The sequence below is a fragment of the Vreelandella sp. GE22 genome (genome assembly GCF_968212445.1).
The window spans coordinates 3,763,201-3,819,004 of the sequence record NZ_OZ309110.1 but is presented as its reverse complement, the minus strand read 5'-3'; the positions used below and the strand labels follow the sequence as shown (position 1 = coordinate 3,819,004).

Annotated in this window: 54 protein-coding genes (2 of these 54 running past the window's edge); 31 read left to right on the top strand and 23 right to left on the bottom strand. The window is 61.7% G+C overall.

Annotated features, from left to right (window positions below; genetic code table 11):
- Both ACWHRL_RS17890 and ACWHRL_RS17885 read right to left on the bottom strand, forming a co-directional pair.
- Positions 1-366: the start of a PDDEXK nuclease domain-containing protein gene (locus tag ACWHRL_RS17890; RefSeq protein WP_447894718.1), read on the bottom strand. Its footprint begins 687 nt before the window's first position; 366 of the gene's 1,053 nt are visible here — the first part of the coding sequence; it begins with the start codon at positions 364-366; its stop codon lies beyond the left edge, outside the window.
- Positions 363-2,777 (bottom strand): type I restriction-modification system subunit M, encoded by a 2,415-nt coding sequence (locus ACWHRL_RS17885; RefSeq protein ID WP_447894717.1) that lies wholly within the window; start codon positions 2,775-2,777, stop codon positions 363-365. Before ACWHRL_RS17885 ends, ACWHRL_RS17890 begins: the two co-directional genes overlap by 4 nt.
- Before the next feature lie 647 nt (positions 2,778-3,424).
- Here ACWHRL_RS17885 and ACWHRL_RS17880 point away from each other — a divergent pair.
- Positions 3,425-3,547 carry a hypothetical protein gene (locus tag ACWHRL_RS17880; protein WP_447894716.1) on the top strand — a complete coding sequence of 41 codons (123 nt, stop codon included), beginning with the start codon at positions 3,425-3,427 and terminating at the stop codon, positions 3,545-3,547.
- Between the two features lie 147 nt (positions 3,548-3,694).
- Positions 3,695-4,564 (top strand): pirin family protein, encoded by an 870-nt coding sequence (locus ACWHRL_RS17875; protein WP_447894715.1) that lies wholly within the window; start codon positions 3,695-3,697, stop codon positions 4,562-4,564.
- On the opposite strand, the gene ACWHRL_RS17870 is transcribed toward ACWHRL_RS17875, so the two are convergent.
- Positions 4,561-5,187, bottom strand: a complete 627-nt coding sequence (locus ACWHRL_RS17870; RefSeq protein WP_447894714.1) for a DNA-3-methyladenine glycosylase family protein — start codon at positions 5,185-5,187, stop codon at positions 4,561-4,563. The two genes, ACWHRL_RS17875 and ACWHRL_RS17870, sit on opposite strands and share 4 nt — an antisense overlap.
- Positions 5,188-5,322: 135 nt before the next feature.
- Here ACWHRL_RS17870 and ACWHRL_RS17865 point away from each other — a divergent pair, with 135 nt between their 5' ends.
- The 4 genes from ACWHRL_RS17865 (at position 5,323) to ACWHRL_RS17850 (ending at position 8,694) form a co-directional block, all read left to right on the top strand.
- Entirely contained in the window at positions 5,323-6,666 is a 1,344-nt protein-coding gene (locus tag ACWHRL_RS17865) for a type II toxin-antitoxin system HipA family toxin (protein WP_447894713.1), read from the top strand.
- Positions 6,663-6,989 carry a helix-turn-helix domain-containing protein gene (locus ACWHRL_RS17860; protein ID WP_447894712.1) on the top strand — a complete coding sequence of 109 codons (327 nt, stop codon included), beginning with the start codon at positions 6,663-6,665 and terminating at the stop codon, positions 6,987-6,989. Before ACWHRL_RS17865 ends, ACWHRL_RS17860 begins: the two co-directional genes overlap by 4 nt.
- A 175-nt stretch (positions 6,990-7,164) precedes the next feature.
- Positions 7,165-8,361 carry an MFS transporter gene (locus ACWHRL_RS17855; protein WP_447894711.1) on the top strand — a complete coding sequence of 399 codons (1,197 nt, stop codon included), beginning with the start codon at positions 7,165-7,167 and terminating at the stop codon, positions 8,359-8,361.
- An 81-nt stretch (positions 8,362-8,442) separates the two neighbouring features.
- Complete coding sequence (locus tag ACWHRL_RS17850; RefSeq protein ID WP_447894710.1) at positions 8,443-8,694, top strand: hypothetical protein; 252 nt, start codon at positions 8,443-8,445, stop codon at positions 8,692-8,694.
- Positions 8,695-8,707: 13 nt separating this feature from the next.
- Here ACWHRL_RS17850 and ACWHRL_RS17845 read toward each other — a convergent pair whose 3' ends face one another.
- Positions 8,708-9,403 (bottom strand): extensin-like domain-containing protein, encoded by a 696-nt coding sequence (locus ACWHRL_RS17845; RefSeq protein ID WP_447894709.1) that lies wholly within the window; start codon positions 9,401-9,403, stop codon positions 8,708-8,710.
- A 179-nt stretch (positions 9,404-9,582) separates the two neighbouring features.
- Between ACWHRL_RS17845 and gmk the strand changes: the two genes are divergently transcribed.
- The 4 genes from gmk (at position 9,583) to ACWHRL_RS17825 (ending at position 13,244) form a co-directional block, all read left to right on the top strand.
- Complete coding sequence (gene gmk, locus ACWHRL_RS17840; protein ID WP_447530410.1) at positions 9,583-10,215, top strand: guanylate kinase; 633 nt, start codon at positions 9,583-9,585, stop codon at positions 10,213-10,215.
- 85 nt (positions 10,216-10,300) lie between these two features.
- A complete protein-coding gene (rpoZ, locus tag ACWHRL_RS17835) occupies positions 10,301-10,558 on the top strand; it encodes a DNA-directed RNA polymerase subunit omega (RefSeq protein ID WP_447530409.1) in 258 nt (85 codons plus the stop codon).
- Between the two features lie 27 nt (positions 10,559-10,585).
- A complete protein-coding gene (locus ACWHRL_RS17830) occupies positions 10,586-12,718 on the top strand; it encodes a RelA/SpoT family protein (protein ID WP_447894708.1) in 2,133 nt (710 codons plus the stop codon).
- 136 nt (positions 12,719-12,854) lie between these two features.
- Positions 12,855-13,244 carry a RidA family protein gene (locus ACWHRL_RS17825; RefSeq protein ID WP_447530407.1) on the top strand — a complete coding sequence of 130 codons (390 nt, stop codon included), beginning with the start codon at positions 12,855-12,857 and terminating at the stop codon, positions 13,242-13,244.
- A 63-nt stretch (positions 13,245-13,307) separates the two neighbouring features.
- On the opposite strand, the gene ACWHRL_RS17820 is transcribed toward ACWHRL_RS17825, so the two are convergent.
- Positions 13,308-14,186, bottom strand: coding sequence for an SDR family oxidoreductase (locus tag ACWHRL_RS17820; RefSeq protein WP_447894707.1), 879 nt, complete (start codon positions 14,184-14,186; stop codon positions 13,308-13,310).
- A gap of 152 nt (positions 14,187-14,338) precedes the next feature.
- On the opposite strand from ACWHRL_RS17820, the gene ACWHRL_RS17815 reads away from it, so the two are divergent.
- Entirely contained in the window at positions 14,339-15,250 is a 912-nt protein-coding gene (locus tag ACWHRL_RS17815; protein ID WP_447894706.1) for a hydrogen peroxide-inducible genes activator, read from the top strand.
- A complete protein-coding gene (recG, locus tag ACWHRL_RS17810) occupies positions 15,247-17,325 on the top strand; it encodes an ATP-dependent DNA helicase RecG (protein ID WP_447896199.1) in 2,079 nt (692 codons plus the stop codon). Before ACWHRL_RS17815 ends, recG begins: the two co-directional genes overlap by 4 nt.
- A gap of 4 nt (positions 17,326-17,329) precedes the next feature.
- Here the strand turns inward: recG and yccS are convergent, their stop codons facing one another.
- The 4 genes from yccS to ACWHRL_RS17790 form a co-directional block, all read right to left on the bottom strand.
- Entirely contained in the window at positions 17,330-19,513 is a 2,184-nt protein-coding gene (gene yccS / locus ACWHRL_RS17805; RefSeq protein WP_447894705.1) for a YccS family putative transporter, read from the bottom strand.
- Positions 19,514-19,886: 373 nt separating this feature from the next.
- Positions 19,887-20,243, bottom strand: coding sequence for a hypothetical protein (locus tag ACWHRL_RS17800; protein ID WP_447894704.1), 357 nt, complete (start codon positions 20,241-20,243; stop codon positions 19,887-19,889).
- Positions 20,243-20,515, bottom strand: coding sequence for an HU family DNA-binding protein (locus tag ACWHRL_RS17795; RefSeq protein ID WP_447530402.1), 273 nt, complete (start codon positions 20,513-20,515; stop codon positions 20,243-20,245). Before ACWHRL_RS17795 ends, ACWHRL_RS17800 begins: the two co-directional genes overlap by 1 nt.
- Positions 20,516-20,619: 104 nt before the next feature.
- On the bottom strand, positions 20,620-21,807 hold the full coding sequence (locus ACWHRL_RS17790) for an FAD-dependent oxidoreductase (protein WP_447894703.1): 1,188 nt from the start codon (positions 21,805-21,807) through the stop codon (positions 20,620-20,622).
- Between the two features lie 168 nt (positions 21,808-21,975).
- On the opposite strand from ACWHRL_RS17790, the gene ACWHRL_RS17785 reads away from it, so the two are divergent.
- The 5 genes from ACWHRL_RS17785 to ACWHRL_RS17765 all read left to right on the top strand — a co-directional run bounded on the left by ACWHRL_RS17785 (position 21,976) and on the right by ACWHRL_RS17765 (position 26,192).
- Positions 21,976-22,539, top strand: coding sequence for a chorismate--pyruvate lyase family protein (locus ACWHRL_RS17785; protein WP_447894702.1), 564 nt, complete (start codon positions 21,976-21,978; stop codon positions 22,537-22,539).
- A gap of 33 nt (positions 22,540-22,572) precedes the next feature.
- Positions 22,573-23,463 carry a 4-hydroxybenzoate octaprenyltransferase gene (ubiA, locus tag ACWHRL_RS17780; protein WP_447894701.1) on the top strand — a complete coding sequence of 297 codons (891 nt, stop codon included), beginning with the start codon at positions 22,573-22,575 and terminating at the stop codon, positions 23,461-23,463.
- A 95-nt stretch (positions 23,464-23,558) separates the two neighbouring features.
- Entirely contained in the window at positions 23,559-24,248 is a 690-nt protein-coding gene (gene phoB / locus ACWHRL_RS17775) for a phosphate regulon transcriptional regulator PhoB (protein ID WP_447530398.1), read from the top strand.
- 3 nt (positions 24,249-24,251) lie between these two features.
- Positions 24,252-25,556, top strand: a complete 1,305-nt coding sequence (phoR, locus tag ACWHRL_RS17770; protein WP_447894700.1) for a phosphate regulon sensor histidine kinase PhoR — start codon at positions 24,252-24,254, stop codon at positions 25,554-25,556.
- 294 nt (positions 25,557-25,850) lie between these two features.
- Entirely contained in the window at positions 25,851-26,192 is a 342-nt protein-coding gene (locus ACWHRL_RS17765) for a hypothetical protein (RefSeq protein WP_447894699.1), read from the top strand.
- Between the two features lie 352 nt (positions 26,193-26,544).
- Here ACWHRL_RS17765 and cysZ read toward each other — a convergent pair whose 3' ends face one another.
- The 6 genes from cysZ to ACWHRL_RS17735 all read right to left on the bottom strand — a co-directional run bounded on the left by cysZ (position 26,545) and on the right by ACWHRL_RS17735 (position 32,439).
- A complete protein-coding gene (gene cysZ / locus ACWHRL_RS17760) occupies positions 26,545-27,276 on the bottom strand; it encodes a sulfate transporter CysZ (protein WP_447530395.1) in 732 nt (243 codons plus the stop codon).
- Positions 27,277-27,343: 67 nt separating this feature from the next.
- Entirely contained in the window at positions 27,344-28,069 is a 726-nt protein-coding gene (gene phoU, locus ACWHRL_RS17755; protein WP_447530394.1) for a phosphate signaling complex protein PhoU, read from the bottom strand.
- A gap of 29 nt (positions 28,070-28,098) precedes the next feature.
- Positions 28,099-28,905: a phosphate ABC transporter ATP-binding protein PstB gene (gene pstB / locus ACWHRL_RS17750; RefSeq protein ID WP_447530393.1), complete on the bottom strand. Its 807-nt coding sequence runs from the start codon at positions 28,903-28,905 to the stop codon at positions 28,099-28,101.
- The gene (pstA, locus tag ACWHRL_RS17745; RefSeq protein WP_447894698.1) at positions 28,890-30,305 is read right to left on the bottom strand and encodes a phosphate ABC transporter permease PstA; all 1,416 of its coding nucleotides are present in this window, start codon (positions 30,303-30,305) and stop codon (positions 28,890-28,892) included. Before pstA ends, pstB begins: the two co-directional genes overlap by 16 nt.
- Positions 30,305-31,417, bottom strand: a complete 1,113-nt coding sequence (locus tag ACWHRL_RS17740; RefSeq protein ID WP_447530391.1) for an ABC transporter permease subunit — start codon at positions 31,415-31,417, stop codon at positions 30,305-30,307. Before ACWHRL_RS17740 ends, pstA begins: the two co-directional genes overlap by 1 nt.
- A gap of 74 nt (positions 31,418-31,491) precedes the next feature.
- Positions 31,492-32,439 carry a PstS family phosphate ABC transporter substrate-binding protein gene (locus tag ACWHRL_RS17735; protein ID WP_447894697.1) on the bottom strand — a complete coding sequence of 316 codons (948 nt, stop codon included), beginning with the start codon at positions 32,437-32,439 and terminating at the stop codon, positions 31,492-31,494.
- A gap of 121 nt (positions 32,440-32,560) precedes the next feature.
- Between ACWHRL_RS17735 and ACWHRL_RS17730 the strand changes: the two genes are divergently transcribed.
- Positions 32,561-32,977 (top strand): acyl-CoA thioesterase, encoded by a 417-nt coding sequence (locus ACWHRL_RS17730; protein ID WP_447530389.1) that lies wholly within the window; start codon positions 32,561-32,563, stop codon positions 32,975-32,977.
- A gap of 57 nt (positions 32,978-33,034) precedes the next feature.
- Here the strand turns inward: ACWHRL_RS17730 and ACWHRL_RS17725 are convergent, their stop codons facing one another.
- From ACWHRL_RS17725 to hexR, 3 genes are all read right to left on the bottom strand, one after another.
- Complete coding sequence (locus ACWHRL_RS17725; RefSeq protein WP_447530388.1) at positions 33,035-34,123, bottom strand: TRAP transporter substrate-binding protein; 1,089 nt, start codon at positions 34,121-34,123, stop codon at positions 33,035-33,037.
- A gap of 101 nt (positions 34,124-34,224) precedes the next feature.
- Entirely contained in the window at positions 34,225-36,426 is a 2,202-nt protein-coding gene (gene uvrD, locus ACWHRL_RS17720) for a DNA helicase II (protein WP_447894696.1), read from the bottom strand.
- Between the two features lie 74 nt (positions 36,427-36,500).
- Positions 36,501-37,355: a transcriptional regulator HexR gene (gene hexR, locus ACWHRL_RS17715; protein ID WP_447530386.1), complete on the bottom strand. Its 855-nt coding sequence runs from the start codon at positions 37,353-37,355 to the stop codon at positions 36,501-36,503.
- A 265-nt stretch (positions 37,356-37,620) separates the two neighbouring features.
- Here hexR and ACWHRL_RS17710 point away from each other — a divergent pair, with 265 nt between their 5' ends.
- Entirely contained in the window at positions 37,621-37,839 is a 219-nt protein-coding gene (locus tag ACWHRL_RS17710) for a PA3496 family putative envelope integrity protein (protein WP_447894695.1), read from the top strand.
- 103 nt (positions 37,840-37,942) lie between these two features.
- Here ACWHRL_RS17710 and ACWHRL_RS17705 read toward each other — a convergent pair whose 3' ends face one another.
- The 3 genes from ACWHRL_RS17705 to ACWHRL_RS17695 form a co-directional block, all read right to left on the bottom strand.
- On the bottom strand, positions 37,943-39,286 hold the full coding sequence (locus tag ACWHRL_RS17705; protein ID WP_447894694.1) for a sodium-dependent transporter: 1,344 nt from the start codon (positions 39,284-39,286) through the stop codon (positions 37,943-37,945).
- Between the two features lie 163 nt (positions 39,287-39,449).
- Complete coding sequence (locus tag ACWHRL_RS17700; RefSeq protein WP_447896198.1) at positions 39,450-40,304, bottom strand: DUF72 domain-containing protein; 855 nt, start codon at positions 40,302-40,304, stop codon at positions 39,450-39,452.
- Between the two features lie 59 nt (positions 40,305-40,363).
- Positions 40,364-41,158, bottom strand: coding sequence for an IclR family transcriptional regulator domain-containing protein (locus ACWHRL_RS17695; protein ID WP_447894693.1), 795 nt, complete (start codon positions 41,156-41,158; stop codon positions 40,364-40,366).
- 125 nt (positions 41,159-41,283) lie between these two features.
- Here ACWHRL_RS17695 and aroQ point away from each other — a divergent pair, with 125 nt between their 5' ends.
- From aroQ to ACWHRL_RS17660, 7 genes are all read left to right on the top strand, one after another.
- Positions 41,284-41,733, top strand: coding sequence for a type II 3-dehydroquinate dehydratase (aroQ, locus tag ACWHRL_RS17690; protein WP_447894692.1), 450 nt, complete (start codon positions 41,284-41,286; stop codon positions 41,731-41,733).
- A 193-nt stretch (positions 41,734-41,926) separates the two neighbouring features.
- Complete coding sequence (locus ACWHRL_RS17685) at positions 41,927-43,225, top strand: class-II fumarase/aspartase family protein (protein WP_447894691.1); 1,299 nt, start codon at positions 41,927-41,929, stop codon at positions 43,223-43,225.
- 184 nt (positions 43,226-43,409) lie between these two features.
- Positions 43,410-44,231 carry a CoA transferase subunit A gene (locus ACWHRL_RS17680; protein WP_447530380.1) on the top strand — a complete coding sequence of 274 codons (822 nt, stop codon included), beginning with the start codon at positions 43,410-43,412 and terminating at the stop codon, positions 44,229-44,231.
- Positions 44,228-45,001, top strand: coding sequence for a CoA-transferase subunit beta (locus tag ACWHRL_RS17675; protein ID WP_447894690.1), 774 nt, complete (start codon positions 44,228-44,230; stop codon positions 44,999-45,001). The genes ACWHRL_RS17680 and ACWHRL_RS17675 overlap by 4 nt, the downstream gene beginning before the upstream one ends.
- Positions 45,002-45,025: 24 nt before the next feature.
- Positions 45,026-46,228: a 3-oxoadipyl-CoA thiolase gene (gene pcaF / locus ACWHRL_RS17670; RefSeq protein WP_447530378.1), complete on the top strand. Its 1,203-nt coding sequence runs from the start codon at positions 45,026-45,028 to the stop codon at positions 46,226-46,228.
- An 11-nt stretch (positions 46,229-46,239) separates the two neighbouring features.
- On the top strand, positions 46,240-47,412 hold the full coding sequence (locus ACWHRL_RS17665) for an alpha/beta fold hydrolase (protein ID WP_447894689.1): 1,173 nt from the start codon (positions 46,240-46,242) through the stop codon (positions 47,410-47,412).
- 57 nt (positions 47,413-47,469) lie between these two features.
- A complete protein-coding gene (locus ACWHRL_RS17660) occupies positions 47,470-48,921 on the top strand; it encodes an aldehyde dehydrogenase (protein WP_447894688.1) in 1,452 nt (483 codons plus the stop codon).
- Positions 48,922-49,005: 84 nt separating this feature from the next.
- On the opposite strand, the gene ACWHRL_RS17655 is transcribed toward ACWHRL_RS17660, so the two are convergent.
- On the bottom strand, positions 49,006-49,908 hold the full coding sequence (locus tag ACWHRL_RS17655) for a LysR family transcriptional regulator (RefSeq protein WP_447894687.1): 903 nt from the start codon (positions 49,906-49,908) through the stop codon (positions 49,006-49,008).
- Between the two features lie 101 nt (positions 49,909-50,009).
- Here ACWHRL_RS17655 and mdlC point away from each other — a divergent pair, with 101 nt between their 5' ends.
- The 5 genes from mdlC (at position 50,010) to pcaG (ending at position 55,171) form a co-directional block, all read left to right on the top strand.
- On the top strand, positions 50,010-51,590 hold the full coding sequence (mdlC, locus tag ACWHRL_RS17650; RefSeq protein ID WP_447894686.1) for a benzoylformate decarboxylase: 1,581 nt from the start codon (positions 50,010-50,012) through the stop codon (positions 51,588-51,590).
- Positions 51,591-51,649: 59 nt separating this feature from the next.
- Positions 51,650-52,666: a TRAP transporter substrate-binding protein gene (locus ACWHRL_RS17645; RefSeq protein ID WP_447894685.1), complete on the top strand. Its 1,017-nt coding sequence runs from the start codon at positions 51,650-51,652 to the stop codon at positions 52,664-52,666.
- Positions 52,667-52,733: 67 nt separating this feature from the next.
- The gene (pcaQ, locus tag ACWHRL_RS17640; RefSeq protein WP_447894684.1) at positions 52,734-53,672 is read left to right on the top strand and encodes a pca operon transcription factor PcaQ; all 939 of its coding nucleotides are present in this window, start codon (positions 52,734-52,736) and stop codon (positions 53,670-53,672) included.
- A gap of 127 nt (positions 53,673-53,799) precedes the next feature.
- Complete coding sequence (gene pcaH / locus ACWHRL_RS17635; protein WP_447894683.1) at positions 53,800-54,522, top strand: protocatechuate 3,4-dioxygenase subunit beta; 723 nt, start codon at positions 53,800-53,802, stop codon at positions 54,520-54,522.
- Between the two features lie 16 nt (positions 54,523-54,538).
- A complete protein-coding gene (gene pcaG, locus ACWHRL_RS17630; protein WP_447894682.1) occupies positions 54,539-55,171 on the top strand; it encodes a protocatechuate 3,4-dioxygenase subunit alpha in 633 nt (210 codons plus the stop codon).
- A gap of 95 nt (positions 55,172-55,266) precedes the next feature.
- Here the strand turns inward: pcaG and ACWHRL_RS17625 are convergent, their stop codons facing one another.
- Positions 55,267-55,804, bottom strand: the 3' portion of a protein-coding gene (locus tag ACWHRL_RS17625; RefSeq protein WP_447894681.1) for a TRAP transporter substrate-binding protein. Its footprint extends 488 nt past the window's final position; 538 of the gene's 1,026 nt are visible here — the last part of the coding sequence; its start codon lies beyond the right edge, outside the window — the gene reads right to left on this strand; its stop codon occupies positions 55,267-55,269.

Genomic DNA, 55,804 nt, shown 5'->3' with positions numbered 1-55,804 from the left:
GTCCCGGGCTTGGGCGTTTTCCACCCGTAGCAACGTGCGGTAGTGCGTCCAGCCCAATTCGGTACGCACTGCGTTCCGTTTTGGAAAGCTTTGATAAAACTGGCGCATATTGCGTAGGTTGCGAACATCAAAGCCTTTACCCAGCCGTTCGGTGAGCTGATGCGAAAGCTGCTGGAGCTGTTGTTTACCGTACTCGGCACGGGTGCTGCCTTGCTGTTCATGCTCGACAATCAGGCGGCCTATTTCCCAGTAGCTTTGTACCATGGCGGTATTCACGGCTTGGCGCACCTGCCCGCGTGCTTGCTCTATCTGCTGGGCAATCGCGCTAACCAGGCTGTTCCAGGCTGCAGGGTTCTGTTCCGTCATAGGCTTAGCCCCATGGCGCGTAAATGCTGCGCTACCTTGTCACTTAACTGCTCGACCGACTGGGTGATGGTGGGGAGCGGCTCGGCATAGCGCTCTTCCAGTTGCTTAACGCGGTTGGCGAGCTGCTGAGTCACGCGCTCGATCTCTGCTTCAATCTGGCTTTGCAGGGTGGCGAGCCATTTATCTTCGACGATCAGCGTTTGGATTTCGGCTTCGCTGAGTGTGGGATAGTGCTTGAACACGGCGATATCCAGCGCTTCCTGGGCCTCTTTGAGTGCTTTTTTAGCATTGGCCTCGGCATCAAAGCACTGTTTAGCCTGCTTGAGCGCTGCCTTTTCATCGGCATCAATGGCAAGCTTTAGGCGCGCTGTAACTGTGGCTTTAGTGACCTTGTCTTTCTCGTTCAGCGCATCATTGAGCAAGCCATCTTCCCCGCTGTTCTCCTCGATATAGCTTTCCAGCGCTTGTGTGGCGGTGTCTACGGCGGTTTGCAGCGAATCAATGTGGGCCTGTTCGTCCGCAAAATAACGCGCAACCATCAGCGCGGGGGGAATAAGCTCGGCCTTGTATTTGGTTTTATTGATGATGAGATCCGGCGTTTCTTTTAGCTTCTCGCCCTTCTTGGCCACCAGTTCGCGCATAACGCGACCGGCTGCCCAGCCATCTTGTACCAGCACATAGACATCGTCCTGCATTTCTTCTGCCCAGTAGTCCATCAGGATCTGGTAGATGTCGTATTTACTTAGCAGGGGTTGTCCGGTGTAGCTTTCCAGCAGGTCTTCGCTGATGGTGTGAATCAGCTCCTTGGGTCTGTCGCCCATGCTTAATTGCTTCAGGGCTGCCCGCTCACGCCAGCGTGAAAACGGCTGCAGGCTTTGGCGGGCAAACGCGGTAAATTCTGGGTGGTTGAGTATGCTGCTTTTTACTTCGGTGGCGGCCACAAGCGAGCGGCAGTAGCCGGGGCGGGCATCGGCAAACAGCGTGGCGCGCATGGCGGGAAACACCTGCCAGTAGTCGTTTAGTGCATTCACATCACGCGTGGGGATACCGCCTTGTAAGTGAGCGCTGAGGTCGTGCAGGTCTTCGGGCTCGCTTGAATCGATGTAGCGCGGAATGTTGAGGTTGTAGTCGTGAGCGGCGATTTCAGCTAACGGCACCATGCGGCTGTAGCGTGGCAGGGCGAGCTGTTTGTTGAAGACATCCACCACTTTGTGAATGTCCTGGCTGCGCAGGCGGTTTTTATTGCCTTCCTTCATAAAGCCTTTGCTGGCATCGATCATAAAGATACCGCTGCGCGCGTGGCTGTTCTCTTTATCAATCAAAATAATACAGGCCGGTATACCGGTGCCGTAAAACAGGTTGGCGGGCAGGCCGATAATGCCTTTGATATAGCCCTGCTTGATGAGGTTTTCACGAATACGGGCTTCGGCATTGCCCCGAAACAGCACGCCGTGGGGCAGAATGACCGCGCCTTTGCCGGTGCTTTTCAGGCTTTTCAGTATGTGCAGTAGAAAGGTGTAGTCGCCGTTCTTTTCTGGCGGTATGCCCCAGGTAAAGCGGCCAAATTCGTCTTCATTGGGATTGAGGCCACTTGTCCAGTTTTTGTTGGAAAACGGCGGGTTGGCCACGGCAAAATCGAAGGTTTTCAACTGGCCGTTGGTGTCCTTCCACTGAGGCGCGCTCAGGGTGTTGTCTTGCCAGATTTTGGCAGTGGCAGTGTTGTGCAAAATCATGTTCATACGCGCAAGGGCGCTTGTCGCGTTGTCCATTTCCTGGCCGAAAATCGACAGCCCACGCGGCGCCTCATCACTGACTTTAAGCAGTAGGGAACCCGAACCGCAGGTTGGATCGTACACCGTGGCGTCCTGCGGGGTAGTGGCGCTTATGCCGATCACTTTTGCCAGAATGCGCGAGACTTCCGACGGCGTATAGAACTGGCCTTTGGACTTGCCGGACTCGGTGGCGAAGTGGCGCATTAAATACTCGTAGGCATCACCCAACAGGTCATCGCCGTCGGCGCGGTTGGCGGACAGGTTTAGCCCTTCAAAGATGCCGATCAGCTTGGTGAGACGATCCACCATCTCTTTGCCTTTGCCCAACCGGTCTTCATCATTGAAGTCGGCCACATCAATCACGCCTTTTAGTTCGTTCTGCTCGGCCAAGGCGCTGATGATTATGTTGATGCGGTCGCCAATTTCTTTATCGCCTTTTAATGCGACCATATCGTCAAAGCTGGCTCCTTGTGGCACCACAATCATGCCGTAGGGGTCGCCTTTGTACTTATCTGAAACGTACTTCATAAACAGCAGGGTCAGCACATAATCCTTGTACTGGCTGGCATCCATACCGCCGCGCAGTTCATCGCAGCTTGCCCAAAGGGATGAGTAAAGCTCGTTCTTCTTGATAGCCATTTGGGATCCTTACATTACGGGCATGACTGCGCTGAACTAACAGCCACACGCTGGAAAATATCCTGTACTTTGCAATCAAACAGCACACAAAACTAACTGGGTGCGTCAGCATCTACTGGCGCTTTGAAAATTGGAGCTGATTATAACTTTTGGACGAGCGATACGCTTGAGTGTGAAGCCGATTTTCTCGTTAGCTCTTAATTTTATAAGGTCAATGAGGCTTCCTCATGCTCACCCTAACGGTGCCCTTCGTGGGCGGCTGTAGTACCGGCCTGAAGCGTAACGCGGATCACCATCAGGTGTGTGCGATAGCCAGTTCCAGCTCGGCTTTGCCCATTGGTGGCCTTTGCCGAGTACGTGGGCGCTCACTACGCTGATGTAAACCTGGTGGCCTTGCCGGAGACGCTTGATTTCGCTAGCGCAGCTGGCCTGGGATGCCGGCTCGTGATGCCGTTTCACGCGTTGGTCTCAGAGCAGAACCGCGCTGGGCCTGTGGGTGGCCGTTCACGGCTGCGGCGGCGCGGGGTTTTCGGCGGTGATGACCGCCAATGCTGTCGGCGCCAACGTGGTGGCTGTGGATATCTCTGAAGACGCGATAGAACTGGCCTGCCCAGCTGGGCGCGGTGGCTACCGTCAACGCGGCAAAGATGGCGGATGTGGCCGAGGCGGTAACGAACATCACTCGTGGCGGCGCCCACGGCTCGCTCAATGCGCTGGTCAACATGGATAAATTCGAAAGCGCGGGGGTGACGGTAGTCACCGAGTTCTGAGGCGAGGCGGCGCAAAAACGTTCACAAAGCGGTTCTCAGGCAATGTTTCAGCTATTTTTTCAATCATGGTGAAGCAAAAGATTCGCTCCTCTTTGGCCCGCGCAGGTTTTACGCTAGGGCCATATAAAAGGATAAATGGAGATTGTCATGCCAGCTACTAACGCTACCCGCCGCGTCATCGCCCAGCACGCCGCCCGCCGGGACGATATCGGCGACCTGACCACGCGGCGGCCGCTACCGGGGCCCGGGCTCGATCAGCTCGACCCGTTTCTGTTTTTGAACCACCACGGCCCGCAGACCTACCCGGCCAATAACCAGGGGCTGCCCTTTGGCCCGCACCCGCACCGCGGGTTCGAGACGGTCACTTTTATTCTCGAGGGCTCGCTTGCCCACGCCGATAGTACCGATCACCAGAGCGTGATTCATGAAGGCGGTGTCCAGTGGATGACCGCGGGCAGCGGCATCGTTCACGCGGAAGTCTCGCCGCCCGAGTTCAAGCGCGAGGGCGGCCCGCTGGAGATTCTCCAGCTTTGGATCAATTTGCCGTCAAAACTGAAGATGAGCGACCCGCACTACGTGGGCCTGCAGCAGCAGGATATCCCGGCGCTGGCGCTTCCCGGCGGCGGCGAGCTGAACCTGATCGCCGGGCAGTGGGACGACAAGACCGGGCCTATCGAGGCATTGACCGGCATTTTCATGTCGACCCTCACGCTGCCCGCGAGTACGAGTGAGGCGTTGCCCGTGGCCGCTGGCCGCCAGGTGTTTCTCTACGTGGTGAACGGCGAGGTGAGTGTGGGCGGCGAGCCGGTCAAGGCCCACCATCTGATCGAGGTCGACCGCGACGGCGAGACCCTTGAAATCGAAGCCTCATCGGGTGCGCGGCTGCTCTTTGGCCACGGTGACGTCATCGACGAGGCGGTCTTCTCCCACGGCCCCTTTGTGATGACCACCCGCGAGGAGATCGTCCAGGCGGTCGAGGATTATCAGGCGGGCAAGTTTGGCGGGCTGAACGCCTAAAGCGGCTCGCCCCGGTAGTAGTGCCATAGAAACAGCGAGCCCACGCTTCGCCAGGGCGCCCAGTGTTCTACCAGCTGGCGCGCCTGCTTGGGCGTGGGCTTGTCGTCCATGCGCTTGAGGCGGCCCAGGGCGACGCGCAGCGCCAGGTCGTCCGCGGGGAAAATATCCGCACGCTTGAGCGAGAACATCAGGTAGATTTCGGCGCTCCAGCGGCCAAAGCCTCTGAGTTGGGTGATCGCAGTAATCGCCGCGTCGTCGTCCAGCGCCTCCAGGCCGTCGGCGCTGAAGGTGCCGGCAAGCTCCGCCTCGGCCAGACCCTTGGCGTACTCGACCTTGCGCCAGGAGAGCCCGGCGTCGCGCAGCGCCTGGCCTTCGACCTCCATCACCGCCTGGGCGTGAAGTTCCGGTAGCAGCGTATTCACGCGGCCCATGATCGCCCGCGCGGCGCCGGTAGAGATCTGCTGGCTGACGATGGTCGAGAAGAAGGTGGCGAAGCCCTTGTCGCGTTGGCGAGGGGCGGGCGGACCCACGTGCGCCAGGGCCCGGGCGATATCGCGGTCGGCCTCGGCAAGCGCGGCCATGGCGTGGTCGAGGGTGGGCTGGGTAGAGATATCGAACGACATGAATCACCAATGGTTAATGAGCAAAATAATGTTCATTAGAGCCTATTCTGAGCGCTGGTGCGCAATAAAGTGCACAAAATAAGCCCCTGAGCTATAATTTTGAGTAATAAATTACTCAATCAAGGTAGCCCGATAGTGCTGATGATCCAACTATTTCATCGCGGCCAATGGCAGGACGCCGCCGAGCTGGTCATCGAGCACCCCTTGCAGGGGCGCCGAGGGGCGACTCGGCTGGGCTATGTGACCGATTACGCGCTCGAGTATCTCGAGCGCGACGATGACGCGGCCTGCAGCTTACGTTTACCCGTCGCGTTAATGGAAACCCACCATTCGTCCACCTGGTTTACGTTTCTTGATGACATCATGCCGTCGGGCGCTAGCCGGCGCTATTGGGTCACTCAACTGGGGATCGCATCGCTGAGCGAGGCGGAGCAGGATTACACCCTATTGGCCAACGGCACCATCGCGCCGGTAGGCAATCTGCGCATCAAGGAGTCGCTGCCCGCACGCCCGGCGGGTAGCACGCTGGAGCAGCAGCGCTTTCCTTTACGTGATGTCGTAGACCGGGATAGTGACTTCCTGGCCTATGCCCAGCAAATGGGCGCCGCGGGTGGGGGCGCGACCGGTGCCGGTGGCGAAGCGCCAAAGCTATTGCTGCGCTGTACGCCTGATGATCAGGTCTGGATCGATACCTATCAGGACGACCAGGCCAGCACCGACCAGCACTATTTGGTCAAATTTCCGCGCGGTCAACGCAGCGAGCTCGACAGCAACATTCTGCGCGCCGAGTACCACTTCTACCAGGAACTCACCGCCCTTGGCGTGGCCACCATCGACACCCAGGGTATGCGGCTGCTGGAAGGCGAGCGCTATCCTTCGCTTTGGCTACCGCGGTTCGACGTGGCACATATAGCGGGTCAGCGTACTTTTTTCGGTCTGGAATCCGTTTACGCCGTGATGGGCCGCGAACCCGGAAGTTTTCTGAATCACTTTGCGGTGATCGAGGCATTGACCGGCAAGCTTGGCAAGCAGTATCGCGTATTGGAAGAGGGACAGTCCTTCGATCAAGCGCAGTTTGTGTGTGAGTGGGTCAAACGTGATCTGCTCAACATTGCGTTTGCCAACAGCGATAATCACGGCCGCAATACGGCGTTACTGAAAACACCGCAAGGAATTTGGCTGGCGCCGATTTACGACTTTGCACCGATGAAGGCCGACCCGGAAGGTATTATTCGCACCACGACCTGGGGCGCGCCTTTCGAGCAGGGGCGAGAGGTCGACTGGTTCGCCATTGCCGAGGCGCTAAAAACCCACCTGCCCCCGGAGCAGTTGATGGGCGAGCTGCAAGCCCAGGCCAGGCAGTTGCTCGGCTTGAAAGAGCGTCTTGCCCTGCGGGGCGTGGCGCCTACGCTGCTGGACTCGCCGGCGCTGGGGCTCGATTACCTGGACGATAAGCTTAAGCGTTGGGGGCTACTATGAAGCGCAAAGCGTTAAGTAGTATCGAGCGCGAGGCGCTGCTGGTGGAGCTGCTCGACCGGCTGCTGCGCGAGGAAATGAGCACCGGCCAGGTACTGCGCCAATTGCGTCGTGAGGTGCTGGGAATGTCGCAAACGCAATATGCCGAGAAGGTCGGTATCAGCCGCCGCTCGCTCTCCGATATCGAAGGGGATAAAGCGAGCCCGACGCGGGCGCTGCTGGACCAGGTATTCCGCCCGCTGGGGTTGCAAGTAGGGTTGATACCCAAGAGCCGCCAGCTGCGCGAGCGTTTGTTATCCGTCAAGGCGGATGGCCGCTCGTCCTGAGGGCATCTGGTCGAGGTGCTACGTTTTAAATTTCTGGTTTTGGCTTCTCGGTTTTGGCTACCCGTGTTTCGCTGGCAGGTTTTTGGGGCAAAGAGTTTCTACTTTAGTCTAATCCTGCGATCATTTACCTCATTCCAAACGTTGTAAAAGCGGGCTAACCCCCGAGGAGCAGAGTGTGCAAGAGTCTTCCGCGGGCCGGGCGAGTAATCCTCGTCTGGCCGAATTTGCGTTAGCGCTGGGTGGTTTTGGTATCGGGACCAGCGAGTTCGTCATCATGGGGTTAATGAACCGGGTGGCGGGGGATTTGGCCGTGACCGTGCCCCAGGTGGGGTATGCGATCAGCAGCTACGCCCTGGGCGTGGTGGTCGGCGCGCCAATCATTTCCGCGATGGCGGCCCGGGTGCCCAAGCGCTCGCTTTTGATCGTGCTGATGCTGGTGTTCGCCGTGGGTAACATTGCCAGCGCCATGGCGCCGGGGTTTTGGTCCTTCGTGGGGCTGCGCTTTTTGGCCGGGCTGCCTCACGGGGCCTACTTCGGCGTGGCGGCGCTGGTGGCCGCCGGGGCGGTACCCGTGGACCAGCGGGCGCGGGCGGTTTCCCGGGTCATGCTGGGGCTGACGGTGGCGATTTTGCTCGGCGCGCCGCTGGGCACCTGGGCGGGCAACCAGTTTGGCTGGCAAATCGCTTTTGCCGGGGTGGGGGGCATCGCGCTTTTAACGGCGCTGCTGATTCGCCTTTACGTGCCCGTTCAACCCTTCGATGCGCTGGCGAGCCCGCTCAAGGAGCTTTCCGCGCTGATCAAGCAGCGCGTGCTGGTCACGGTGGCCATTGCCTGCGTGGGCTGTGGCGGCATGTTCTCGATCTTTAGCTACGTGATGCCGACGCTGACCCAGCAGGCCGGTATGAGCGAGGCGCTAGGGCCGCTGGTATTGGTCATCTTCGGTGTCGGCTCGATCATCGGTAACCTGGTGGGCGGGCGCATGGCCGACAAGAACCTGATGCGGGCGATTCCGCGTATTTTGATCTGGTGTGCAGTCATTCAGGGGCTTTACTACTTCGCGGCCAATAACGTCTGGACCGGGCTTTTGTTCGTGGGCCTGGTGGGCACCAGCATGGCGCTGGCGCCGTCGCTGCAAACGCGCTTAATGGATGTCGCCGGCGATGCCCAGACCATGGCGGCCTCACTCAATCACGCCGCCTTCAACGGTGCCAACGCGCTGGGCGCCTGGCTTGCCGGGCTTGCGATCAGCGCCGGGCTTACGCCGTCGAGCACTGGCTTCGTGGGCACCGGGCTTGCCCTGTGTGGTTTGGCCATTTTCGTGTACGGGCGCTGGCTTGAAAAGCGCACCTACCGAGTAGCCCAGGCGCGGTAGCGAAGCGTTGGGGTAATAAAATTGGCGCAGGTGGGTAATTCTTTCTAAGGTATAAGAGTGCACACCATAAGGAGATGACTCATGCATACTCAATTTGTAAAAGCCTCGCGTATTTTGACCCTGGGCGCCATTGCGGCCCTGACCATCGGCCTGGCGGGCTGCGGCTCGACCTCTGGCGAGCGCGCCACCAGCGGCGCGGGCCTTGGCGCGGCGGCGGGTGCCGGTACCGCAGCGGCGACCGGTGGTAGCGTTGGCGGCGGCGCGGTACTCGGCGCAGGCGCCGGTGCGGCGGCGGGCGCGCTGACCGACGAAGACGACGTCAACCTCGAGTGATCGCTCGCCGCGTCTAGCGGCAAAGGCTGAACCCGCGCATGCCCATGTGAAAGTGATCGGCATGCGCGGCGTTGTATTCAGGCCCTAGTACGTTGCCAAAGGTGTTGCAGGCACCGTCCCGCGCTTCTCGGAAGAACTCGCCCACCGCCCCCTCGTCATTCCAGTTATTGATCAGCGTAATACGCTGGCCGTTCTCGAACCGAAACCCGGTTACATCCAGTGCTTCTGCCGTGGCGTGTTCGCTGCGCCTGCCCGATTCACGCCCGTATACGTTACGACACGCAAAGCTTCCCACGTGGTCGACCTGGCTTACGCGGCTGCCCATGATTCGTTCGGCGGCGGGCTGTAGTTCGTGGCGTTCGAACATTACCCAGGCAAGCGCCATGGGGCAGGTGGCCACGAAGCTTCGATTAAAGCGTACGCTGCTCGCGTTCATGCGCACGATGTTGGTGAGCGGGCAACTGGCCGTGGGCGAGTAGTCGTTCATGGGGGTGACGTCGAGCTCAGCCGTTGGCGCGGTCTCGAGCGCCGCCAGGCAACCGGCGCGGTCGCCCTCCAGCCGCTTGAGTTTTAACTGTGTGACCGGGGTGATCGGGTCGTCGATGTGCAAGGGCGCCCAGGGCGCCCACTCGCGGGGGACCTCGATCAGGCCTTTTTGCAGCGCCACGCCCAGCGCGATCAGCGCTAATATAAAGATCGTTCCCCGCATACCGCACTCCTTTCGATGACGTTCGTTGCGTGGCTGCTACCATGTCGTCTACTCATGTCTTCTACTACAGACCGCGCGGCAGTTATGCGATACTGCCCGCCTTTAGTGCGCACCGCGGCCAGCAAGCGTGGCGGCGTCACAGGGCTAACGACTGTTTTTATCAATTAGGGAAGCGTTTCATGTCCCAGGGTACGCTGTTTATCGTTTCGGCGCCGTCCGGCGCTGGCAAAACCAGCCTGGTTCGCGAGCTGATCGAGAGTATGGATGGCCTTCAGGTGTCGGTCTCGCATACCACACGGGGCCGCCGCGAGGGGGAAGTGGACGGGGTGAACTATCACTTCTGCCAGACCCAAACGTTCGAGACGATGATCGAGCGTGGCGACTTTTTCGAGTACGCCAGGGTCTTTGATAACTACTACGGTACCTCGCGTCAAGCCGTTCAGTCGCTGCTGGCCGCCGGCCAGGACGTGATTCTGGAAATCGACTGGCAGGGCGCGCAGCAGGTCAGAGCGCAGATGAAAGACGCCGTATCGATCTTCATTTTGCCGCCTTCCCGGGCCGAGCTCGAACGCCGCCTGGCCAGCCGGGGCACCGACGAGCACGCGGTGATCGAGCGGCGCATGCGCGATGCGGTCAACGAGATGACCCATTTCGACGAATACGACTACCTGGTCGTGAACGACGACTTCACCACCGCCCTTGGCGAGCTCACGTCGCTGGTCATCAGCCAGCGGCTAACGTGTGTTGCCATGCAGCATCGCCACGCACCGCTGCTCGAAGCGCTCTTGTCACAGGCGCCAACCGTCGAGTAATCTATCGGGTCAAGTTGCCCATTTTGCCGGGCTGGCAGGCGTTTTAAGCACTGCTGGCCCGGCGCCGTTATTAAAGGAAAGCCCCATGGCACGCGTAACCGTTGAAGATTGTTTGGAAAATGTTGAAAACCGCTTCAAGCTGGTGATGATTTCCACCCAGCGTGCCCGTCAGCTCGCCCGCGGCTCGCGGGATTCACAGCTGGCCTGGGAAAACGATAAACCGACGGTCCTGGCGCTGCGTGAAATTGCCGCGGGTCTGGTCGATCATACCGTGCTGGACGAGCCCGTCGAGGCACCGGTGCGTCAGCGCCCGGCCGCGCCTAGCGTCCAAATCGACGACTAAGCCTAAAACCGATCAGGGGCGCGGTAAATGTTCACCATCGATGACCTGGCCGACCGACTCGGCGGCTATTTACCCTTGGATGAAATCCAACAGGTCAAACGCGCCTTCTACTACGCCGAACAGGCCCACGACGGCCAGCGCCGCCGCTCCGGCGAGCCCTACGTTACCCACCCGCTCGCCGTGGCCAACATTTTGGCCAACATGCACATGGACCATCAGAGCCTGATGGCCGCCATGCTGCACGATGTCATCGAAGATACCGGGGTCTCGAAACACGCGTTGGGCGAGCAGTTCGGCCACCCGGTGGCGGAGCTGGTCGACGGTGTCTCGAAGCTGACGCAGATCACCTTCGAAGACAAGGCCGTCGCCCAGGCCGAGAACTTCCAGAAGATGGTGCTGGCGATGTCGCGGGATATTCGCGTCATCATCGTCAAACTCGCCGACCGCCTGCACAACATGCGCACCCTGGGGGCGCTTCGTCCGGACAAAAAGCGGCGCATCGCTCGTGAGACGCTGGAAATCTATGCCCGGGTGGCCGGGCGGTTGGGTATCAACACCATTCGTATCGAGCTCGAGGATCTCTCCTTTCAGGCGATCCATCCGATGCGCGCCGAGCGGATCAAGCGCGCGGTGGCCAAGGCCCGGGGTAACCGGCGCGGCGCGATGCGCGAAATACAGTCCTCGCTTCAACAAAGCCTCGACGACGAAGCGCTCAAGGGCACGGTGGTCGGCCGGCAAAAGCACCTGCTGTCGATCTATAAAAAGATGCGCGATCAGCGCAAGCCCTTTGCCGAAATCATGGACGTGTTCGGCTTTCGCATCATCACCGACGATGTGGCGAGCTGCTACCGCATCCTGGGCGTGGTCCACAACCTGTTCAAGCCGGTACCCGGGCGCTTCAAGGATTACATCGCCATTCCCAAAGCGAACGGCTACCAGAGCCTGCACACCACGCTCTTTGGCCAGCGCGGTATGCCCATCGAGGTGCAGATACGCACCCGTGAAATGGAAGCCATGGCGAACAACGGCATCGCCGCGCACTGGCTCTACAAGGCCGGCCAAACCTCCCATCCCATCGCCGAAGGCAGCCATGCTCGGGCGCGGGCCTGGGTGAAAGGGCTTTTGGAGATGCAGCGCCACGCCGGCGACTCGCTGGAGTTCATCGAGCACGTCAAAAACGACTTGTTCCCCGACGATATCTACGTCTTCACGCCCAAGGGCGACATCATGGAGCTCCCCCAGGGGGCGACGGTGGTCGATTTTGCCTACAGCGTGCACACCGATATCGGCAACAACTGCATCGCGTGTCGTATCGACCGCCACTTGGCGCCGCTTTCCACGCGCCTTGAAAGCGGGCAGACCCTTGAAATCATTACCGCCCCCGGCGCGCGGCCCAATCTCTCTTGGCTCAACTTCGTTTCCACCGCCAAGGCGCGTTCGGCCATTCGCCATGCGCTGAAACACCAGCAGCAGTCGGAAGCGATCATGCTGGGGCGGCGGCTTTTGAACAAGGCGCTCGCTTCCTTCGAGACGAGCCTCGAGGAGCTCGACGAACGGATCTTCCCCCGGGCTTTCAAGGAGCTGGATGTGTCGTCGTTGGACACCTTGCTCGAATCATTGGGCCTTGGCAATCGCATGGCCTACGTCGCCGCCCGGCGGCTGGTGGACGTTGCCCACGGCGCGGGCGGCGGCCCCAAACGGTTGGAAAACAGCGATGACGCCGTGGTGATCAGCGGCAGCGAAGGCATGGTGCTAAGCTTTGCCCGCTGCTGCCACCCGCTGCCCGGTGACCCGGTCGTCGGGCATTTATCCGTGGGCAAGGGCATCGTCGTGCATCGCAGCGAGTGCAAGAATTTGTCGGATTTGAAAAGCGATCCGGAAAAGCTCTTTAGCCTGGAGTGGTCGGAGAACATCGACGAAGACTTCCCGGTGGCGCTGCGTATCGAGATCGAAAGCCGCCGAGGCCTGGTGGCGGAGCTTGCAGGCCTTGTGACCGACGCCGACGCCAATATCGAGCGTATCGGCATCGAAGAGCGCGACGCTCGTCTATCCACGGTGAACCTGACGCTCTCGGTCAAGGGGCGGGTTCACCTGGCCCGCATCATGAAACGTATCCGCAACCTGCCAAGCGTCAGCAAAATAACCCGAATAGCCAACTAAGCCCTCCCTGGTCGCGCGCTTTCAATGCCTTTGATGCGCGGGCGGGAGCGGCTTTTTATGTACGGTTGGAAGGTTTTATTCGTTTAACACATTTATTAAAAATGCCATTGAATGGCCGCAACAGGAGCAAGGCACCATGAGCAATAAAGCCGTTATCAATACCGAGAAAGCCCCGGCCGCCATCGGCCCCTACTCCCAGGCCATCAAGGCGGGCAATACGGTTTATATGTCCGGTCAGATCCCGCTCGACCCGGAGTCCATGGAACTCGTAGCCGGTGATATCGAAGCTCAAACGCGTCAGGTGTTCACCAACTTGCAAGCGGTGTGCGAAGAAGCCGCCGGTACGCTTGCCGATATCGTCAAGCTCAACCTGTACCTGGTGGACCTGGATAACTTCGCCATCGTGAATCGTGTCATGGAAGAGTTCTTCAAGGCGCCGTTCCCCGCGCGCGCCGCGGTAGGCGTTCGCGCGCTGCCCAAGGGGAGCCAAGTGGAAGCCGAAGCCGTGATGATCATTGGCGACTAAGCGCTGCCGGTGAGCCAAAAAAAGAGCGAGCCCAAGGGCTCGCTCTTTTGTGTTGAAAAGCCGTTACGCTTTTTGTGGCTTGAAGCCGCCTTCCTTGAGGATCTGGGCGTAGCCCTCGCGAAAGCTCGGGTAGCGAAACACGTAGCCCGTCTCGCGGATACGGCTGTTATCGCAGCGTTTGCTGGTACGCCGGCGAAGCGGTGACTGCATGGTCTCGGTGGTTTCCACCTTGAGCTCTTTGGCAAGCCAGCTCATGACGTCGTACATGGTGGCAGGCTCAGAGTCGCTGCCCAGGTAAAGCTCGGCCAAGGGCTTGCCGCTCTCCTGACACTGGATCAGGTGGGCGAGTATGCCGGCGCAATCGTCGCGGTGAATACGGTTGGAGTAGATCGCCGGCGTTATGGCGGCCATACGCCCACCCAGCACCTGGTGAATCAGCCGGTCGCGGCCCGGGCCGTAGATGCCCGAAAAGCGCACTACCGTACCGGGCAGCGGGTGGTTCAAAAGCGCCTGCTCGGCTTCGCGCATCAGGCTACCGGAAAAGCTGGTGGAGTCCGTGGGGCTGACTTCGCTGACCGCTTCGCCCTCTTGCTGGCCATAAACGCTGGTCGAAGAGACGAAGAAAATACGCCGTGGCGGCACGTCGTGTTGCTCCAGTACGCTGAGCACGCGCTTCAAGCCATCCGGGTAGGCGCTTTGGTAGGCGCTCTCCTCGAAGCGGTCGGCGCTGACGGTGTAGATCACGTAGTCCGCTTGGGGTAGCGCCGTGGCGCTCGCCCCTTCAAGATGGTTAAGATCGAGGGCCAGGGGTTCGATACCAGTACCCTGTAACGACTCGGTTTGGCGGCGCACGCCCACCACGCGATGTCCTTCACTCAAGAGCTCGCGCCCCAGGGTGATGCCGATATCGCCACAGCCGATAATCAGTACAGTGAGTTTCACCTGCGCACTCCTCTTGATAAATATTCCCTATTAGATACAAAGTCCCTTTGAGATATGCCATCGTCAAAGAGGTTTGTCTGTCCTTGCCATCCCGTTCATGGCCACGACGATGCGTCACGACCTGCTACGAGAGGATGCCAGCCGGCACCGTTATGACTTTAACAGAACTTCGCTACATCGTAACCCTTGCACAAGAGCGCCACTTCGGCCGCGCTGCCGAGCGGTGTCACGTCTCCCAGCCGACGCTTTCGGTGGCGGTCAAAAAACTCGAGGACGAGCTCGACACGCCTTTGTTCGAGCGCTCCAAGTCCACGGTGCAGGTCACCCCGCTTGGCGAGAAGATCATCGCCCAGGCCCAGCGCGTGCTGGAGCAATCCAGTCTGATTTTCGAGCTGGCAAGCGCCGGGCGCGACCAACTGGCCAACCCGCTACGCATTGGGGCCATTTACACCATCGGGCCTTACCTTTACCCGCACCTGATTCCGGCGCTGGCCCAGGTGGCGCCGCAAATGCCGCTCTATATCGAAGAGGGGCTGACTGGCACGCTGCGTAGCAAGCTTAGAAGCGGCGAACTGGACGTGATCATCGTGGCGCTGCCGTTTACCGAAACCGACGTGGTGACCAAGGCGATTTACGACGAGGCGTTCGAGGTGCTGATCCCCAGCAACCACCCTTGGGCGGCGCGGGAGGCGATCGATAAGGAGGATCTGCTCGAGGAGCGGCTTTTACTGCTGGGTGAGGGGCACTGCTTTCGCGACCAGATACTGGAGGCCTGCCCGGCGATTACCCACAAGCTCAATAGCCCGAGCAATACGCTGATTGCCGAAGGCGGCTCCCTCGAGACGATCCGTCATATGGTGGCCTCGAAACTGGGCATTACGGTGCTGCCGCAGTCGGCGTTGGGTACAGATAAGCACGAGCAGTCGCTACTGACAAGCCGGCCTTTCGTGGCGCCGGCGCCTTCGCGTACCGTGGCCATCGCCTGGCGGGCGAGTTTTCCTCGGCCCAAGGCCATCGACGCCTTGATCGAGGCGATCAGCCAGTGCCGGCAGCCCGCGCCATGAACGAGCTCGACGCGCCGGTCACCGAGCTCAAGGGTGTCGGCGAGGCGCTAGCGCTCAAACTTGCACGGCTAGGGGTCGAGCGCGTGAGCGACCTGCTGTTTCACCTGCCGCTGCGCTATCAGGATCGTACCCGCGTCACGCCCATCGGGCTCTTGCGCGCGGGCAGCGAGGCCGTGATCGAGGGCGAAGTCACCGCCTGCGATATCGTCAAGGGGCGAAGGCGTAGCCTGCTGGTGCGCCTGCGCGACGCAAGTGGCATCCTGAGCCTGCGTTTTTTTCACTTCTCGCCGGCCCAAAGCCAGCAGCTGCGCCCCGGGGTCACGCTGCGCGCCTTTGGCGAGGCCCGCGCCGGCGCCACGGGTCTTGAGATCTACCACCCGGAGTACCGCCCAAGCGGCGCCGCCGAGACGCCGGTCGAAGAGCACTACACGCCGATTTATCCCACCACCGAAGGGCTGCACCAGACCCGGCTGCGCGCCCTCACAAGCCAGGCGCTCGCCAGACTAACCGAGGCCCCGCAGGCGTTGCCGGACATGATTTTGCCGGCGCTTGCCGAGCGTTTCGACCTGCCGGGGCTTCACGAAAGCCTCGCGCTTTTGCATCAGCCGCCGCCGGATGTGGACCTGGATACCCTGGCCCAGGGCCTGCACCCGGCCACCCGGCGGCTGGCCCTCGAGGAGCTTCTGGCCCACCAGCTAAGCCTTCGCGAGGTGCGCCTGCGCATCCAGGCCGATGGCGCGCCCAGGCTTCCCGCCGGGCGCAGCCTGCAAACCCGCTTTTTGACCCAGCTTCCCTTTGCGCTCACCGGCGCCCAGCGCCGGGTGCTCGAGGAGATCGAGCTCGACTTGGGGCAGAGCGCGCCGATGCTCAGGCTGGTTCAAGGCGATGTCGGTTCGGGCAAGACCGTGGTCGCCGCCATGGCCGCGCTTTCGGCGCTTTCCGGCGACTGCCAGGCGGCGATCATGGCGCCCACGGAGATCCTGGCCGAGCAGCACTACCGCTCCTTCAAGGCCTGGTTCGAGCCGCTGGGGATCGAGGTGGCGTGGCTTGCCGGCAAACTCAAGGGCAAAAGCCGGCTGGATGCCAAGGCGGCCATCGCCGATGGCCGGGCGCGCATGGTGGTCGGCACCCACGCGCTTTTCCAGGACGATGTCGCGTTCCACTGCCTGGGGCTTGCGATCATCGACGAGCAGCATCGTTTCGGCGTTCACCAGCGCCTGGCGCTGCGTGAAAAGGGCGAGGCGGGCGGGCTTACCCCGCACCAGCTGATCATGACCGCGACCCCCATCCCCAGAACGCTTGCCATGAGCGCCTACGCGGATCTGGACGTTTCGGTGATCGACGAGCTGCCGCCGGGGCGCACGCCGGTGAAAACCGTCGTGGTGTCTGATGAGCGCCGCCCGGAGGTGGTCGAGCGGATCCGCCGCGCCTGCAGCGACGGCCGCCAGGCCTACTGGGTCTGCACGCTGATCGACGAGTCCGAGGTATTACAGTGCCAGGCCGCCGAGGTCACTCGGGAAGAGTTGACCTCCGCGCTGCCGGAGCTTGCCATCGGCCTGATCCACGGGCGCATGAAAGCCGGCGAAAAAGCCGAGGTAATGGCAGCGTTCAAGGAAGGGGAGCTTGATCTGTTGGTCGCCACCACGGTGATCGAGGTGGGAGTGGACGTGCCCAACGCGAGTCTCATGATCATCGAAAACCCGGAGCGTTTGGGGCTTTCCCAGCTTCATCAGCTGCGCGGCCGGGTGGGGCGGGGTAGCCTGGAGAGCTTCTGCGTGCTGCTTTATCATCCGCCGCTCTCCAAAAGCTCCAAAGAGCGCCTGGGCGTGATGCGCGAAACCACCGACGGCTTTCGCATCGCTGAAAAAGATTTGGAGATTCGTGGCCCCGGCGAGGTACTGGGCACCCGCCAGACCGGGCTTGCCCAGATGAAAATCGCCGACCTGGAGCGCGATGCTGATCTGCTCGAACGGGTTACGGCCCTTGCCCAGGTGCTGCAAAGCGATAGCGAGGCCACCGCCGTGCTGGTGCGCCGCTGGCTGGGCGAGGCGGCCGGGCGCTACGGCCAGGTATAGCGGTTCATGAGGCGTCGGATTTGGTTTGGGTCAGCCGCCCGGCGCTCTGCGCCAGCGGCGTTAGCTGTTCGGCGATCAGCCGTAGCTGGCTCTGAATGGGCCGGTAAAGCGTAACGGCGTTGGCGTCGCTCTCGGGCGCTTGCGCCGGCTCGCCCAGCGCGTCCAGAAGCGCACGGGTCTGGTCTTCCAAATCCGTGACGGGCCGGCGCTTGTGGAGTTGCTCGGTCAGCGCCGCCAGTAGCTCGCTAATCCGTTTGGCCTGGGGCATCAGCGCGGCATCGTCTTCGGCTTCGGTTAGCCGGTGGCGGTGGGCGCCCAGCGCGGAAAGGTGGCTCAGCAGCGTATTGGAGAGCACCAAAAAGCGCAGGCCGCTGTCCGCATCCTGCTTGCGGTAGTGGCCCGGCTCGTGAAGCATGTTGGTCAAAAGCGTCGAAAACGCCGCATCGGCGTTGTGCGCGTTGCGCCGCGCCAGGCGGTAGCTCAAGTCGTCCTGCTTGCCCTCTTCGTACTGGTGGACGATCTCGTCGAGATAGCCGCGGTGGCTGGTCAGCACCTTGGCGGCTTCGCGGTAAAGTTTGCGTCCCTGCCAGTCCGGCAGAATGAAAAATACCGCAAGCCCGGCAATCACCGCGCCGATCAGCGTATCGAACAGCCGCGGCCAAATCAGATTAAAACCGTCGCCCACCTGGTTGAAGCTGCAAAGCACCAGCAGGGTGATCGAGGCGGTCGCGATCACGTAGTGCCGCTCCCGGTTGGCAAAGAACGCGACCCCGGCGGCGACCGCGATGATGCTTTGAATGCCGGGCTGGGGAAAAAGACTAATCGATGCCCAGCCAGCAATCAGCCCCAGCACCGTGCCCAGAATCCGCTGGGAGAGAAAGCGCCGGGTGGTCGCGAAATTGGGTCGGCAGACGAACAGCGTGGTGAGCAGGATCCAGAAGCCCTGTTCCGGGTCCAGCCAGTGCAAAATCGCGTAGCCCGCCATCAGCGCGGTGGAAAGGCGCACGGCGTGGCGAAAGGTCGGCGAGCCCAGCGTCAAATTCAAGCGCACGCGGCTCCAGGCATCCTTAAGGCTGGCCGGCGAGCGGTCATAAAGCGCGCTGTCGCGCCGCACCACGCTGCTGTCCGGGTTATGGGCGCTGGCGATCTGCGCCTCTAGTGTGGCCAGGTTGTCCGCCAACGCGTTGAGTGGGTGGATCAGGTTGCGCCACTCCGGGCGGCCGCGGTCGCGCAGGTTATCGATCGAGGCGCGCAGGTCGACCAACGCCTGCTCGCTTTGCTCATGGCTAAACGGCCGGTTCAATAGAAGCGATTTGGCCAGCTGGCGGCACGCCCGGCCCTGCTGGTCGAGAAGGCGCTGACAGCGAAACAGCACGTCGTGGTGGAAAAACGCCTCGGTCAGTGCGCCGTAGGGGTAGTGGGTGGAGCTTGCCCGCTCGTGGATATCCTGGGCCACGAAATAGATGCGCAGGTAACGGTTGAGCTTTTGGCTGCCGCGTTGGCCCTCCAGCCGCCGAAAGATCATCTCCTTGGCCTGATTGAGTGCGGCGACCACTTGGCCGTTTTGGTGCGCGAGCGCCACTCGACGCGCCTCGACATCCACTCCGCGCACCGGCTCAAAAAGCGCCGACTTGAGAATCAAAAACTCGCCCAGGGTTTTGTAGACCCGCGCCATGCTCTGCTTGAGCGGCTGGCGGGAAAAAAGCGCACACCAGATGACCGAAATGACCCCGTACCAGGCCGCCCCCGCCAGCAGCAGAAGCTGGCGCGAGGCCACGTCCGCATCCACGCCGCCGTGCTGCTCGATATTGATCATCGAATAGATCGACAGGATCAGCGTGCCCGAGGCGATCGTCGCGTAGCGCTGGCCGATGGCACCGAGCATGATCAGCGTAAACGCCGACACCCCCAGGCCCAACGCGAACAGCCACGGCCAGGGAAACAGCCACTGGACGATAAAAGAGGCCAGCGCAAAACATAACAGCGTGACCACCAGCGCCTGCAGGCGGCCCTGCCAGCTATCGTCGGTTTCCGAGAGCGCGCAGGCGATAATGCCCAAAAACAGCGGAATCACCAGCGCCACGTCGGCCTGTAGCACGCTAAAAAGCAGCGCCCCGCTAAAGGCGATAAACACGCGCAGGCTGTAGGCGAACTTGTCCAGGGTCCAAAGGCGGCGCAGGATCGGCATGGCGTCTCTTCGTTTGATTTATTAGACGTTAGTATAACAATGGCGGCGCGTGAGTTGCTATGGCGCACCTATCAAGCGGTTACTTTAGGATATTTCACCGATGCATTGGCCAACGCGACATAAAGCCGTTGCCCTGGACGTGTATTCGGATACACATGTAAGGAAAGGTGCTGGTATAGCGGGGTAAAAGGCGTTTCGCCTGGGACCAGGGTGGCAATCGTCAGGCACATCCAAAAAGGTGCAAACCGGCGCGTAATGGATGTATTGGCGGCTATTCGAAGAGGCGCTCAGCAACGCGTAAGCTTGAACGTGGCGATCAGCTTGCAGCAGACTAAAACAGCCCGCCCCCTTGGCGGGGGCGGGCTGTTAGCCGTTACAAATACTTCAAAAGCTTCTGCAGCTTGTTCATATCGCTGGAGTCGCCGACCAGGCGTACGTCGCCGTTCATCATGCCGTGCAGAAAGGCTTGCTGGGTCGGTTTTTTGAGTATTTTCAGCGCGGCGTCCTGGTCGCGAAAACGTAGTTCGAGATCCAGGTCGATGGGCAGGCCTTTACCGGTGTCGATGCCGTCAGGCGTCATTCGGTAGTGGCGGGCAGTGCCGAGGTCTTCCGTTGCAATGCCCCAGTCCAGACTGCGCATACGCTCAAGCTGTTCTTTGAAACGCGGCTTTCGCCGCAGTGCTCGCTTGAGCATCAAGCCAAGTAGCCACAGCGTTAGCCGGAGTTTCATTAGGAAACGGCGTCCTTGAGCGCTTTACCGGGCTTGAACGCCACGTTTTTGCTGGCCGGAATCTTCAGCGGCTCGCCGGTTTGCGGGTTCTTACCGGTACGGGCGGCGCGTTCGCGCACGGTGAAGGTACCGAAACCGATCAGGGCCACGTCTTCACCCTTGGCCACGCTATTGGTGATTTCATCAAGAATGACGTTCAGCACTTGGCCCGCTTTGTCTTTGGAAAGATCAGCGTTTTCAGCAATGGCAGCGGCGAGTTCAGGTTTGCGCATAAAAGGGGTCTCCCTGATAGAAAAAGTAAGCGTAACGCTTATGAGTGTTATTGAAAACAAACGAGTGTTTTAACTTTATGGCCTGATCTTCAATTGGTCGTGGATCAGCCTAGCAGCGCAGGCACCGCTCTGGAAAGCTCCACTTTCCTTTTGACGCAACTGCCTGTCAACGCAAACCCGACTAATTGGCCATCTTTATCTTCGCCAAGGGCGGCGAGTGCATCACCTTCACCCTCGATACGCCACTGTGCGACGGGCGCAGGCGGGGAATAGGCCACCACGGGCAGCAGCGGCGTTTTCACTACCACCGGCCAAGCGCCGAAGCTGACGGGGGTCGGGGTGCCGGCTAGGGTGGCCGCCAATGTCTTCACACTTGCTTGAAGGGGCTGTACGTACATGGCATTGACGCCGTCGACACAGGCGGCATCGCCCAGCGCGTAGATCGCAGCGTTAGAGGTTTGCAGATAGCGGTCCACCTGGATACCGCTTGGCGACACGTCAAGCCCGGCCTGGCGTGCAAGCGCTGTGCGCGGGGTCAGGCCGGTGGCCATTAGCACGGTATCCACGCGGCAGGTTTCGCCGTTATCGAGGGTGAGCACCAGATCGTCGTGTTCATCCGTTGCGATAGCGCTCACCGTGCGACCCAGCGCCAAGGCGATGCCGCCCGCTTCGAAGGCGCTGCCCAGCGCCTCGCCAAGCGGTGCGGGTAGAAGGCGCGGTAGCGGCGTGGCTTCCGGGGCGATTAGCGTGACCTGGTGACCCGCGGCGTGCAGGTCGTTGGCGAATTCGCAGCCGACCAGTCCTGCGCCAATGACCGCCACCCGGGCACTGCGCGAAGCCAGTGCTTCATGCAAGCCCCGGTAGTCCTCCAGGTCGTTCACGCTGAAAAAGCGCCCGGCCAGCGTGTCGGGCACGTCAAGGGCCATGCGTGGGCTGGCGCCGGTGGCCAGCACGAGCTTTTCGAAAGCAAGCTGCTCGCCGTTGGAAAGCGTCAGGCGGCGGCTATCGGCGTCGAGCGCGGTGACATGGGTATGGGCGCGCAGCGTGGCGTCGAGCTCGCGGGCCACCTCATCGGCGCTTTGCCTGGCGAGTGCCTCGGGTGCCAGGCGCTTGCCAAAGCCCGTGGAGAGCAGCGGTTTGCTGTACTCATCGCCGCTGTCGAAGCTCACCAGGGTGATCGAGCGGGCGTCACCTTGGCGCCGCAATGCCCGGGCCAGACCGACACCGGCCATGCCGGTGCCCAGGACGATCAGATCCACCGGCTTTTCGGTTTGAGAGAAGGAGTGGGTCATGTCATCACCCAGTGTTGGAACCATGATGTTTTAAATGACGGTCTTTAAGCGACTGTCTTTAAATGAACGGTCTTTAAATGAACGGTCTTCAAGAAAACGTCGTTGAGAAAAGTGCGTCAGAACGTCATGTTACACTAGCTTCAACGACTTGACCGCCCTGGAGGTCGCGTGGCTTCACACCTTTTGCACCCTACCCCCTACGCGCGCTGGCAACCCGTGAACGCGCTGCGCCCGGCCATGAGTGCTGCCTGGTGGCAGTGGGTGGCCTCGACCGATTCCCTGACCCAGCGGCTGGTCTCGGCAGGCCGGCCCAGCCCCTTTCGCGTGCAGCTTTTGCGCCAAACGGTGGGGGTGCCCACCCGCGACGAGGCGCAGGCATTGGGCCTGGCGCCGCGCCGCTTGGCCTGGCTTCGTGAAGTGGCCCTGTGCGTGGATGATGCCCCTTGGGTTGTGGCGCGTTCGGTGGCGCCTCTCGAGCAGCTTCAGGGGCAACACCTAAAACGCCTTGGCGAACGTTCACTGGGTAGCTGGCTGTTTCGCCAGCCGGACCTTGTACGCGGGCCCCTCTTTGCTACCCGCCAGCGGCCAGCGTTTGCCCGCCACTTGTGTCCTCCTGGGGTGGCCGGGGTATGGGCGCGGCGTTCGGTCTTTTATCACGCAGGCCTGGCGCTATTGGTCCAGGAGGCCTTTTTATCCACGATGGCGGATGATCTTGGCATGGCTTCGCGCTAGGCTAGACGCGCGTTTTGTCTTTGAGAGGTAAGCATGGATCGTTCACTGCTGCGTCCTACCGGGTGGTCTCGGGCGGCGGATTTCATCACCCTGATGCGCCTGGACCGGCCCATCGGCACCTGGCTTTTGATGTGGCCTACCCTTTGGGCGCTGTGGGTAGCCGCCGAAGGCGTGCCGGGGCGCGGCGTGCTGCTGATCTTTATCGCCGGGGTCTACACCATGCGCGCGGCGGGCTGCGTGGTGAACGACTACGCCGACCGCCACTTCGATGGCCACGTCAAGCGTACTAAAAACCGGCCACTGGCGACCGGGCGCATCAGCGAGACCGAAGCCAAACTGCTGTTCACCTTGCTGGTCGCCGCCTCCTTCGTGCTGGTCCTGCTGACCAACTGGTTTACCGTGGCCCTCTCGTTGGGCGGCGTGGCGCTGGCGTTTATCTACCCCTTCATGAAGCGCTATACCCATTTCCCGCAAGTGGTACTGGGCGCCGCGTTCTCCTGGGCGATCCCCATGGCGTTCGGCGCGGTACTGGGCTTCGTTCCTCTCGAAGCGTGGATCCTGTTTTTGGCCAACGTGCTGTGGACCGTCGCCTACGACACCCAATACGCGATGGTGGATCGTGACGATGACCTGAAAATCGGCATCAAGTCGACCGCCGTGCTGTTTGGCGAGGCCGACCGGCTGATCATCGGGCTGCTGCAGGCGGCCACGCTTGTGTTGCTGGCGCTGGTGGGCTGGCGTGTAGGGCTTGGCGGGTTCTTCTGGCTGGGCCTTGGGGCCATGGCGGTGACTTTCGTGCATCAGCAGCGCTTGATCGTGGGCCGCGAGCGCGACGCGTGCTTTCAGGCGTTTTTGAACAACCACTGGTCGGGGCTTCTGGTATTTGCCGGGCTGGCATTGAGCGGGTGGCCGGTGACAGGCTAATGTCGAAGTTGTCATAAAACTGTCACCCGTGCATGGTGTGATTGTCACCGATATGTCATCGAACCACTTTCGTCTGGACACCGTGAGGCCTGCCAATGACCGCCAAGACCGTTTTGATCGTCGATGATGAGGCACCTATTCGTGAGATGATCGCGGTGGCGCTGGAAATGGCGGACTATCGCGTGCTCGAAGCGGACAATGCCCAGGACGCCCACGCCCTGGTCGTGGATCATCAGCCGGACCTTCTGCTGCTTGACTGGATGATGCCCGGCACCAGTGGGATCGAGCTTGCAAGGCGCCTGAAGCGCGAAGAGGCGACCGCCGAGATCCCGATCATCATGCTGACCGCCAAGGGCGAAGAAGATAACAAGATCCAGGGCCTCGAAGCGGGGGCTGATGACTACATCACCAAGCCGTTTTCGCCTCGCGAACTGGTGGCGCGTTTGAAAGCGGTGCTGCGCCGAACGACGCCACGCGGCGTGGAAGACCCCATCGAAATCAACGGTTTGATGCTCGATCCGGTAAGCCATCGGGTCAGCGCCCACGGCAAGGCATTGGATATGGGGCCCACCGAATACCGCTTACTGCAGTTTTTCATGACCCACCAGGAGCGCGCCTACACCCGCAGCCAACTGTTGGATCAGGTATGGGGCGGCAACGTCTACGTCGAAGAGCGCACCGTGGATGTGCATATCCGCCGTCTGCGCAAGGCGTTGGGCGATGTCCACCAGAACCTGATTCAAACGGTGCGCGGCACCGGGTACCGCTTCTCCGCCCGGGTGTAGCGCGTGCGTTTGTGGAGCCGAGAGCTTTGGCGTATCGCGGGGCTGGCCACCCTCGGCGTCGTCCTGGGTTGGCTGTTTGGCTCGCCGGGGCTGGGGCTGTCCGCGGGTTTGGGGGCGTGTCTTTTCTACCATCTGCGCCAACTGCGTACCCTGCACCAGTGGCTGACGTTCACGCCCAACGAAGAGCCCCCCGCGGCCAAGGGGCTATGGGGTGAGCTGCTGGACCGGCTTTACCGCTATCAGAAAAGCCAGCGAATCACGCAAAGCCGACTAAGAGCCACCTTGGCGCGCATTCAGGAGTCCTCCGAGGCGATGCGCGACAGTGTGGTCATGCTCGACCGCAACGGTGATCTCGAATGGTGGAACAGCGCCGCCCACCAGATGCTGGGACTGCAAACCGCGCACGACCGCGGCCAGCACATTACCAATTTGCTGCGCGATCCCGCCTTCGTACGCTACTTCTCGGCGCGTCAGTACAGCGAGCCATTAACGCTTACCTCGCCCATCGACGAGCGGCGTATTCTCGAGTATCAAATCACGCTCTACGGCGATGACGAGCGCCTGGTGATGGCGCGCGACATTACCAGGCTGCACCGCCTGGAGCAGATGCGCCGTGACTTCGTGGCCAACGTGTCCCACGAGTTACGCACGCCGCTTACCGTGCTTTCGGGTTACCTGGAAACCTACAGCGATTTAAAAGACGAGCTGCCGCCCCGGTTGGGGCGCAGTATCGGCCAAATGCAGGCGCAAACGTTGCGTATGCAGAACCTGGTCAATGACCTGCTACTGCTTTCCCGGTTGGAAATCGACCAGGGCGGCAAGGATCATCAGCCGTTGGCGCTGGCGCCACTTTTACAAAGCATTCACCAGGATGCCAACGCTCTTTCCCAGCAGCAGCATACCGAGTCCCAGCGTATCGAGCTTGTGATCGAAAGCGACGCGCGGCTGATCGGAAGCGAGCAGGAGCTTCGAAGCGCCGTTTCCAACCTGATGTTCAACGCCGTGCGTTACGCCCCTGGGGGGAGCGAGATCACCCTGCGTTACGCCCCCCTTCCCGACGGCGGCGTGTGTATCGAAGTGGAAGATAATGGACACGGTATCGACCCGGTCCATATTCCCCGCCTGACCGAGCGCTTCTACCGTGTGGATAAAGGCCGCAGTACGGCCACTGGCGGCACCGGGCTCGGGCTTGCCATCGTGAAACACGTCCTGCTGCGCCACGATGGCAAGCTTCAAATCGACTCTCACCCTCAGCAGGGGGCGCGTTTTCGCTGCGTCTTTCCCGTCTCGCGTATTGCTCAGACCTAGGTATATGAGACCAAAGTTGTACAGTGTGTCAAAATGGCATACAAGAATGGGTCACAAATTGTCTATGTGTCATTATTAGCCACTTTTTATTGATGCAAACGCTGTTGTCCAGCTTTCTGTATAAGACTTGTAATATTTTAAGTTGCTGTTTTTAAAGTTATATTGATTTTTATGCCATGTTTGGCACAGCCTCTGCAAAGCTTTTGGTAAGAAAGACAGCTGCTTCAAAGTAGTCGACCGAAAGGTACTCTTTCTTACTTTAAGCGGTAACCACAGCGATTCAGGAGGTGGAATATGATGTCCAAGGAGCTACTCAAGAAAGCCGGTATCGTAGGTATTTCGTTTGGTCTGTTGGCAAGCCCGATGGCATTCGCAGATACCACCGATCATCCGTCGATCGAAGAAAATCAGGACAGCATGGTCGAGCACGATCCGGCGCAAGAGTCATCAGGTGTCAACATGAACACCAACACCAATGACAACCCGGATTACACTCAGGAAGAGCTTGAAACCGACCATCACACCCAAGGCCCCAACGATGAAACTATCGGTGAGCCGGACTCAATGGGTACTTCCACTGAAGAGGGTTCAGAAACCTCTCCGGAAGGCGTTGTCGAGAAAAACTCTGAGTCGTAAGTAACATTTTGTTGCAATTTACGTACAAAACATTACGCTTAGGGAGTGAGCATTTATAAGGGACAGGATGTCCCACCGCATGGATGCTCCAAACGATTCAAGGATTGAATCAAGCGACGATCAAAAACGTTAGTTAGGGTTAGATTCCACGGTTGGAGCCCCTCAAAAGGATAGGAAGCTTTCGTTAAGCATCGCAATCGCTAAGCATAAATGAAGACCCCGCCTTGTAGCGGGGTCTAGTTTTTATGGGTATAACGTTTTGTTTGCTGTGAGCCTTTTGATCACTATAAAGGTTTGCGCCTCGATCCTCTCCTGTATCCCATGTTTCAAAAGCCTGCGATACCAGCCAGCCTCAATCATGAGTCAACTGCTTGATATCCCGGTAATGGGCGTCCCACATCAGCACCGCTCCGGCCACGGCCCCGGGTAGCAAGAAAAGGTTGGCAAGCGGTATCCAGGTAATCAGCGTGACAAGCCCCCCGTAGCTCATGCTCGGCCACCAGCGTGCGGCCAGGCGTTGGCGCATGTCTTTAAAGCTCACCTTGTTGTTATCCATGGGGTAGTCCAGGTAGGTGATGGCCATTACCCATGCGGAAAAAAGCGCCCAGAGTAGTGGAGCCACTAAATTGAGCCCGGGTATCCAGCTTAGAATGAACAGCAGAGCAGCGCGGGGCAAAATATAGCGCAGCTTGACCAGCTCGCGCCCCACGGCGTCCAGAGCCGTTTTCGCCAGGCCCCGGTCGTCCAGCGGCTCGACACCGGTGGCGCTGCGCTCTATGTGAGCGGCCAAAAAGCCGTAAAAAGGAGCGGCGATTAGATGCGTCACCAGCGTGAAGGTAAAAAATATCGCCACCAGCAGGCTCAAGACGAACAGCGGCCAGATCAGCCAGGAGAGCCAGTCAAGCCAGGCCGGTATGCTCGCCATGGCATGGTCCAGCCAGCCGGAAAAGCGCCGAGCAGTGAAGCTTGCAAGACTGATGTAGACGATCAGATTGATCAGGATGGGTAGAAATATATAGCGCCGTAGTCCTTTTCGATAGACCAGGCGAATGCCCTGGCTCAGGGCGGAGACCGCAGTTAGCATCGAGGATCCTTATAAATACGCCCAGTTGGAATGCCTGGGCGTATTGCAGGCTCAACGCTTTAAAAGGTCAAGGCTTTTTTAGCATCTGCTCATCGAGGCTTTCTGGCGCGGTGTGGCGAATATCGAGCCCTTTCACCAGGTAGACGACGTACTCGGCCAGGTTGTTGGCGTGATCGCCCACGCGCTCGAGCGCTCGCAGCACCCACATGATGCTCAGCACCGAGCTGATCGAGCGCGAATCCTCCATCATGAAGGTCATCAGCGAGCGCATGGCGCTGCCGTATTCGTCGTCCACGGATTCGTCTTCGCGCACGACCTGCATGGCAAGTTCGGTATCGAAGCGGGCAAAGGCGGTGAGCGCATCGCGCAGCATCTTGCGAACGTGCTCGCTAATATGGCGCACCTCGACGAGGCCACGAATACCGCTGCTGTTGTCGGATAGCGTCAGGGCGTTACGCGCGATCTTGCTGGCTTCGTCGCCGATGCGCTCCAAATCCGACGTGGCGCGAATCACCGCCAGTACCAGGCGCAGGTCCGAGGCGGCGGGTTGGCGCCTGGCGAGTACGCGGGTGCACTCCTCGTCGATCTTCAACTGCATGTCGTTGACCTGGCGGTCGTTGTCGCGCACCTCTTCGGCCAAGTGGCTGTCGTTTTCCATCAGCGCGTGTACGGCGTTTTGTACCTGCTTTTCGACCAGCCCACCCATCGCCATCAGACGGGTTTTCAGCTCTTCCAGCTCCTGATTGAACTGGCGCGAAATATGCTGGCTATGGGTATCGCTTGTAATATCCATCGAGCACTCCTGCGGGGATCGGCGCCGGGCTATGTGACCCGGCCGGTGATGTAGTTTTCGGTCCGCTGCTGTTTCGGGTTGGTAAAGACCTGGTCGGTCGGGCCGTATTCGACGAGCTCGCCGTTATTTAAAAAGGCGGTGTAATCGGATACTCGAGCGGCCTGCTGCATGTTGTGCGTCACCAGCACCAGGGTCAGCTCGTTTTTAAGATTGCGAATCAACTCCTCGATTTTGAGCGTGGAGATCGGATCCAGTGCCGAGGCCGGCTCGTCGAGCAGCAGTACGTCGGGCCTGACCGCTAGGGTGCGCGCGATCACCAGCCGCTGCTGTTGGCCGCCGGATAAAAGCCACGCCGAGCGGTGCAGGCGATCCTTCACCTCGTCCCAAAGCGCGGCGGAGCTAAGCGCCCACTCGATGATGTCGTCGCGCTTGCGCTTGGGCAAGCGCCGCTCCAGGCGCAGGCCAAAGGCCACGTTTTCGTAGATCGACATCGGGAAGGGGTTGGGGGTTTGAAACACCATGCCCACTCGACGGCGAAGCTCGCTCACATTGATGTCCGCCTCGAAAATATCGCGCTCTTCAAGCTCGATACGGCCGTGATGAACGGCGCTTTCGTTAAGGTCGTGCAGCCGGTTGAACGCGCGCAAAAGCGAGGACTTACCGCACCCGGAGGGGCCGATAAACGCGGTGACCCGGTGGCGCGGCACTTGCAGCGTTAGCGCCTTGAGCGCGGGTTTGCCGCCATAGGTCAGGCTGAAGTCCTGGACATTCAAACAGCGCTGTTCGGCGTCGAACGTCACTACCGGCGGCGGTGCGACTTTCAAGGGCGCGACCATGACTCTCCTCGTTGACGCCGTAAATAATGACGTAGAAATATGGCAGTTAGGTTAAGCACCAGCACGATCAGCACCAATAAAAGCGCCGTGGCGTAAACCAGCGGAATGGCGGCCTCGACATCATCGCCATGAAAAGCGGTATCAAATAGATGATAGCCAAGATGCATGAATTTGCGCTCGAGATGCAGGTAGGGAAACTCCCCGTCCAGCGGCATCTGCGGGGCCAGCTTGGCGACGCCGACCAGCATCAGCGGTGCTACTTCTCCCGCGGCCCGGGCCACGGCCAGAATCACGCCGGTCAGCATTGCCGGTGTCGCCATGGGAAGCACGACCCGGGTCAGCATCTCCAGACGGGTCGCGCCCAGCGCCACGGCGCCTTCGCGCTGGGCGATGGGCACGCGTGCCAGGCCCTCTTCGGTGGCCACGATCACCACCGGCAGCGTCAGCAGGGCAAGCGTCAATGAGGCCCACAAAAGCCCACCGGTACCGAAGGTGGGCGAGGGCAGGGCGTCATCGAAAAACCAGCGGTCGATCGAGCCCCCTACGCCGTAAACGAACACGCCTAACCCGAACACGCCGTAAACGATCGAAGGGACACCGGCCAGGTTGCGCACGCCGATACGCACCAGCCGGGTCAGGCGATTCTGATGGGCGATCTCGTTGAGATAGATCGCCGCCAGTACACCAAAGGGCGTCACGATCACCGACATCAAAATCACCATTAAAAGCGTGCCGAAAATGGCCGGCCAGACCCCGCCGCCGGTATTGGCCGCCCGTGGGCCTTCGCTCAAAAATCGCCACACGCCTCGCCCCCAAACGGCGGTTTTTTCCAGAAAGGAGAGCGCATTGGGCGTCTGGAAAGCGCTGACGCTTGAAAGCGGCTGCACCAGGCGCTGCCCCTGGCTGGTGAGCAGTATTAGCTGGCCGTCCGGGCGGTGCTCCCGGGGTGTATCGACCAACCCGGCAACGCGCGTTCGGGCGGCGGTGCCGGTTAGACGCTCGCCTTCGAGCTCCAAAGTGCTCAGACGGCCGATGATATCCCCCCTGGGGCTTCGCTCGAGCCGTACCACGTCATCGGGGGTGGACCGGCTTGTGATCTCGTCCAGCGCGATCCAGCGCCAGTCGGCGCCGGTTCGTTCGCGGTTGCCGGTAAAGTAAAGCCGCTCGGCGCCCTCGCCCTGGGGAATGGGGGCTTCGCGTATTGGCTGGCCGATCACCTGCTCGCCGGAGCGCAGCGTCAGCTCTTCGAGCGTGGCCGGCCAGAAATGCCCCAGCCCTTTGACGGTGAGCAGCGTGAGCAGCGTCGCCAGCATCAAAAGCGACAGCGCTACGCAGCCGGCGCAGAGCCAGGCCCACAGGGTATCGCCTGGCCAAAAGCGGCGCTGACCAGCGCGTACCATCAATACCCCCCCAGCCGCTGGTAGCGGCGGCGCAGGCGCTGGCGAACGACTTCCGCCAGGGTGTTGACCAAAAAGGTGAACATAAATAGCACGAGTGCAGCCAAAATCAGCAGGTGATAGGTCATCCCGTCCGGCGGCGCCTCGGGCAGCTCGATGGCGATCGCCGCCGAAAACGAGCGCAGCCCCTCGAAGGGGCTCAGGCTCATGAGCGCGGCGTTACTGCTCGCCATGAGGACGATCATGGTTTCGCCCACGGCGCGGCCGGCGCCGATCATCACCGCCGAAAAGATGCCCGGCCCCGCCATGGGCAGGGCGACCTTCCAAAGCGCCTGCCAGCGGCTGGCACCGAGGGCCTGGGCGCCTTCCATCAGCGTTTGGGGCGTCCCGTAAAGCGCATCTTCGGCCAGCGAATAAACGCTTGGAATGATGGCAAACCCCATGGCAAGGCCGACGATCAGCGTATTGCGGGTGGTGTAATCGATGCCGAAGCGCTGATCCAGCAGCCGGGCCAGGTCGCCGCCCAGCCACTGCTGCTCGATCATGGGCGCAAGCCAGAGGGCGAGTGCCGCCATGACGGCGAACCAGGGCAACAGCCAGAGCCCGGCCCGGTCGAGCGATAGCCTTCGGCGCAGCGCTTTCGGCGACCTATGCCATAAAACGCCTGCCAGCGCCGCGCTCAGTGGCAGCCACACCAGAAGTGTCAGCGTGCTGGCAAGGTGGTGCTCCACCCAGGGCGCCAGCACGAGCCCCGCCACGAAGCCGATGACGACGCCGGGCACCGCCTCCATCAGCTCCAGGGTCGGCTTGATCCGCGCACGAAGCCGCTCGGTCATGAACAGGGCCGAAAAAACCGCCGCGCCCAGCGCCAACGGCACCGCCAACAGCAGCGCAGCCAGGGCGGCCTTGAGCGTGCCCCAGGCCAGAGGCGACAGCCGCGCCAGCGAGAAATCGTCGAACCGGGTCAACAGCGGAAGCGTTTCCCATACCAAAAACACGCCGATGGCCAGAATCGCCAGCAGCACGCCAACGCCGGCGGCGGTGATCATGGCGATGGCTAAACGGTCCTTGAGTGTTCGCCAGGACAAAGGCCCAGGCAAGGCAGATCGCGTCATAGGAACATCATAAGAGAGCGCGTGGGGTAACCGGAGTGGAGCATCAGCTCTCCTTAACGTAAGTCATTTTTATGTCAATCGTGTGACAGCGGCGGCGTTTCGAGCTGCTCGGCGGTGAGCGGTACAAAGCCTGCGTCCCGCACGATTTGCTGGCCCTCGAGGGACATGATCAGTTCGATGAAGGCCTGCTCCACCGGGGGCAGCGGCGTATCGGGAGCGGCGTTCACGTACAGGTACAAATCTCTTGAAAGCGGATACTCGTCGCTTTGGATCGTCGCCTCGGTGGGGAAGATCGCTTTGCCCTGGCCATCGATGATGCCCAGCGGGTGCACCATGGGCGTCAGGTGGTGATAGCCGCTATAGCCCATGGCGTCCGGCGCGTGGCCCACCGCGGCCACGACCGCCGAAGAGCCCGGGTATTCGCTGATATCGGCCCGAAACTGCCCGCCGCAAAGCGCCCGCTGGCGGAAAAGATCGAAGGTGCCCGAGGCCAGGTTGCGCCCGCTGAGCGCGATGCGCCCATAAGGCCACTGTGGCGGTGGCGCGATGTCGGCCCAGCGGCGAATCGGTGTGCTTCCACCGCAGGCGCGGGTGGTGGAAAAGATGGCGTCCAGCGCCTCGGGGGTCAGCGCGTTCAAGGGGTTGTGTCGGTGCACCACCACGACCAACGCATCCCGGGCGACGCGAAGTTCGCGTGGCGGATAGCCGTAGCGCGCTTTGAAGCGGGCACGCTCGCCTTCGCTCATGGGCCGCGACATGGGGGCGAGACGCGTCGTCCCCGCGGTGAGCGCCGACGGTGCAATCGCCGAGCCGCCCGCCTGAAACTGCACGTTGATATCCGGATAGCGCGCGGTGAGCGCCTCGCCCCAGCGCAGCACCAAACTCGCCATGGTGTCGGAGCCGGTCGCCCCCAGGGTGCCGCTAATCGGCGCGCTCGCAAAGACCGGCGCGCTGAGCCAAAGCAGCAGCCAAAGCGCAAGGCTTACGTATCTATTGGCTGGGCGTAACCCGCGACTCTTCAAACGATCCACCTCTTGTGATTAGCTGACGCCGGATGCTAACCGTGCCATCATGTCCGCATCCTGTTACAAAAATACGTTACAGCCGTCTTTTACAACAATAAGCCTTTGAAGCGACCCGACTATGACACCGCTTGAACATGACCTCGACGATGCGCCTGCTCCGCTTGGGCAGTTGACGCTAAAGCTACTGGCTTCACGTCAGGATACCAATCTTTATGGCGATATTGCCGGCGGCTGGCTGGTCAATCAGATGGACCAGGCCGCTGAGTTGGCGGCCGGCCGTGAAGCGGGCGGGCGCACCGCGACGGTTGCGATCGAGTCGATGGACTTTCTAAGCCCGGTACGGGTGGGCTCGATGGTGAGCGTATACACCCAGGTACAGGAAATCGGCCACAGCTCGATCAAAATCGATGTCGAGGTGTGGGTGCGCCCGCCCCAGGGGCGTACCCTCGAAGAGCGCCAAAAGGTGACCGAGGCCCGCTTCGTGGTCGTGGCCCTGGACGATAACGGGCGTATTCGCGCCGTGCATAGCGACTAGCGCGGCCATCAAAAAGGGCGCCTTGGGCGCCCTTTTTCAATGCTCTGACGCTGACACTCAGGCGCCGATGCTCTCGCGACCCTTGAAATAGGCGTACTCGCCGATGTCGCTGAACGGACGCATCAACTGCTGGAACGCCGAATAGGATTCGTAGACGCGGCGCGACTCTTCGTCGTTTTCGGTCTGGCGCTGAATCACTTCTTTCGATGCCTCGAACAGCGCCTGCATGACGTCGTCCGGGAAGGTGCGAAGCTCGACGCCGTGCTCGTCGACCAGGGTTTCCAGCGCCTGGGCGTTGTGGAAGGCGAACTCGGTGAACATGGCCAGGTTCGAGGCTCGGGCGGCTTCGCGAATCACCGCCTGTAGATCTTCCGGCAGTTCGTTCCAGGCGTCCAGGTTGATGAAGCTTTCGACCAGCGCGCAGGGCTCGTTCCATACCGAGGTGTAGTAGTAGTCGGCGACCTGGTGCAGACCGAAGGCCATGTCGTTGTACGGGCCGACCCAGTCCGCGGCGTCGAGCACGCCGGTCTGCATCGAGGTAAAGATCTCGGAGCCTGGCATGTTCACGGTGCTCACGCCGATGGCGTTCATCGCCTCACCGGCAAGACCGGGCAGGCGCAGGCGAAGGCCCTGCATGTCGTCCAGCGAGTTGATCTCTTTTTTGAACCAGCCGGCCATCTGCGGGCCGGTGTTGCCCACGGCGAACGGCTTGAGGTTGTGGTTGGCGTACACCTCGTCCCAAAGCTCTTGGCCGCCGCCGTGGTAGATCCAGGCGTTCATTTCGGTGGTGGTCATGCCAAACGGCACCGCCGTAAAGAACTGCGCCGCCGCCACCTTGCCGCGCCAGTAGTAGGGCGTGGAGTGGCCAATCTCGGCGGTGCCCGCGGAGACCGCATCGAATACTTCGAGGGCCGGGACCAGCTCGCCGGCACCGTGTACGCGAATACGCATGCGCCCATTGGAGAGCTCTTCCACCCGGCGGGCGAAGTCGTTGGCGCCGGTGCCGAGCGCCGGGAAGTTTTTCGGCCAGGAGGTGACCATATCCCAGGTGTAGGTTTGTTGGGCCTGGGCGCTGCTCACGAAGGGGGCGGCGGCGACACCAGCGGCGCCGAAGCCGGCGGTTTTGATGAATTGGCGGCGTTGCATGAGAGGGGATACTCCAACGAAGTCTGTTTTTTTATAGTTGCACAAAGGCGCAAGCGTCGCTTGTGAGTATGCGCCAAAGGGGTTTTGTTGGGCAAGTGAGCCTAAAGCGGGGTGAGCTTGGCAAAACCGAGCACCAGCCACTTGTCGCCTTCGCCTTCGAAACTAACGTGCACCCGGGCCCGCGCCCCCTGGCCTTCGGCGTTGAGGATCATGCCTTCGCCGAACACCGGATGACTCACGCGCTGGCCCACGTGGAGCTCTGGAAGCTCCCCGTCGCTCTCGATGGAGGTCTGCGCGTAGTTGGGCCGCGCGGAGGCGGTGACCGGGCGCGCGACGTGGCCGCGCAGGCGCACCTCCTCGAGCAGATGCGGCGGTAGTTCACGCAGAAACCGCGATGGCCGGGGGAAGACCTCCTTGCCGTGCAGCCGCCGCGTTTCGGCGTGGGTGAGATAAAGCTTCTGCATGGCGCGGGTCACACCCACGTAACAAAGCCTTCGCTCCTCTTCCAGGCGCCCCGGCTCCTCGACGGACATCTTGTGTGGGAAAAGCCCCTCTTCGACGCCGGCGATGAACACCACCGGAAACTCCAAACCCTTGGCGGAGTGCAGCGTCATTAGCTGCACACTGTCCTCGAACTCCTCGGCCTCGTGGTCGCCGGCTTTGAGCGCGGCCTCGGACAGAAACGCTTCCAGTGCGGTCAGGCCTTCGCCGGCTTCCGGCGTCTCGAAGGCGTCGCCCTGGGTGAAGGCCCGCGCCGCGGTCACCAGCTCGCCCAGGTTCTCCACCCGCGCTTGGCCCTTCTCGCCGCGCTCGCTCTTGTGGTGCTCGATCAGCCCGGTGTGCTCGATGACATGGTCGATGATTTCAAAAAGTGTCAGCCCCGCGGCGTCGTTTTCGAGCTGCTCGATCAGGTTGGCGAATGCCTGCACGGCGTTACCCGCCCGGCCTTTCAGCGTGCCATCACCGACGGCGTCGTGCAGCGCCTGCCAGAGGGAGACGCTTTCCAGGCGGGCGCGGTGGCGCAGGATTTCCACGGTGCGCGTGCCGATGCCCCGGGTGGGCACGTTGATCACCCGCTCCAGTGAAGCGTCGTCGTCACGGTTGAGCAAAAGACGTAGGTAGGCCAGGGCGTTCTTGATCTCCAGGCGCTCGTAGAAGCGGTGGCCGCCGTAGATGCGATATGGCATCCCCTGGCGGATCAGTGTCTCCTCGATCAGCCGCGACTGGGCGTTGGAGCGGTAAAGAATCGCCACGTCGCGCCGGTTCACGCCTTCGTCGACGCGCTCCTTGATGGTGTCGACGATGTAGCGCGCCTCCTCCAGGTCGTTGAAGCCGGCGTAGACCGAGATCGGCTCGCCTTCGACGCCATCGGTCCAAAGATTCTTGCCCATGCGCTCGCTGTTGTGACTGATCAAGGCGTTGGCGGCGTCGAGAATCGCGCTGGTGGAGCGGTAGTTCTGCTCCAGGCGCACGGTATGGGTCTGGGGGAACTCGTCCTCGAAGCGGCGAATGTTCTCGATTTTCGCCCCGCGCCAGCCGTAGATCGACTGGTCGTCGTCGCCGACCGCGGTCATCGGCGTCTGCATGCCGGTCAGAAGCTTCAGCCAGGCGTACTGCAGGGTGTTGGTGTCCTGAAATTCGTCCACCAGCACGTGGCCGAAGCGCTCGCGGTAGTGGTTCAAAAGCGCCGGGTTGTCCCGCAAAAGCTCCAGGCTTCTAAGCAAGAGCTCGCCGAAATCGACCAGCCCGCCGCGCTCGCAGGTGAACTGGTAACGCTCGTAGAGTTCGACCATCTGGCTCAGGTAACCGTCGCCGTCCACATTGACCTGGTGGGGGCGTAGGCCCTCTTCCTTGCAGCCGGAGATGAAGCTCTGCACCTGGCGCGGCGGGTAGCGCTCGTCATCGACGTTGTAGTCCTTCAGCAAGCGCTTGACCAGGCGTAGCTGGTCGTCGGAGTCGATGATTTGAAAGTTCTGGGGGAGTTTCGCGTCCTGCCAGTGGGTGCGCAAAAGCCGGTGGGCGATGGAGTGAAAGGTGCCCACCCAGACGTGGCGCATGGAGATGCCCAAAAGCGCTTCCAGGCGCGTGCGCATCTCCCGGGCGGCCTTGTTGGTAAAGGTAACGGCGAGCAGCGCGTAGGGCGAAAGGCCCTCGGCCTGCATCATCCAGGCGATGCGATGCACCAGTACCCGGGTTTTACCCGAGCCCGCCCCGGCGAGCACCAGTAGATTGCCCTGGGGGGCGCTGACCGCCTCGCGCTGCGCGGGGTTGAGCTGATCGAGAATCGCCGTCACGTCGTCCATGGTAGCCGCTGCCGGTTTGCAAATGGGCCGACAGTTTAACACAGCCCGGTCACTGGACGACCATACAGTGCGTGCTAGCTTTCGTCCGGGTAGCGCAGCGTGTTCAAGCTCTTCTTCACCGCTTTTAACTGCTCGGCAAGCTTCGGCCCGCGGGTTTTGGCAACGCCCACCGCCAGCACGTCGATCAGCACCAGATGCGCAATGCGCGAGCTAAGCGGCGTGTAGATCTCGGTATCTTCGTGGACATCGATGTAGAGCGGCAGGCTCACCTCGTCGGCCAGGGGCGACTCGCTCGGGCAAAGCCCGATCACCGTGGCGCCGGCTTCCCGGGCCAGGCGAACGCTTGCCACCAGCGCCTTGGTGCGCCCGGTTTGCGAGATCGCCACCACCACGTCGCCTTCCTGGAGCGTGACCGCGGACATGTTCTGCATATGCGGGTCGGCGTAGGCGGACGTGGAAATCTGCAGGCGGAAGAACTTGTGCTGAGCATCGAACGCCACCGCCCCGGAGGCGCCAAAGCCGTAAAATTCGACCCGGTTGGCCATGGCCAAGGCGTTGACCGCGCGGCCGAGGGCGTCGTTATCCAGCCGGTCGCGCACCGATAAAAGCGTACCCACGGTGGAGTCGAAAATACTGTGAGAGAACTCCGCCACCGAGTCGCTATCGTTCATCGAGAACTGGGCGAACTGGCTGCCCGAGGCAAGCATCTGCGCCAGCTGCAGCTTGAAATCCTGAAAGCCGTTACAGCCCAGCGCCCGGCAAAAGCGCACCACCGTGGGTTCGCTGACGCCGGCTTCCGTTGCCAGGTCCACGATGCGCATGTGGATCACTTCGTCGGGGTTACGCAGGACGAAGCGCGCGACTTTTTGTTCGGAGCGGCGAAAGTGCTCCATGCGGCGTCTCATTTCATCGAACAGGGCGCGACTCACGGTGAGCTCCTTGATTATTCGGTACACGCTACGATCCCATAGCGTTTTCGACAGTATGCCTGACCCAAGCGCGTTATGCGCCGTCAAGCCGTTCGCCATTCCTGCGTGGCGCTTGCGCGTTTAAAAGCCGTTAAAGCTTTTCTTTCCGGACCGTCATCATTTTGTCAAGTAGGTTATAGTAATAAGTGACGTGCCGCACTGCATCATAAATAGTGGTCACGGATGCAGGTGGACGAACGCCGATTCACCTGAGGGAGCATCGATTATGAAAAACGTCGAACGCTTGACGTCGCTTAAAAGCGAACTGCTCGAACTATTCATGGGAATGGAAGTCGCCGAACACACGCAGCGCCGGAGAAGCGCCGCCCAGCGCAATCTGAAGGCGCGCCGCGGCATCGAGCTGCACCGGGAGTCACAAAAACTTTCCCGAGACATCGCCCCGCTGCCGGAGGATGAGGAGCTGGCGCACCGCGCGCTTCACTAGCGCGTAACGGGTTAAAGCGCCGGGTTCAGCCTTGCGCAGATACCAAAAGGCCCTGCCAATGGCAGGGCCTGATAAGTGGCCGACATCCGTTTTGCCAAGCGGCTTAGATGAAGCCCGCCACGAACACCACAACCACGCCAATCGGTGCCACGTATTTGGTCAGCAGATTCCAAAGGCTGTAGTCGTACACGTCCATGCCAAGCTCCTTGCGCGACTCTTCCTTGTCCAGGCAGAGCGAGTAGAACACGATCGCGCCCAGGCCGGTCAGCGGCAGCAGAATCTTGCCGGTGAAGGTGTCCAGGAAGTCGAAGATGTTCAGCCCGAACAGCAGCACGTCCTCCCACACGTTGAACGACAGCAGCGCCGCTACGCCGACCAGCCATACCGCGGCGGCACTTGTCACTGTCGCGCCCAGGCGGCCAAGGCCCGTGCGCTCTTCGAGGGTTTCCACCACCGGTTCCAGCAGCGAAATCGCCGAGGTGAGTGCTGCGAAGGTCAACAGCAAAAAGAAGCCGAGTCCCAGGAGGCTTCCGCCGACCATGTTGCCGAAGGCAATAGGCAGCGTAACGAAGATGAGGCCAGCGCCGCTGGACGCATCAAGGCCCGTGGCGAAGACGATCGGGAAGATCGCAAGGCCCGCCAACAGCGCGATGGCGGTGTCGAGGACGATGACCGTCCGCGCGGTACTCAGCAGGTTGACGTCCTCACCCAGATACGAGCCATAGGCCATCATGATGCCCATACCCAGCGACAGCGTGAAAAAGGCTTGGCCCATGGCGGCCAGCATGACGCCGCCGTTGAGCGCGCTCCAATCCGGCGTGAACATGAAGGCGAGCGCCTCACGGAAGGAGCCGCTCACCGCGCCGTAACCAACCAGCACCAGTAGAAGGACGACCAGTGCCGGCATCAGGATGCGCGCGGCGGCTTCCAGCCCTTTGGTAACGCCGCGGGCCACGATGCCCACGACCAGCACCATGAAGAGCGTGTGCCAGATCAAAAGCGAACCCGGGTCGCCCTGCAGCGCCTCGAAGGCCGCTTCGCTGGCCTCGGCGTCCTGGCCGCTGAACGAGCCGGCCACCGCATTGATGGTGTAGTTGAGCGACCAGCCGCCGATCACGCTATAAAACGACAGGATCAAAAACGACGCCAGCACGCCGCTGATACCCACCAACGCCCACCGACGCGTGCGGCCATGGCGTTTGGCGAGATCCGCCATGGTGTTGATCGGGTTTTTCTGACCACGCCGGCCGATCATCCACTCCGCCACCAGAATTGGCAGGCCCACCAGCGCCACGCACGCCAGGTAAACCAGAACGAAGGCCGCGCCGCCGCTTTCGCCGGTCAGGTATGAAAAGCGCCAAATATTCCCCAAGCCAACCGCTGAACCAGCGGCCGCCAGCACAAAGCCCATACGCGATGACCATTGTGCATGTGCCAGTTTTGCCATACATCACCCAAGGTTTTCAGTTTGTAATAAGCTTTTTTAAGCTAACGCCCCCACTCGATAACATTAAGTGGCTATCGAAAGTATGCGCAATTTATATGAACAGCGCCCACCATGCCAGCGCCCGCCGGTGCCCGGTGGGCAATTCCTCACGCTGAAGGCTCGGCTAGAAGAGCGGTGTTTGGGTGTCGCCGGGGAAGGTAGCCAGTGCGGGGAGCGAAACCTGTTCGCACAAGGCGTTATAAAGCATTTGTGCCATCTGGGGCGACTCGCGGTTATCCGCTGTATGCACAAACAAGAAAGGGGTTTTCCCCTGATTTATCCACAGGTTGATACGCGCTATCCACGGCGTGAAATAGTCCCTGTTGATCGCCTTGTCAATGTGCCCGATGAAACGAATGACCGGCTGATTCGCCGTTGAAAGCACGTGTAGCGGGAGTTTCGGCTTTCCCTGACGCGCTTTGTCAAGCCCCGGATGGCGTTGGTCCGGCGTTGAAAAGACCGGACGCACATCCAGCATTACGCGGTTAGCCGAATAAGTTATCAACAATTGGTTAAGCGCTTTTTCCGCGTCCCCTTTCTGGAAAAACTCGGGGTGGCGTACCTCGACGGCGCAGGGTAAATGCGTAGGCCACTGGGCGAGCAGCGCCTCCAATCTGGGCAGCTCCTGAGCGCCGAAATCCCGGGGCAGTTGCACCATGGTGGGCCCTAGCCGGTCGTGCAGCGGCGTCAAGGCATCGAGAAACGCCCAGGCGTCGCCGAGCGAGCCCAGCCGCTGGTCGTGCGTTACTCGCGCGGGCAGTTTGAAGCAGAAACGAAAGTGCGCCGGCGCCTGACGCGCCCAGGCCGCAATGGTTTCGGCCTTTGGCGCCCCGCTGTAAAAGGTGGTATTGCCCTCGACACTCGAAAATACGGTGGCGTAGTCGCTTAAAAGATCCGTTTTCGCGTGGCGCGGGTAAAGGCTACCTTGCCACTCCTGGTTGGCCCACATGGGCAGGCCAAGGTAAAGGGGAGAAGGCACACTCATCAGCGGACACCCTTTTAGTGAAGCGCAGCTTTCAAGCGAGATTTAAACGAAGGTTAACGCGTAATGGCGGTGCGTATCTGCGCGGCCTTTTGCTGTAATAGCGGCAGATACTCCTCGAGCAGCGTGTCCATATCGACACGCGCCGCATTCGTGCTGATATTGATCGCCCCCAGCAGCCTACCCGAGGCGTCAAAGGCCGGTACGGCAAGCGAGCGTAGGCCGGAGTCCAGCTCCTGGTCGGCAACCGCGTAGCCCTGCTCGCGAACGGCGTGAAGCCGCTTTTTGAGCGCCGTTTTATCGACCAGGGTCTTGTCGGTGTAGCGCTTTAGGGCAATGCGCTCCAGATACTCCTCGAGCGCCTGCTCAGGGAGCTGGGCAAGCAGAACGTGGCCCATCGACGTATGCGCCGCCGGCAGGCGAGTGCCGATGGAAAGCGTAATGGCCATCAAGCGATGAGGCGCCGCTGAACGCGCGAGGTAAATGACCTCGTCACCGTCGAGCTGGCCAAGCGAGGAGGACTCCCCGGTACGGGCGGTAATGTCTTCCAGGAACTGCTGGATAACGCTACGATAATTGTTCGCGGAAAGAAACGAATAGCCCAGCTGCAGGACTTTGGGCGTCAGCTCGAAATAACGCTGGTGCTTTCGCACGTAGCCGAGCGCGTGCAACGTGAGCAAAAAACGCCGCGCCTTGGCGCGATTCATGTCGGTGCGCGCGGCCACTTCGCTCAAGGTCATACGTGGATGCGCATCGTCGAAGGCCTGAATGACCTCCAGGCCACTGGCCAGGGCAGAGACAAAGTCACGGCTATCGGGCGTGAGCACATCGTCCGGTAAAGAGTCTTTCATAGCGAAGGGGTCACCGTTGGCACGCGGTTATAAAAAAGCTAATGTAACATAGTGTTCGAATAGCGAACAATTATTCGTTAGTCTGCTCCAGCACCCTCAACCCGCCATCAAGGAAGCTATCTACTATGGGTCACAAAAAGGTAACGGTACTGCACGGGCCGAACCTCAATCTTTTGGGCACCCGCCAGCCCGATATCTATGGCCACGAAACCCTGGAGGACGTGAACAACCGGCTGCGCGAAGTGGCGCTGCAGTCAGGGTGGGAGGTCAACTGCTTTCAAAGTAATCACGAAGGCGCGCTGATCGATGCAATCCACGCTGCCCGGCAAGACGCGAGCATGGCGATCATCATCAATCCGGCGGCCTATACCCACACCTCCGTTGCCATCCTGGATGCACTCAACGCCTTCGAAGGGAGGGTCATCGAAGTGCATATTTCCAACGTGCACAAGCGCGAAAGCTTTCGTCACCACTCCTACGTGTCATTGCGCGCTGACGGGGTGATCGCCGGGCTTGGAACACAAGGCTACCTGGCGGCGCTGGACGCCATCATGAAAGCGCGCGGCACTGTTTGAAGCGCAGGCAGTGGCATATAGAGCGGTAACGAGGGGTCATTGATATCTGGAATACACCTTAGTGCCCTGGTACACATAGCAAATATTCATACCATTTTTCCATTGAGAGCGGTTGTTACGCTATTTTCATGCTCTGAATAACCGTCATCGGAGCCCCATACCCATGCCCGCCCCCTTCTTTAAGCACCCCTTCATGAGCCAGAGCGCGCTTTCCACCTGTGACGAAAACGCCATGGTACGCGCCATGCTGGCCTTCGAGCTGGCGCTGGTGGAGATCCAGGAAGCCTCGGGGGCAGCGCCCGAAGGCGCAGCCCTGACAATGCGCGAGCAGCTCGAAAGCGCCACCTTCGATACCGTCGAACTCGCCGAGGGCATCGCCAGCGGCGGTAACGTCGCGATTCCGTTCGTTAAGCAGGGCCGGGGGCGACTCGGTGACGACCTCAAACGCTATTGGCACCAGGGCGCCACGAGTCAGGACGTGGTGGACACCGCGCTGATGCTCCTGCTCAAGCCGCGTCTCGAAGCGCTCGATCAGGGGTTAAAGCGCTGCCGCGCCGCGGCGGTTTTGCTCATGGAGGCCCACGCTGAGACGCCCATGGTGGGGCGCACGCTGATGCAACAGGCGCTGCCGATCACCTTCGGGGTCAAGGTGGCGCACTGGGCCATTGGGTTGGAGCAGGCGCGCCGGCGTTTGGCAGGGGTGGAGCTGCCGGTTCAGTTTGGCGGCGCCGTGGGCGTGCACTCGGGCTGGGGGGATCACGGCCTTGGCTGGATGGACGCGCTGGCCAAGCGGCTGGGGCTGGCGGCGCCGGTGCTGCCCTGGCACACCGACCGCTACCCGGTTCAAAGCTTGGGCGCCGCGCTTGATGGCGTCGCAGGGGCGGTCGAGCGCATCGCCCTGGATATTTCGCTGTTAACCCAGACCGAAGTCGGTGAAGTGGCCGAACCTTCGGCCCCCGGTATGGGCGAGTCCTCCTCCATGCCGCATAAGCGCAATCCGGTGCGCTGCGCGTTGATTCGCGGCGCCGCCCGGCAGGTACACGGCCACGCCAGCGTGCTTTCGAACGCGGCGGCGCAGCCTCTGGAGCGTGGCCTGGGCGAGTGGCATGCCGAGTGGGCCCCGCTCACGGAAAGCGCGCTATTGGTCGAGGGCATGCTGGAGCAGGCCGCGGTGCTACTCGAGGGGCTGGAAGTGAATCCGCAAGCGATGCGGCGCAATCTGTCGGCAACCGGCGGCGGCATTATGGCCGAGCCGGTCGCGCGTTTGCTGACACCCGCGCTGGGAGCAGAGCGGGCAAAGGCGGTGAGCGCCGAAGCCGCCGAACGAGCGCGCAAGCAGGACCGCTCCTACGCCGAGGTACTCGCCGAGTACGCCGACGTGGCAAACGCCGTTATCCAAGAGGCACTGGAGAAGACCTGTGATCCCGCTTTATACCTTGGTAGCAGCGTCGCCCAGGTAAGCCGCGCTAAAGATTGGTTGGAAAAATCATAAGCAAATGAATTATATAGATTAATTAAGCGGAGTTTAAAAAGGATGGCGTTTATCGAAGCGCTACCGTCATGGCCTGGGGTTTGACGCTATTCGCTTAGCGCAGTAACTTGTTCGTATAAAGAATGTATGTTCGTTATGTGAACAAAATGTCAGAGATGGCAATTCCCTGCTAAGAGGCACCCCTATGGCCGAGTTTCTCAGCCTGCATGACGCGGTGGCGCGCTACGTCGAAGACGGCGCGACCGTGGCCATGGAAGGCTTTACCCACCTGATTCCGTTTGCCGCGGGCCACGAAGTGATCCGCCAGCAAAAGCGCGACCTCACCCTGATCCGTATGACCCCGGACATCATTTTTGATCAGCTGATTGGCGCCGGTTGCGCCAAAAAGGTGATCTTTTCCTGGGGCGGCAATCCGGGCGTCGGTTCGCTTCACCGCCTGCGCGACGCGGTCGAGAAGGGCTGGCCTCGCAAAATCGAGATTTTGGAGCATAGCCATGCTGCCATGGCCTGCGCGTTCGAAGCCGGTGCGGCGGGATTGCCGCTGGCGGTGCTGCGCGGCTACGTGGGAAGCGAGCTGCCAAGCGTGAACGACCAGATCAAGTTCATCGAGTGCCCGTTCACCGGCGAGCGCCTGGCGGCGGTACCATCGGTGCGCCCGGACGTCTCGATCGTTCACGCCCAGCGCGCGGACCGCCAGGGTAACGTGCTGGTGGAAGGCATCGTCGGCGTTCAAAAAGAGGCCGTACTGGCCGCGAAGCACAGCATCGTCACGGTGGAAGAGATCGTCGACGATCTGGACACCCACCCCAACGCCTGCGTGATTCCGGGCTGGGCGATCAGCGCCATCGCGGTGGCCGAAAAGGGCGCGCTGCCCTCCTACACCCACGGCTACTACGGGCGCAGCAACCGCTTCTATAAGGAGTGGGACGCCATTGCCCGGGACCGCGACACCTTCACCCAGTGGCTTGACGATAACGTCTACCAGGCAGGGGAGAACGCCCAATGAGCCTCGAATACACCTCGTCTGAAATGATGACGGTCACCGCCGCCCGGGCGCTGGAAAACGGCTCGACTTGCTTCGTGGGGATCGGCCTGCCGTCAGAGGCGGCCAACCTGGCGCGTCTCACCCACGCCCCGGATGTCGTGCTGATTTACGAATCCGGCACGTTGCAGACCAAACCCAACGTGCTGCCGCTCTCCATTGGCGACGGCGAGCTGGCCGAAACCGCGCTGACCACCGTTTCGGTGCCGGAAATGTTTCGCTACTGGTTGCAGGGCGGCAAGGTCGACGTCGGTTTTTTGGGCACCGCCCAGATCGACAAGTACTGCAACCTCAATACTACCTTGATAGGCGACTACCGCGAACCCAAAGTGCGCCTGCCCGGCGGCGGCGGCGCGCCGGAGATCGCCACCAACGCCGGTGAAGTGTTCATTACCTTGAAACACTCCAGCCGGGCCTTCGTCGAGCGGGTCGATTTCGTGACGACGCTCGGCTTTGGTCGCGATGGAAAGGGGCGCGATAACGTCCCCAACATCGGCAAGGGGCCCACCCGGGTGATCACGGATCTGTGCGTGATGAAGCCCGACCCGGAGACCAAGGAGCTGGTGGTGGTGTCGCTTCATCCGGGAGTAACCCGGGAGCAGGTACAGGAAGCCACCGGCTGGGAAATCCGCTTTGCTGAGCAGTTGGAAAGCACCCCGGTGCCGGATGAGAACGAATTGTCGGTGCTGCGCGAGCTGAAAGAGCGCACCGACCGCGCCCACGCCGGCCAGTAGGCATTTGAGTTGTAGGAGAGAACGATGAGCGACGTTTATTTGTGCCACCCCCGCCGCACCGCGGTCGGCCGCTTCGGCGGTACCCTGGCGCCGGTTCGCCCTGACGATATGGCCGCGACGATTTTCAAGGCGGTGCTTCAAGAGGCGCCGAGCCTCGACCCGGCGGCCATCGAGGAAGTCTTCATGGGCTGCGCCAACCAGGCCGGCGAGGACAACCGCAACGTGGCGCGCATGTCGTCGCTTTTGGCGGGCATTCCCACCTCGGTGCCCGGCACCACCATGAACCGGCTGTGCGGCTCGGGCATGGACGCCGTGGGCACCGCGTTTCGCGCCATTAAAGCCGGGGAAATGGAACTCGCGCTTGCCGGCGGCGTGGAGTCGATGTCCCGCGCGCCGTTTGTCATGGGCAAGGCCGACAGCGCTTTTTCCCGCGGCCAGAAAATCGAAGACACCACCATCGGCTGGCGCTTCGTGAACCCGATCATGAAAAAGTCCTTCGGTATCGACTCCATGCCGGAGACCGCGGAAAACGTCGCCGAGCAGTTCGATATTGCCCGGGAAGATCAGGACGCCTTCGCGCTGCGCTCTCAGCAAAAAGCCGCCGCGGCGCAAAAGGCCGGCCGCTTCGCCCGCGAAATCACTGCCATCGAGATCCCCCGGCGTAAGCAGGAGCCCCTGATTTTCGATACCGACGAGCACCCGCGGGAAACGACGCTCGAGAAGCTCGCCGGTCTTCCTACGCCGTTTCGTGAAGGGGGCAGCGTCACCGCGGGTAACGCCTCCGGCGTCAACGACGGCGCTGCCGCCATGCTGGTGGCCAGCGAAGCCGCCGTGAAGCAGCACGGCCTGACGCCCATGGCGAAGATCATTGGCATGGCCACCGCCGGGGTCGAGCCACGCATCATGGGCTACGGCCCGGTACCGGCGGTGAAAAAACTGCTCGCGCGTACCGGCATTTCCCTCGACGATATCGACGTCATCGAGCTCAACGAGGCGTTCGCTTCCCAGTCGCTGGCCTGTATGCGCGATCTGGGACTCAAAGACGACGACCCTCGGGTCAATCCTAACGGCGGCGCGATTGCGCTGGGCCACCCGCTGGGCATGTCCGGCGCGCGGCTTTTGCTCACCGCTGCTTATGAGCTTCAAAATAGCGGCAAGCGCTACGCACTCTGTACCATGTGTGTCGGCGTAGGCCAGGGTATTGCCACGCTGATCGAACGCGTTTAACGGAGGCCATCATGGCGTTTCATACGATTAATGGCCGCAGCGTTGCCTATCGGCTGCTCGGCTCGCAAGCCAATCCGCTGGTGGTGCTGGCCCACCCTTTGGGCATGAGCCAGGCCGTGTGGGACGACGTGATACCCGCACTGCTCCCCCGCTACCGCGTACTGACCTGGGATCTGCCCGGCCACGGCGCCAGTCAAGCGGTCCACGACGCCAAAATCAGCCCCGCCGATCTGGCCCAGGAAGCCTTGGCGCTGACAGAGCTTGTCGGCGCGCGGCGTTTTCACTTCGTGGGCACCTCGATCGGTGGTGTCGTGGGCCAGCAGTTGATCGCCGAGCATGGCGATCAACTGCTCTCCGCGACCCTCACCAATACCGGAGCGGTGATCGGTAACCCGGATTTATGGAACACCCGTGCCGGCCGCGTGCGTGAAGAGGGGCTCGAGGCCATGGCAAAGGAGATCGTGCCACGCTGGTTCGCGCCCCAGGCGTTCGATGCGAGCCCCGCCCTCAAAGCGGGCTGGTGTGTCCAGATGGGCCGTGGGGACGACGAATCCTATGCCCAGCTTTGTGAGATGCTGGGCCGCGATACGTTCACCGGCCGGCTGGCCGGCAAGCGCGCCAATGTGCACCTGCTTGGCGGAAGCGAAGACCTCGCGACGCCGCCGGCGACCCTCGAGGCGCTCTCAAAAGAACTCGGCGGTGCACCGCTCGAGGTTTTTGACGGCGTAGGCCACGTGCCGTCGGTCGAGGCGCCGGCGCGCTTTGCCGAGACACTGCTGGGCATCATGGCGATAGCGCTTGGCGATGTGGCCAACGAAGGCGTGACCTACGCCACCGGTCTTGAAACCCGCAAGCAGGTGCTGGGCGAGGCGCACGTCGAGCGTTCCACCGCCAACGCCAACAGCCTGGATGCGCCCTTCCAGCAGATGATCACGCGGCTAGCCTGGGGCGAGCTCTGGAGCAACGAGGACCTAACGCGGCGCGAGCGCAGCATGATCACCACCGGCATTTTGGCAGCACTCGGCCGTGAAGAGCTGACGCTGCACCTGAAAACCGCTCAACGTATCGGTTTGAGCGAGGCCGAGCTGCGCCAGGTGTTGATGCACGTGGCGATCTACGCCGGCGTACCGGCGGCCAATCACGCCTTTGCGCTGGCCAAGGAGCTTGGCTGGGGTGAGGGGTAGCCAATCTTTCGTCAGTCGTCCTTAATAACAATTCAACGAACCCCAAGGAGCCACGCCATGACGCCTGTTCAACTGTTAATCGACGGCCAACCCTGCCCGGCCTCACAGAGCGCCACGTTTACGCGCAACAACCCGTTGAGTGGTGAGGCCGTGTCCGAGGTGGCGGCGGCGTCGCTCGAGGACGTGGCGCGTACCGCCGAAGCGGCGCAGCGGGCGTTCAAGGCCTGGTCGCAGGTCGGCCCGAGCGAGCGGCGGGCGAAGCTCAACAAGGCCGCCGATCTGATGGAGGCGCGCCGAGAGGCGTTCGTCGACGCCATGGTCGACGAGACCGGCGCCACGCCGGGCTGGGCCGCTTTCAACGTCACCGTAGCGGCCAACGTGTTGCGCGAATCGGCGGCGCTGACGACCCAGATCCAGGGCGACGTGATCCCCTCCAACGTGCCGGATAACCTGGCCATGAGTGTCCGGGTGCCCTGCGGCGTGGTGGTGGGAATTGCGCCCTGGAATGCGCCGATCATCCTCGGCACCCGGGCCATCGCTGGGCCGCTTGCCTGCGGCAACAGCGTGATCCTCAAGGCCTCTGAGATGTGCCCGCACACCCACGCGCTGATCGGCGAGGTGCTCATCGAGGCGGGCCTGGGCGACGGCGTGGTGAACGTCCTTCACAACGACCCAGAGCAGGCGGCGGACGTGGTCAGCGCGCTGATCGCGCATCCGGCGGTGCGGCGTATCAACTTCACCGGTTCCACCCACGTGGGGCGGATCATCGCCGAGCAAGCGGCCAAACACTTAAAGCCCGTGCTTCTCGAGCTGGGCGGCAAGGCGCCGTTTTTGGTGCTCGACGACGCGGACATCGACGCGGCGGTGGAGGCGGCGGCCTTCGGCGCCTTCTTCAACCAGGGCCAGATCTGCATGTCCACGGAGCGCTTGATCGTCGATGAAGCCGTGGCCGACGAGTTCGCCGAGAAGCTCGCGTCGAAGGCGAAAACGCTGCGCGCCGGCGACCCGCGCGACGATAGCAACGCCCTGGGCACGTTAGTGGCGGCCGCCGCCGGCGACAAGCTCAATGCGTTGATCGACGACGCGACCGGTAAGGGTGCGCGGCTTGCGTGTGGCGGCAAGGCCGAGGGCGTGGTGATGCAGCCCACGCTTTTGGATAACGTGACCGCCGATATGCGCCTCTATGCAGAGGAGTCCTTCGGGCCGCTGGTGGCCATGATGCGCGTCAAGGGCGAAGAGGAGGCCATCCGCATCGCCAACGACAGCGAGTACGGCCTTTCCGGGGCGGTCTTCACCCGGGACAGCGCCCGCGGGCTGCGCGTGGCGGGGCAGGTCGTCACCGGCATTTGCCACATCAACGCGCCCACGGTGCACGACGAGCCGCAGATGCCCTTTGGCGGCGTCAAAAGCAGCGGCTACGGCCGTTTCGGCGGCAAGGCGGTGATCGAGGAGTTCACCGACCTGCGTTGGATGACGCTACAGACCGGCCCGCGCCACTATCCGATCTGATACCTGCGTCATTAGCCCTCTTTTAGTCATGACCCTGAAAGCGGCGCCTTGTGCGCCGCTTTTTTGGGCCGGGCCGCCGCGAGGCTACGCTCGTTGTGCGGCGGTCACGGCGTCGATGACGGTAGCGCAGAACCAACGCTGGGACGCCGCACTGCGCGGTTGAGCGTGCCAGTGCAGCGCGACCTCGAAACTCGGCACCGCGAAGGGCAACTCATGGACCCGGAGCCTGGCATCAGCAAAGCGCGCGGCGATCTGAAGGGGCAGAATCGCGATGAGATCGCTGCCTTGCAGAACCTGGGGGAGCACCGAGAAGTGCGAAAGCGACAGGCTCACCTTGCGCTCGATACCGCGCTGCGCCATGACCTCCTCGACCAGGTCGTGGCCCGACGAGGAGGCGATCGACACGTGCCGACCGTGAACGAACCGCTCGATGCTCAAGTCGCCGTCGGCCGCGCCGCCTTGCCGGTCGAGCAGGCAGACGTAGCGGTCCTCGAGCAGCACGTGCTTGTCGATATCGGCGCCGCCGAGCGCCCGGCTGCAGATCACCGCATTGACCTTGCCGGTGGTCAGCCACTCCCGCGCCTTGTCGATCTCCAGTGGTACCACGTCGAGCTCGGCCTGGGGCGCCTGGGCGTAGAAGGCTTTCAAAATGGCGGGCAGCAGTGCCATTTCGCCCAGGTCGGTCAGCGCGAGTCGGAAACGGAGTTTGCAGCGCTCGGGCGTGAAGTGGCGGCTGCCGTCGATGGTGTCGTTGATCTGGCGCATGGCCTCTTTCAGCGACGGATAGAGCTGGCGGGCGACCGTGGTGGGCTCCATCCCATGGGCAGTGCGCACGAACAGCCGGTCGTCGAACAGCTCTCTTAGCCGATTCAAGGCGTAGCTGATCGACGGCTGGGTGACGTGGAGCTTTTCGGCGGTCAGCGTCACGCTGCCGGTTTCATGCAGCATCAGGAAGGTGCGAATCAGGTTCAGATCGACCTGCGCCATAACTATAAGCCTCATCTATTTTTATAAGAAATATTATTGATTTGATCAATTATAGGCGAGCCCGCTAGGTTGGATGCAAGACATCCAACAAGGAGCAGCCGATGCCCAGCGTTCACGCCACGACCTACGCGCTCTTGCGCCGCCAGGGGATCACCAAGATCTTCGGCAACCCAGGCTCCAACGAGCTGCCGTTTCTCAAGGGTATGCCGGAGGACTTCGAGTACATCCTGGGCCTTCACGAGGGTGTGGTGGCCGGCATGGCGGATGGCTACGCGCTGGCCAGCGGCAAGCCCGCCTTCGTGAACCTGCACGCCGCGGCGGGCACGGGCAACGCCATGGGCGCGCTGACCAACGCCTGGTATTCCCACTCGCCGCTGGTGCTCACCGCCGGCCAGCAGGCGCGCTCGATGATCGGCGTCGAGTCGATGCTCGCCAACGTCGACGCGCCGCAGCTTCCCCGGCCGCTGGTCAAGTGGAGCTATGAGCCGTCCTGCGCCGAAGATACCCCGCGAGCGCTGAGTCAGGCGATACACAGCGCGAGCGCGCCGCCCAAGGGGCCGGTCTACGTCTCCATTCCCCACGACGACTGGGAGCGCGAGGCCGGCGAGGAGGCACGCCACCTGCTGGAGCGCGAGGTGCGCCATGCCAATGCGCCGCAGGTGGGGCAGGTCGAGCGCCTGGCCGAGCGGCTTCAGGCGGCGGCGAACCCGGTGCTGGTGCTCGGCCCGGAGGTCGACGCCGAGCAGGCAAGCGCGCTGGCTGTCGAGCTTGCCGAGCGCCTGAAAATGCCGGTATGGGTGGCGCCGTCGGCGTCGCGCTGCCCGTTTCCCAACCGCCACCCCTGCTTTCGCGGCGTGCTGCCCGCGTCCATCGCCGGGATCAGTGAGCAGCTCGAGGGCCATGATCTGGTCGTCGTTATCGGCGCGCCGGTGTTTCGCTATCACAAGTACGCGCCGGGGCGTTATCTACCCGAAGGGGCGAGCCTCGTGCACGTTACCTCCGACGCGGACGAGGCCGCCCGGGCGCCGATGGGCGAGGCGTACGTGGGCAGCGTGCACGGCATGCTCGAGGCGCTCTTGCCGCGTCTCGAGGCAAGCAGCCGCGCGATGCCCGAAGCATTACCGACACCCGGGGCGGTGCAGGATGAAAAGGGCCGCATGGCGCCGGCCAACGTGTTCGAAGCGGTGAACGCGCTGGCGCCCAAGGATGCTATCTACGTCAAGGAGGCCACCTCGACGGTAGAGATCTTCTGGGAGCGGGTCGAGATGCGCCACCCCGGTAGCTACTTCTTCCCCGCCGCCGGCGGGCTCGGCTTTGGTTTGCCGGCGGCGGTCGGCGTCCAGCTCGCCCGGCCGGAGCGCCAGGTGATCGGCCTGGTCGGCGACGGCTCGGCCAACTACGCCATCACCGCACTCTGGAGCGCGGCCCAGTACCGCGTCCCGGTGATCTTCATCATTCTCAAGAACGGCACCTACGGCGCCCTGCGCGGCTTTGCCCGGCACATGCAGGTGGACGACGCGCCGGGGCTCGACGTGCCCGACATCGATTTCTGCGCGCTGGCCGAAGGCTACGGCGTGGAGGCCGTATGCGCCACGAACCGCGAGGATTTGGAAGCCGCGCTGACGAAGGGCCTTGGCATGGATACTCCGCTGCTGATCGAGGTGCCCACGCTCCAGACCTAAACGCGGGTGCCGCCACACTTTCGCTACACGCTCGACAATGACAACAAGAGGACGACCTCATGAAACGCGCCATCTCACTCAACCTGCTGGCCGCTTGCGTCGCCACCGCGTCCTTCGGCGCCCAGGGCGAAACGCTGCGAATGTCCCACTTCTGGCCCTCGGCCTCTGCCGTTCATCAGAAGATTTTCGAAACCTGGGCGCAGAGCGTCGAACAGGCCTCCGAGGGGGAACTCGACGTCCAGATCTTTCCCTCGGGCACGCTGAGCAAGCCGGATCACGCCTACCAGGGGGCGGTCGACGGTATTTCCGACATCGCCGCCTCGCTTCAGGGTTACACCTCCGGTCGCTTCCCGCTCTCCGAGATCGTGCAGTTACCCGGGGTCTCCAGTAGCGCACCGCAAGGCTCGTGCATTCTGCAGACGCTCTTCGACGAAGACCTGATCGCCAGCGAGTACGAGGACGTCAAAGTGCTGTTTTTGTTCACCACCGGGCCGGCGTACCTGCATACGCGCAGCACCGAGATCCAGTCGCCTTCGGATCTGGCGGGGCTGCGTATCCGCCGACCGAGCGACGTCGCCGGTGAGATGCTCTCGAGCCTGGGGGCGGATCCGCTGGGTATGCCCGCGCCGGATATTTATACTTCGCTTCAGCGCGGCGTCATGGATGGCTTGAGCTTTCCCTGGGAGGCGATGCGCGTGTTTAGCATCAACGAATTGGTCGACTACCACCTGGAAGTGCCCTACTACTCGGGGGCGGTGATGGCGGTCATGAATCGTGATGCCTATGAGGGGTTGAGCGATGATATGCGCGCGGTGATCGACCAGCACAGTGGTATGGAATGGTCCCAGGTGGCCGGTGAGGTGTATCACCAACTCGACGCGGTGGGCCGTGAAGAAGCGCTGGAACAGGGCGATACCATCCACACCGTGGAAGACCCCTTGAACGACCCCGAATGGGCAGGGCCGCTGGAAGAGGGCACCGAGCGCTACCTGACGCGGCTCGAACAGCGCGGCCTGGATAACGCCCGCGAGGTCCATGAGCGCGCCTTGAGCCTGCGTGACGAGTGTGCAGAGTGAATCGCGTGGTTTCCTTGCGCGGGTGAATCGGCGAAGGTAGGGGCTTTCCTTTCGCGGATGGAGAGCCATGCTGAACGCTCGCATCAAACTGCGCCACCTGATGGCGTTTCTCGAAGTGGCCAAGCGGCGCAGCTTCGCCCGCGCCGCCGAGGCGCTGGCGATCAGCCAGCCGGGCATTTCCAAGGCGATACGCGAACTCGAGGAGATCCTCGAGACGCCGCTTTTCGAGCGCGCCTCTCAAGGGGTGTCGCTCACCCAGGCGGGGCTGACGCTGCTGCGCCACGCCGGCCCCGCCATGCGCGCGCTGGACGAAGGCGTGGGCGCCATTGGCGATGTCCACCGTGGTAAGCGCTGGTTGCGCGTGGGCGCGCTTTCCACCGTCGAGAGCCGGCTGCTGCCGGTAGCGATCCAGCGCTGGCACAGCGCGCCGCCGCCGGGCCAGGGCGATACCTGTGTCTCGGTGGTGAGCGGGGCCAGCGCCTATCTGCTGTCGCGGCTGCGTTTGGGCGAGCTGGACATGGTAGTGGGCCGCATGACCGAAGCGCGGGAGATCGGGGATCTCTACTTCGAGCACCTCTACTATGAGCCTTTGGTTATCGTTGCACGGCAGGCGCACCCTTTGGCGGCTCTCTCTTCGGTGGCCGCCGAGCAATTGATCGCCTATCCATGGGCGTTGCCGCCACCCCAGACCACGCTGCGCCAGCAGGTCGATAGCTTCTGTGTACGCCACGCCATCACCTTGCCGGCGCTGCTGCTGGAAACCCTCTCTCTGCCGGTCAGCCACCGCTACACCCTGGAGAGCGACGCGCTCTGGATCGCCCCGCGGGAAGCGGTAGTCGGGGAGCTCGAAAAAGGGGAGCTCGTCGAAATCGCGCTACCCTTCGAAGCTCAGGGGGGCTCGGTGGGGATCTGCACCAACGCGAGCATGGAAAAGTCGATGACTCGGGATGCGTTCTGCGAAACGTTGCGGCAGGTCGCGGCGCAGCGCATTCAACCAAGGTCTTAGTCGTCATAACCTATGGGTTATGGGCGGGCATGACTCTTCAATTGGCAAGGGTAGGGCAACGCGCCACACTCGCAACCTGGCCGCGCAAGCGCGGCCGGTGCTTACAACGTCATCAAGAGCTTCGCCCATGACCCATAATCATAACCGCTTCGTGACCCGTGACCGTAACTGGCACCCCCCTGCCTACGCCCCCGGCTACAAGACCTCGGTGGCGCGCTCGCCCCAGCAGGCGCTGATGAGCCTGCAGCAGCCCACCGCCTCGGAGCTTACCGGCCCGGACTTCAGCCATCTGCACATGGGCCGTTTCGATAACGACCTGCTGATGAATTTCACCCAGGGCGAAGGGCTGCCCCAGGGCGAACGGATCATCATGTATGGCCGCGTGGTCGACCAGTTCGGCAAGCCCGTGCCCCACACGCTGGTAGAAATGTGGCAGGCCAACGCCGGCGGGCGCTACCGGCACAAGAAAGATGCCTACCTGGCGCCGCTGGACCCCCATTTTGGCGGGGTGGGGCGCTGTCTGACCGACGACCAGGGCTTTTACCGTTTCCGCACCATCAAGCCCGGTCCCTACCCCTGGCCCAACGACGTGAACAGCTGGCGCCCGGCGCACATTCACGTCTCGGTGATGGGGCCGTCGATCTCGACGCGGCTGATTACCCAGATGTATTTCGAGGGCGACCCGCTGATTCCGCTTTGCCCCATCGTTCATACGTTGAACGACCCGGAAGCGGTCGAAACGATGATCGGGCGGCTGGACATGGCCCAGAGCCGGCCGATGGATTGCCTTGCGTACCGCTTCGATATCGTGGTGCGCGGCGAACTCCAAACCTATTTCGAAAACCAGTGAGGCGGGGGAGACCATCATGAAACAGCCTAACACCCAGCCGACCAGCGAGCTGATGCTGCGCGAAACCGCCTCGCAGACCGCCGGCCCTTATGTACACATCGGCCTGGCGCCCGCCGCCGCCGGCAATCCCGAGCGCGACGAAGAAATCTGGAACGAGATGGCCGGGCCGGATGCCAAGGGCGAGCATATCGAGATCGTCGGCACCGTCATCGATGGCAATGGTGACCCGGTGCGCGATGCCTTTCTTGAGGCGTGGCAGGCCGACGCCGACGGTCATTATCAAACGGATTACGATTTACGTAATTCATTCAACAGCTTCGGGCGCACCGCCACGATCGCCGAGCAACAGGGCGAGTGGTTGTTCAAGACCGTCAAGCCGGGCGCCGTCGTCCATCCTGGCGGCACGCCCATGGCCCCGCACATCAATCTGGCGATCTTCGCTCGGGGCATCAATATTCAGCTGCAGACGCGCCTTTACTTCGACGATGAGGCCGAGGCCAACCGCGCGTGCCCGGTGCTCTCGCGGGTCGAGTCGGACAGCCGCCGTCAGACGCTGATCGCTAAGCGCGAAGAGGCCGACGGCGTCACCCGCTACCGTTTCGATATCCGCCTTCAAGGCCCGGGTGAGACGGTCTTTTTCGATTTCTAGCCTTGTCGTATGGGTAAAAACCAGACCACGAAAAAGCGCCGCACTCCTGTGCGGCGCTTGCCGTTTATCCACGCGGGTCGAACGGGGTGTGATGGCTAGGCGTTGGTCGTCGCGCACGTCTGTTTAAAGCCCATGGCGGCATCGTAGACCTCTTTGGCGTTACCCCCTGCCTCGTCCAGGTAGCGATCGATGGTTTCGCGCAGTACGGGCCCCCAGTCCGGGTCGTTCAGCGCATCCTCGATGGCGATGAACTCGTGGCCTGCGTCGACGGCCTCCTGCCGGCCTTGTGCGATCAGGGTGTCGTAGACCTCGGCGGCACGCATCGACCACTCCATGCCGCTGTGATCGTCGATCACTTGCTGAAGCTCTTCGGAAAGATTGTCGTAGTTACGCTGGTTCATGACCGCGAACAGCGACAAATCGTAAAGCGGCACTTCGGTGTGGTAGTTGGCCAGTTCGTTGAGGCGGAAGGTTTTCATCCCTTCCCAGTTGAAGCTCAAGCCATCCACCACGCCGCGCTGCATGGCGGTAAACACATCCGGGGCGGGCATGCCGACGGCCTGGGCGCCCAAGCGCTCCATCATGTCACCCACGACCGGCGTGGGGCGTCGCAGTCTCAAGCCCGCCAGGTCT

What these genes read in the sequence shown, in the direction of transcription:
- ACWHRL_RS17680 (WP_447530380.1), top strand. Translation starts at nt 43,410, where the DNA reads ATGGCCGAGTTTCTCAGCCTGCATGACGCGGTGGCGCGCTACGTCGAA.
- ACWHRL_RS17870 (WP_447894714.1), bottom strand. Translation starts at nt 5,187, where the DNA reads ATGTCGTTCGATATCTCTACCCAGCCCACCCTCGACCACGCCATGGCC.
- ACWHRL_RS17875 (WP_447894715.1), top strand. Translation starts at nt 3,695, where the DNA reads ATGCCAGCTACTAACGCTACCCGCCGCGTCATCGCCCAGCACGCCGCC.
- uvrD (WP_447894696.1), bottom strand. Translation starts at nt 36,426, where the DNA reads ATGGACGACGTGACGGCGATTCTCGATCAGCTCAACCCCGCGCAGCGC.
- pcaQ (WP_447894684.1), top strand. Translation starts at nt 52,734, where the DNA reads ATGCTGAACGCTCGCATCAAACTGCGCCACCTGATGGCGTTTCTCGAA.
- ACWHRL_RS17685 (WP_447894691.1), top strand. Translation starts at nt 41,927, where the DNA reads ATGAGCCAGAGCGCGCTTTCCACCTGTGACGAAAACGCCATGGTACGC.
- ACWHRL_RS17645 (WP_447894685.1), top strand. Translation starts at nt 51,650, where the DNA reads ATGAAACGCGCCATCTCACTCAACCTGCTGGCCGCTTGCGTCGCCACC.
- ACWHRL_RS17675 (WP_447894690.1), top strand. Translation starts at nt 44,228, where the DNA reads ATGAGCCTCGAATACACCTCGTCTGAAATGATGACGGTCACCGCCGCC.
- ACWHRL_RS17800 (WP_447894704.1), bottom strand. Translation starts at nt 20,243, where the DNA reads ATGAAACTCCGGCTAACGCTGTGGCTACTTGGCTTGATGCTCAAGCGA.
- ACWHRL_RS17660 (WP_447894688.1), top strand. Translation starts at nt 47,470, where the DNA reads ATGACGCCTGTTCAACTGTTAATCGACGGCCAACCCTGCCCGGCCTCA.
- pstB (WP_447530393.1), bottom strand. Translation starts at nt 28,905, where the DNA reads ATGGTCGCGCCCTTGAAAGTCGCACCGCCGCCGGTAGTGACGTTCGAC.
- ACWHRL_RS17880 (WP_447894716.1), top strand. Translation starts at nt 3,425, where the DNA reads ATGGCGGATGTGGCCGAGGCGGTAACGAACATCACTCGTGGCGGCGCC.
- pcaG (WP_447894682.1), top strand. Translation starts at nt 54,539, where the DNA reads ATGAAACAGCCTAACACCCAGCCGACCAGCGAGCTGATGCTGCGCGAA.
- ACWHRL_RS17860 (WP_447894712.1), top strand. Translation starts at nt 6,663, where the DNA reads ATGAAGCGCAAAGCGTTAAGTAGTATCGAGCGCGAGGCGCTGCTGGTG.
- cysZ (WP_447530395.1), bottom strand. Translation starts at nt 27,276, where the DNA reads ATGCTAACTGCGGTCTCCGCCCTGAGCCAGGGCATTCGCCTGGTCTAT.
- ACWHRL_RS17885 (WP_447894717.1), bottom strand. Translation starts at nt 2,777, where the DNA reads ATGGCTATCAAGAAGAACGAGCTTTACTCATCCCTTTGGGCAAGCTGC.
- ACWHRL_RS17730 (WP_447530389.1), top strand. Translation starts at nt 32,561, where the DNA reads ATGACACCGCTTGAACATGACCTCGACGATGCGCCTGCTCCGCTTGGG.
- ACWHRL_RS17705 (WP_447894694.1), bottom strand. Translation starts at nt 39,286, where the DNA reads ATGGCAAAACTGGCACATGCACAATGGTCATCGCGTATGGGCTTTGTG.
- ACWHRL_RS17725 (WP_447530388.1), bottom strand. Translation starts at nt 34,123, where the DNA reads ATGCAACGCCGCCAATTCATCAAAACCGCCGGCTTCGGCGCCGCTGGT.
- mdlC (WP_447894686.1), top strand. Translation starts at nt 50,010, where the DNA reads ATGCCCAGCGTTCACGCCACGACCTACGCGCTCTTGCGCCGCCAGGGG.
- ACWHRL_RS17790 (WP_447894703.1), bottom strand. Translation starts at nt 21,807, where the DNA reads ATGACCCACTCCTTCTCTCAAACCGAAAAGCCGGTGGATCTGATCGTC.
- ACWHRL_RS17710 (WP_447894695.1), top strand. Translation starts at nt 37,621, where the DNA reads ATGAAAAACGTCGAACGCTTGACGTCGCTTAAAAGCGAACTGCTCGAA.
- ubiA (WP_447894701.1), top strand. Translation starts at nt 22,573, where the DNA reads ATGGATCGTTCACTGCTGCGTCCTACCGGGTGGTCTCGGGCGGCGGAT.
- ACWHRL_RS17815 (WP_447894706.1), top strand. Translation starts at nt 14,339, where the DNA reads ATGACTTTAACAGAACTTCGCTACATCGTAACCCTTGCACAAGAGCGC.
- phoB (WP_447530398.1), top strand. Translation starts at nt 23,559, where the DNA reads ATGACCGCCAAGACCGTTTTGATCGTCGATGATGAGGCACCTATTCGT.
- aroQ (WP_447894692.1), top strand. Translation starts at nt 41,284, where the DNA reads ATGGGTCACAAAAAGGTAACGGTACTGCACGGGCCGAACCTCAATCTT.
- ACWHRL_RS17850 (WP_447894710.1), top strand. Translation starts at nt 8,443, where the DNA reads ATGCATACTCAATTTGTAAAAGCCTCGCGTATTTTGACCCTGGGCGCC.
- ACWHRL_RS17695 (WP_447894693.1), bottom strand. Translation starts at nt 41,158, where the DNA reads ATGAAAGACTCTTTACCGGACGATGTGCTCACGCCCGATAGCCGTGAC.
- ACWHRL_RS17830 (WP_447894708.1), top strand. Translation starts at nt 10,586, where the DNA reads ATGTTCACCATCGATGACCTGGCCGACCGACTCGGCGGCTATTTACCC.
- recG (WP_447896199.1), top strand. Translation starts at nt 15,247, where the DNA reads ATGAACGAGCTCGACGCGCCGGTCACCGAGCTCAAGGGTGTCGGCGAG.
- ACWHRL_RS17655 (WP_447894687.1), bottom strand. Translation starts at nt 49,908, where the DNA reads ATGGCGCAGGTCGATCTGAACCTGATTCGCACCTTCCTGATGCTGCAT.
- pstA (WP_447894698.1), bottom strand. Translation starts at nt 30,305, where the DNA reads ATGGTACGCGCTGGTCAGCGCCGCTTTTGGCCAGGCGATACCCTGTGG.
- yccS (WP_447894705.1), bottom strand. Translation starts at nt 19,513, where the DNA reads ATGCCGATCCTGCGCCGCCTTTGGACCCTGGACAAGTTCGCCTACAGC.
- ACWHRL_RS17795 (WP_447530402.1), bottom strand. Translation starts at nt 20,515, where the DNA reads ATGCGCAAACCTGAACTCGCCGCTGCCATTGCTGAAAACGCTGATCTT.
- ACWHRL_RS17825 (WP_447530407.1), top strand. Translation starts at nt 12,855, where the DNA reads ATGAGCAATAAAGCCGTTATCAATACCGAGAAAGCCCCGGCCGCCATC.
- rpoZ (WP_447530409.1), top strand. Translation starts at nt 10,301, where the DNA reads ATGGCACGCGTAACCGTTGAAGATTGTTTGGAAAATGTTGAAAACCGC.
- ACWHRL_RS17740 (WP_447530391.1), bottom strand. Translation starts at nt 31,417, where the DNA reads ATGACGCGATCTGCCTTGCCTGGGCCTTTGTCCTGGCGAACACTCAAG.
- phoU (WP_447530394.1), bottom strand. Translation starts at nt 28,069, where the DNA reads ATGGATATTACAAGCGATACCCATAGCCAGCATATTTCGCGCCAGTTC.
- pcaH (WP_447894683.1), top strand. Translation starts at nt 53,800, where the DNA reads ATGACCCATAATCATAACCGCTTCGTGACCCGTGACCGTAACTGGCAC.
- pcaF (WP_447530378.1), top strand. Translation starts at nt 45,026, where the DNA reads ATGAGCGACGTTTATTTGTGCCACCCCCGCCGCACCGCGGTCGGCCGC.
- ACWHRL_RS17845 (WP_447894709.1), bottom strand. Translation starts at nt 9,403, where the DNA reads ATGCGGGGAACGATCTTTATATTAGCGCTGATCGCGCTGGGCGTGGCG.
- ACWHRL_RS17765 (WP_447894699.1), top strand. Translation starts at nt 25,851, where the DNA reads ATGATGTCCAAGGAGCTACTCAAGAAAGCCGGTATCGTAGGTATTTCG.
- ACWHRL_RS17665 (WP_447894689.1), top strand. Translation starts at nt 46,240, where the DNA reads ATGGCGTTTCATACGATTAATGGCCGCAGCGTTGCCTATCGGCTGCTC.
- gmk (WP_447530410.1), top strand. Translation starts at nt 9,583, where the DNA reads ATGTCCCAGGGTACGCTGTTTATCGTTTCGGCGCCGTCCGGCGCTGGC.